Source organism: Schaedlerella sp. (assembly GCF_056796775.1).
Genome location: NZ_JBQIKP010000010.1, coordinates 56,803 through 106,718 on the forward strand (window position 1 = coordinate 56,803; position 49,916 = coordinate 106,718).

Here is a 49,916-nt window from a genome sequence, read left to right on the forward strand (position 1 = left end):
GTTATTTTTGCGCAATTCCATAGAGAAAATCCGGGAGGATCTAAGGAAATGGAGAATAAGTCAAAAAATACACGATATCTGATCGTCAGCCTGATATTTGTGCTGATCCTGTGTATTTTCGTTTTCACATTCCAGGCGGTACACATGCGGGAAAAGAGCGCGGAGACGATCAGCGATATCGGAGGTATCTACATGTCCGGGATGGGGGATCATGTGGCCGAGCATTTTGGAACGACTATCGGACTGCGCCTTTCCCAGGTAGGAGACCTGGTAGAATCCGTGCCTCCGGGAAATGTGGGAAACGCGGATGTGATGCGCGTCAACCTGTCCCACAATGGACGGATGCGGGAATTTACCAGTCTGGCGCTTGTCGCGGAGGACGGTACATATGAGATGATCTACGGCAATGACGCCGACCCGGCCGACCCGGAGACATTCATGCGGTCACTCCGCAGCGGGCACAGCAAGATCGCCGCGGCGACGGACAGGCTGGGAGACACGATGATCCTGATGGGGATGCCGGCGGTTTACCCCATGAAGGACGGCGGGGAAAGCATCGCGCTTGTGGCAGGGCTTCCGGTCAGCTACATCGGCGAAACCCTGGCACTGAACATCAGCGACGAGACCATGGAATATTATATGATATTAAAAAACGGCGACTTTATTTTCCGGGGCGACGGGCTGGACGGCGGCAATTACTTTGACCGGGTCAGAAAACGCTATGACAGCGTGCTGGGCATGAAAAAGGAGACCTTTATCCAGGAACTGCAGGTTGCTATGGAGGTCAATGAGGAATACGACATTGAATTCACACTGGATGGGGAGCGGCGGCATATGTACTGCACCCGCCTGCCCAATTCCGAATGGTATCTGCTGGTCGGCATGTCCTACAACCTGATGGACGAGACCATCGACCACTTCGGAGATCAGTGGACATTCACGGCGCTGGCGGACTGCGCGCTGATCGTGCTGGCCCTTCTCCTTGTATTTGCGGGATATTTCCGGCTGATGCGCCAGCAGATGCATTCTCTGGATGAGGCGCGGAAGGCGGCGGAGCGGGCAAGCAAGGCAAAGAGTGAATTTCTTTCCAATATGAGCCATGACATCCGGACTCCGATGAACGGGATTGTGGGGATGACGACCATCGCCATTTCCAATATTGATGATACCCAGCAGGTACAGCATTGTTTGAAAAAGATCGCGTTTTCCAGCGGGCATCTGCTGGGGATGATCAATGATATCATGGACATGTCCAAGATCGAGAACGGGGAGCTGATCCTCAATGTGGAGCAGCTTTCGCTTCACGATGTGATGCTGAATATCGTGGGGATCATGCGGCACCAGGTGAAGGAGAAGCGGCAGAAGCTGGATGTTTATGTGCGCGACGTGACCGTGGAAAATGTATGCGGGGACAGTGTGCGGATCAACCAGATCCTGCTCAACCTTTTGAGCAACGCGGTGAAATTCACCCAGGAGGAGGGGCGGATCCAGCTCGTGCTGCAGGAAGAGCCGTCCCCCAAGGGAGACGCGTTTATCCGGGTCCATCTGCGGGTGAAGGATAACGGCGTGGGCATGCCCCGGGAATTGAAGGAGCGGATCTTCGAATCCTTTATCCGGGAAGACCATTCCCGTGTTGAAAAATCGGCAGGAGCCGGTCTGGGGCTGACCATCACCAAGTACATCGTAGAAGCCATGGGCGGCAACATCAAGGTCGAAAGCGAGCCCGGGCGGGGAAGCGCGTTCCATGTGACGGTGGATCTGGAAAAGGCGATGGCCCAGGAGCGGGAGATGGAGCTCCCGGATTGGGATTTGCTGGTCGTGGACGATGACGAGATCCACTGTGAAAATGATATTGCGGCGCTGAGGGCCATCGGGATCAAGGCGGACTGGGCGCTGAACGGGAAACGGGCGCTCCAGGAGGTACAAAAGCGTCTGGAAAAGGGAGAGAATTATTTCGCGATCCTGCTGGATTATGATATGCCGGGAATGAACGGGATCGAGACGGCGCGGGAGATCAGGAAGCTCTGCGGCGACAAGACGCCGTTCCTGCTGCTGGCGGCATTTGACTGGAATGAGGTGGAGGAAGAGGCCAAGGCCGTGGGAATCTATGGATTCCTTGCGAAGCCCCTGTTTAAGTCTACACTGTTCTACGGGCTGAAACCTCTTGCCGCTACAAAGGAAGCAGAGACTACGACGCAGGCGGACGTGGTGATGCAGTTTGCCGGGAAGCGGGCGCTGCTGGCGGAGGACAATGAGCTGAACTGGGAGATCGCAAGCGAGCTGATCTCGGATCTGGGGATCGAGCTGGACTGGGCGGAGAACGGCAAGATCTGCGTGGATATGTTTGAACAGTCGCCGCTCCATTATTACGATGTGATTCTGATGGATCTGCGGATGCCGGTGATGACCGGTTATGAGGCGGCCAGGGCAATCAGAGATCTGGACCGGGCGGACGCGGACACGATCCCGATCATTGCCATGAGCGCGGACGCCTACCGGGACGACGTGCAGAAGTGTCTGGACTGTGGCATGAACGCCCATGTTCCCAAGCCCATTGATATGCAGGAAGTGATCCGGCTGCTGGAGAAATATCTGCGGCCTTAAAGCGAGGAAAGATACAGTTCACACGGCGGTGCGCGTCATATTTTATTGAGCGCTTATCCGGCGCTTAGCATAACCGTTATGGAAGAAAGGGGATATCAGAACATGAAGAAAATGCTGGCTTTGCTGCTGGCGGCCTGCCTGGCTGCCGGCTGTACCGCCTGCGGAGGAACGTCCGGCGATTCGGGAGGAGGCAGGACGGGAAGCGGTTCGGACGGAGACGCGGAGAAGGATCAGGAAGTCGGCGCGTCCTCCGGCGGAAGCAAAGATTCTGGAAACGGTATGACGGAGATTTCACTGTGGACCTATCCGGTGGGAAACTGGGGGAATTCCGTGGTAGTGGCAGGGCTGATCTCGGACTTTATGCAGAAGTACCCGAAAATCCACATATCGGTAAAGTACCTGGATTATGCTACCGGTGATGAGGAGGTCCGTGAGGCCATAGAGGAAGGCCGGGCTCCCGACCTGATCCTGGAGGGCCCGGAACGGATGGTCGCTGACTGGGGAAATAAAGGGCTGATGGCCGATCTCAGCGACCTATGGGAAGAAGAACAGATGTCGGACAATGTCTATGAAAATGTCCGCAATGCCTGCCGGCACCGCAATGGGGAATATTACGTGTATCCCCTCTGCATGACGACTCACTGCATGGCGATCAATTACGACATGTTCGAGGCGGCCGGCGCTCTGAAATATATTGACGAAGAGAACCACACCTGGACGACGGACGGATTTGTGAACGCGGTCAAAACGCTGAAAGACGACGGACAGGAGAAGGTCGGTGTCATATTCTGCGGCGGACAGGGCGGGGACCAGGGAACGCGCGCCCTGGTAAATAACCTGTATGGAGGTACGTTTACGGATCCGGAGCATGCGGAATATATGATCAACAGCGAGGAAAACATCCGGGCGCTGGAACTGCTCCAGGGAATGGACGGCATTTCCTTTGAACCGGATATCGTGGGGCAGGATGAGGTGGCGATGTTCTGCAATGGAGAGCTTGCGATGGCATTTTGCTGGAACGTGTCCCTGGAGGTCAGCCAGACAGCCATGAACCCGGAGCGGGAATTCGACATCTTTCCCATGGCATTTCCCACCAGCGATGGGGAACCCAGCCTGCAGGGCGGAATCTGGGGATTCGGAGTCTTTGACAACGGCGATGAAGCCAGGACCGAAGCAGCCAAGACATTTATCAAATTCATGACGGAGGATGAGAAGCAGTATATCAAATCCGTCCAGACCGCAGTGTACTGGCCGGTCCGCGACATGGAGGATATCTATGTAAATGATGATATCATGCGGGAGTACAGCATTTTTACAAAATACATGGGCGACTATTATCAGATCACGCCGGGCTGGGCCCAGGCGCGGACCGCATGGTGGCAGATGCTGCAGGAGGTCGGGGAAGGCCGGCCGGCGGCTCAGGCTGCGGAGACATTTGTGAAGACTGCGGATGAGGCGGCAGAGGCGGCGCTGGAGTAAGGAGAGGAGCTTATAGTGATAAAATAAAAAAGTTCCCTGAAAATGGACTTCCAGGGAACTTCTTTTTTGTAAAATATTCTGTTATTCCATGAGGCTGCCTTCTGACGGGCAATATTTCTGTATTAAGCCTCTGCGATAGCGCCTGTAGGACATGCTCCTTCACATGCTCCGCAGTCGATACATGCATCAGCATCGATCACGTACTTTCCGTCTCCCTCTGCAATAGCTCCTACCGGGCATTCAGCTTCGCAAGTACCGCAGCTAACACACTCATCACTAATCACACGTGCCATAATATGTATCCTCCTTTTTATAATTGAACTTCCGGAACCATCTCTCCGCCGCTTGGACGGCTGTTCCGGTACTGTCTTCTGCAATGGAATCCATTGCTTTTTCTATTTTAATACAAAAAGGGTAAATATACAAGAAAATTCATAATAACCTTAAGAAAATATTCCTTTTTTTTTCACGAAAATCGTGTATAGTATTAAGGTATGGGTAAAATATAGAAAGAAAGGGTGTTATTACCATTCACAGCCGACCTGGCAGCATCGTCGATGGGAGTTGACGCGGCAGATGGAAATTTAGACAAGTGAAAGGTCAGTACATTTGGATGTGAATGGCAGCAGGGTGTTTTGTTATGAGACGGAAATTTATGAAAACTGCGGCTCTGGCACTTGCGGCCGCGCTGATGGTCGGTGCGTGCGCCAAAGAGACCGAACAGAATACATTTACAGGGGATACATCGGAAGAACCGGACTATCAGGTCAGCCTGAATCCGATCATGCCGTCGGCCTACCGGGATGTCCAGGGGCTGAAGCTGGAAAAGGGGACCTACATCTCCATCATTGGAAAATCAGAAGCCACTGCCTTTTGGAAAGCGGTCAGAAGCGGCGTCATGCAGGCGGCCGAGGATCTCAATCGGGAGCTGGGCTACTCCGGAAATGATAAGATCAAGGTGACCTATAACGGCCCCGCGAAGTCGGAGGACATTGATGAGCAGGTGAATATCCTGGACGAGGAGCTGTCCCGCTATCCGGATGTGATCGGGATCGCCAGCATCGACGAGGAGGCCTGTACGGTTCAGTTTGACCTTGCCACGGAGAACGGGATCCCGATCATTGCCCTGGACTCCGGAAACCAATATCCGGGGATCCAGTGTACGGTCAAGACGGACAACCAGGAGGCGGCCCGCACCGGGGCGTACAAGCTGGCGGATGAGATCGGCGGAGAAGGAGACGTGATGGTGCTGGTCCATGATTCCAAGTCCGAGACAGCCAAGGAGCGCGCGAAGAGCTTCCAGAACGAGATTGCGGAGAACTATCCGGATGTCCGGACGGCGGAAGTCGTTTACTGCGATCAGCTGGATGACCTGAAAAAGCAGATGGCGGAAGAACAGAATGAAGGGCTGGAAGAAGGTGGGCGGAAGGTAGAGAAGGAGAGCGTCACGGATGCGGATGCCGTACAGTATCTGATCGAACAGCATCCGGGGCTGAAAGGCATCTTCGGAACCAATGACAGTACCACCATGCTGGGGCTGGAGGCAATCCGGCAGGCAGAGCAGGCATGGGAAGAAGGACAGAAGGAAGAGAAAGACCAAAGGGAAGATACGGATCAGAAGGAGGACGGCAGGACACAGGAGCAGACCGGAGAGGATGCCCGGGAGCCTGGCGGGGAAATGAAGGAAGCAGCCCGGTCAGGTGATGGAGCCGGGGAGGATCAGGAGCCGGCACAGGATTCTCAGGCAGGCGGAAATGAGCCCGGAGAGAATGGGGAGAAAGAAGCCCCTCAGGAGGATTCAGAGAACGAAGATCCCGCAGATGAGGCATCCGGTGATAAGGACGGCCGATCTGACAGCGAATCCTCGGTAAGCGCAAAAGAGAACACAGATCCTGCGGAGATCGTCCTTATGGGATTTGATGTGGGCAGGGAACAGCTCAAGGCGCTGGAGGAGGGCGAGATCTCCGGGCTGGTAGTGCAGAATCCGTTTGGAATCGGGTACGCGTCCGTGGTGGCGGCGGCAAGGACTGTCCTGCAGTCCGGCAATGAGGCCCAGGTCAGTACAGGGTACCTCTGGGTGACACAGGACAATATGAATGACGCGTCGATCCAAAAGATGCTTTATCAATAATCAGACACTGCAATTTACTAAGAAACTTTGGGGTATAGAAGAAAAGAAGGTGAGGATTAAAAAATGTGTAAAATCTGTGCTTTCCGCATCAGACTTTACACATTTTTTGCATAGTGGTTCCGGAACGGATATTCGCTTATATTATTCCTTAATTTCATCAATATCTGTCAGATTCACTCCTGCTACGTTGAGAATTGCTTTTAACGTGAGATATCTCTTTTTCAACTTGGCATAGGTTTTCTCCGCATGCTCCTCTTTGGCTAATATCATATATTCCTGTATTTCTTTAAAATCGTCTATGGCTGTTTTGGCGATTTCTAAGTTTGTTGACGGCATTTGCTCACCTCCCTGGAAAATGCTGTTTACAACGTTATCTGCTTTTTTTATTATATCAAAAGCAAATTTTAGTGTAAAGCCTTTATTAAATTCCATTCATTTTCATTCACTCCACCCGCGCCAGCGAAAAGATAAATTCCGTCCCGACCCCTTCCGTACTGATCACATTGATATGCTCGTCATGAGCCAGGATCGCTTCCTTCACGATGGACAGCCCCAGACCGGTCCCTTTCTTATCCTTCCCGCGGGAAGCGTCGGACTTATAAAATCGCTCCCAGATCTTATTGATCTCCCGCTTGGGAATCCCAATCCCCGTATCCTTCACGGAGACAAAGATCTTCCCGCCTTTCTGGACTACCTCGATCTTCACCGAATCGTCATTTTCACTGAACTTGATCGCGTTGTCGATCAGATTGTAGAGCACCTGCTGGATCTTCCGGCTGTCCGCAAATACAAAGGTCTGCTCCGGCAGGAGCAGCAGCTCGATGGAAACCCGCTTCTCCGTGCAGACGCCCTCGAAGGACGCGGCGGTATTCTTGATCATTTCCTGGATATCAAAACGGGTTTTGTCCAGGAGAAGCTCCTTGGTGTCAAATTCATTCAAGGTCAGCAGGTCATTGGTCAGGTCGGTGAGCCGCTCCGTCTCAAATAAAATGATATTCAGGTATTTTTCGTGCAGCTCGGGCGGAATGGTACCGTCGGTCATGGCCTCCACATAGCCCCGGATGGAGGTCAGGGGGGAACGGAAATCATGGGATACATTTGCCACGATCTTTTTCTGGTAGTCCTCCATGTCCCCTAACTGGGCGGACATATAGTTCAGGGACGCGGACAGATAGCCCATCTCGTCCTGAGTATAAACCGGGATCTCGTAGTCCAGGTTGCCGGACGCGTACTGGGTGGCCGCTTCCGTGATCAGGCTCAGAGGCCGGTAGATGAAATAATGGAAGCCCAGCAGGAAGATGGACGACAGCATAAAAATAACCGACAGCGTGATGTAAAACGGAATCATCATACGGGTGCAGCGGCTTTCCAGAGCGGACACAGGCTGGTGGACCAGAAGGTATCCCTTGGTCTGGAAGCCTTGGATGACCGGCGCGATGACGGTCATGACCTCCTCCTGAAAATATCCGTGGTATTCCCCAGTCAGATATTGCTTCCCCCCCGTTTCCGCCGGGTCAAATTCGTCGATCCTCTCCGGCGCGGCGGTATTTTCCAGGTTTGAGGCGGTGATGAGGGTGCCGTCGGCTTCCACGAACCAGAGGGAGGCATCCAGATAAATGCGCATGGCGTTCAGCTGGGAGTGGACCGCCCAGGAGGTCGTGTTGTCCGTAAAATAGGACGGCAGATAATTGGAGGCGATCAGGTTCGCCTCCTGGTAAAGTGATTCTGAATTGGTAGCCGCAATCCGCTCCAGAAGGAGCTGCCGCCCCAGCGTGGCCGTGGTAAATATGCCTAAAAAGGCAAAGATAATATATAATAATGCAAATTTGATATGCAGAGTACTTCTCATAACGTTCTCCGTTTTTGGTTCTGAACAGGCAGGAAAGACAGATGATCTGTATATTTTATTTCATGCCAGTTCCTTATAGTGCATTGGACTTGGTGTCGAATTTATACCCGATCCCCCACACTGTACTGATGGACCAGCCCGGATGATCCTTGATCTTCTCGCGCAGCCGCTTGATATGCACATCCACAGTCCGGGTATCGCCGATATACTCATACCCCCAGATCTGGTCCAGAAGCTGCTCCCTGGTGAACACCTGGTTCGGAGAAGCTGCCAGGAAATAGAGGAGCTCCAGCTCCTTAGGCGGCATTTCCACCTGCCTGCCATCGCAGACCACGGAATAATTGGTCAGGTTGATGGTCAGCCCGTCGTATTCCACCCGCTTTGTCTTATCGGCAGCGGGAGCCTCCTGTCTGGCAGGCTGGCAGCGCCGCAGGACGGCCCGGACCCGGGCTACCATTTCCTTGGAATCAAAGGGCTTCATAATGTAGTCGTCGGCCCCCAGCTCCAGCCCCAGCACCTTGTCAAAGATTTCGCCCTTGGCGGAAAGCATGATCACCGGGGTGGAGGATTTCGCGCGGATCTCCCGGCACACCTGGTAGCCGTCCATGCCCGGAAGCATCAGGTCCAGCAGGATCAGGTGAGGCTGGTAGCTCTCAAAGGCATCCAGCGCGTCCTCCCCGTTGAAAACGATCTTCGTGTCAAAGCATTCCTTATTCAGGTAAAGCGAGATCAGCTCCGCAATATTCTCATCATCGTCTACAATCAAAATTTTCTGTTTTGCTGCCATAATATCCCCTCCTATTTCAATTCCACAATCGTAACCCCGGCGTCCCCCTCTCCATATTCCGCCAGATGATAGGATTTCACATGCTTCTGCCTGCGCAGAAACTCATGGATCCCTTTGCGCAACGCGCCGGTCCCCTTGCCGTGGACCACCCGGACCGTATTGAGATGGGACAGGATGGCATCGTCCAGATATTTGTCCAGCTCCGAGACGGCCTCATCCACCGTCCGTCCCAGCAGGTTGATCTCCGGGCTGACGGAGAGGGACTTGCCCATCTTGATCCGTCCGCCGCCGGTATGCTTTTTCCGGGATCCGGAAAATGGATTCTGCTCCTCAATGATCTCCAGATCTGATATATGCACCTGCGAACTCAGGATGCCCATCTGTACTGTCACATTTCCCCGAGCATCGGGCAGGGAATGAATGGTCCCGGTCAGGTTCATGCTGAGCACCCGCACGGATTCGCCCAGCTTGAAGTCGGACGCCTTGTGCTCCTTCTTCGGCTTCTGGCTTTTCAGGGAAGGCGCGGAGGACGTATCCTTGATCTTTTTCCGCAGACGTTCCCGCTCCCGTTCCATTTCGGCGGCAGAGATATTCTCCTTGCCGAACCGGTGGAAATTCTTGATGGTCTCGTCGGCCACCTCCTTGGCCTCCCGCAGGATGGCGTTGGCCTTGTCATTGGCTTCCTTAAGGATCTTTTCACGCTGCTCCTCCAGACGTTCCTCCTTCTGACGGAGCTGCGCCTTCATGCGCTCCATTTCCCGGCGGTAGGCCTGAATCTCGTCCTGCTCTTTCTCGATGGTCCGCTTGCTCGCTTCCAGGTCGGTCAGCAGATCTTCGAAGGAAATGTCCTGCTCGGACAGACGCATTTTCGCATCCTCAATGATATGCTCCGGCAGCCCCAGCTTTCCAGAGATGGCAAACGCGTTGCTCTTTCCGGGAATGCCGATGAGCAGGTGGTAGGTGGGGCGCAGGCTTTCTACGTCAAACTCGCAGCAGGCATTTTCTACGCCGGGCGTGGACAGGGCAAACACCTTCAATTCGCTGTAATGGGTGGTGGCCATGGCGCGGATGTCCCGGTCGTGGAGATAAGACAGGATGGCGATGGCCAGCGCCGCCCCCTCCGTCGGGTCCGTGCCCGCCCCCAGCTCGTCAAAGAGCACCAGAGACTTTTCGTCCACGTCTTTCAGGAAGGAAACGATATTGGTCATGTGGGAGGAGAAGGTACTTAAGCTCTGCTCAATGCTCTGCTCGTCTCCGATATCCGCATAGATCTGGTGAAATACGGCCAGCTCCGAACGGTCGGAAGCCGGGATGTGCAGCCCGGCCTGCCCCATCAGCGTAAACAGCCCTACGGTTTTCAGAGAAACCGTCTTTCCTCCGGTATTCGGCCCGGTGATGATCAGTAGAGAAAAATCCTGCCCCAGAGTCACCGTGATGGGCACTACCTTCCGGGCATCCAGAAGGGGATGCCGTCCGTTGCGGATGTGGATCCGTCCCTCTTTGTTCAGAATGGGACGGCTTCCGTTCATGGACATGGCAAGCTGCCCTCTGGCAAAAATAAAGTCCAAATCCGTCAGGCACCGGTAATCGGTACGGATCTCTTCAATATATCCCGCGGTCTCCTCGCTTAATCGGGCCAGGATGACCTGGATCTCCTCCTGCTCCTTTGCGTACAGCTCTTTCAGGTCATTGTTCAGCTTGACCACGGCCATGGGTTCCATAAAAAGGGTGGAGCCGGTGGCGGACTGGTCGTGGATCATGCCGCTGACCTGGTTCCGGTACTCTGCCTTCACCGGGATGCAGTAACGGTCGCCCCGCATGGTGATGATGGGATCCTGCAGATACGTGCGCATAGAGCCGTTGACCAGGCCGTTCAGCGTGGTGTGGACCTTTTCATTGATGCTGTCCATGCTGCGCCGGATCCGTTTCAGAGCGGGACTGGCGTCGTCGCTGATCTCCTCCTCGCTGAGAATACAGCGGTCGATCTCATTGGACAGCGTGGTCAGCGGTTCCAATTGTTCAAAATAGGCGTCCAGACAGTCCGCCGATTCCTCCTGGGTGTCGTGCCGCCCATAGGCTTTCGCCCGCCCGGCGTTCTGCAGAAGCTTACAGATCCGCAGCAGCTCCCCGCTGCCTAAGGCCGCGCCGATCTCCAGGCGCTTCATGGATTCCTCCACCGGCGCCGCGTCCCCGAAGGAAATGCGCCCCTTCTTGATGAGCCTGGTAAATGCGGCCGCCGTCTGCTCCTGTGCCTCGTCGATCCGCTCCACGTCGGTCATGGGCTTTAAGCGGCGGCAGAGCTGCCGACCCCGGAAGGAGGAGGCCTGCTCCTCTAAGAGAGCAGTGATCTTGTCATATTCTAATTTGGTTAATGTTTTCTGATTCATATTGTAAATTCCTTTTTTCTATATTCGTGGTAAGACAAAAGCTGTTTTTATTGTACATGATATGAGAGAGAAAGAAAAGGAGTTTTTTTCAGCGGGGGTGAACAGAAGTTGCCATTGACAATACCGGAGAATTTGAGTATATTTAGAATTAACCAAATACAAATTAAATAAATATAATTTTGTTAACTATATTTTCAGAAATATTTTTGTGGATTTGTCCGGAAGCCGGCAGGCTTTCGGGTGCAGATTGCGGGAACTGGGGGGATCGATATGGCTAAAGGAGTTACATTGGCAGATATAGCGGCAAGGGTCGGAGTGAGCAATGTGGCGGTGTCGAAGGCACTGTCGGGAAAGCCGGGGGTCAGCGAGGAGATGCGGATTCGGATCAAACAGGTGGCGGAGCAGATGGGATACGTCTCCGGCTCCACCGCCAGGTCCGCGCCCGCTGCGACAGGGAACATCGGAGTGATCATGCCGGAGCATTACTACGAGTATTCGGTTTCCTTTTATGGATTTGAAAGAATCAATAGAAAAGGAAGGGAAATGTGCCCTAAAGCGGGGGATGTTTCCCTTCCTTTTTTGTTGCCCTGACCTGGAAAACGGAATATAAAAATGTGAACGAATCGTGAACGAACCGTAAACGAAACAGGATGATATTGAACAATTACGGAGAATCAGGTATACTATAGCAAGAGAGGCATCCGGCCTTTTCCGTTGGACGATGAGGGATGATGGAAAAGGTATGGTTGCAATACGGCGCGATACTCACGGCAGAGTTCATCGGCCATGAGTATAATGAGAAGGATTGTGGAGCCGGAGGATAGTATGGAAGAACGGAAACCGGAAGAGCAAAAGAGTCAGGATGAGGGGACTCAAAGGGAATCATTTTCATTTTTACAGGAAACAATCAAGCCAAAGCCGGTCACCGGAGGGCAGATTGCGCTGCAGCTTTCCAAAATGGCGGTGTACGGTCTGATCATCGGGGCAGCAGCCTGCTGCGGCTTTTACGCACTTCGGCCCTGGGCTCAGGAGACATTTCACGAGGAGGCCAAGGAGGTGACGCTTCCCAAGGATGAAGAGGAGGAGCCGGAGCCTGTCCAGGAGGAAGAAGAGGAAAAGGAACCGGAGCCGGAGCCTCAGATCATCGTTCCGGAGCTGACTGCGGACAGCTACCGGGAGATCATGCAGAGTATGTATGCCGTTGCAAAGGAAGCGGAGCAGTGCGTGGTTTACGTCCGGAGGGCCAAGGAAGGCGAGGCCCCGGCCAGGACAGGCGCGCATACCGGCACCACAGGACTGCTGGCGGCGGACAACGGACAGGAGCTTTTGGTTCTTTCGGATAACTCCGTCTGTGAGGGCGCGGAACAATGGTCCGTCATATTTCCGGATCATACGCGGCATTCGGCGAAGCTGGTGAAGCAGGACGGCAACCGGGGGCTTGCGGTATTCGGAATTGACCGGGCCTCCATCTCAGACAGCACATGGAATGTGATCCGGGTGGCAGAGCTGGGCAATTCCAACATCTCCGTCCGGGGGGATCTGGTGATTGCCCTGGGACAGATGTTCGGCTATGAAAATGGAGTCGGCTATGGGATCATCAGCGCCAAGGAGTGGGATCACGATTATGCCGACGGCCAGTGCGGGGTGATCGCCACAGATATTGCGGCATCCGCCGACGCAAGCGGCGTCCTGTTCAACCAGAAGGGCCAGGCCATCGGCCTGGTGAAAAGCGGCATCCTGGGCGAAGGCGCGTCCGCCTCGGCAAATGCCCTGGCAGTCTCGGATATGAAGCAGGTTATGGGCCTTCTGCTCAACGGGGAGGCCGTTCCCTACACCGGAATCTTCGGCACCGCTGTAACGGATGAACTTTTCGAGGAAAAGAAGATCCCCAAGGGTCTGTATGTGACAAATGTGCAGGCCGATTCCCCGGCCATGAAAGCCGGGATCCAGAACGGGGACGTGATCCTGGAGGTGGGAGACGCCAGCGTCACCGGGATCATTTCCTATGAAAAGGCCGTGCTGGAACACAAGGCGGGAGAGATCGTCAAGGTGAAAGGACAGCGGCTGGGAAGCGGCGGCTATGTGGATGTGGACTTTTCGGTGACAATGGGGAGCAGGGATTGAGAGGCCTGAATTGTAATATAAAATTTATATAGAAAGAGGATAAATGAAGGGTATGTATATTAAGGATTTGCGCGGAGGCGAGACGATCAGAAGTATTTACATGTGCAGGGGGAAGCGTTCTGCGGAGACGCGGAACGGAAAGCCTTATGACAACCTGCTCCTGCAGGATAAGACCGGCACTCTTGACGGAAAGGTGTGGGATCCCAATTCTCAGGGAATCGCGGACTACGAGGAAAAGGATTTTATTGAGGTATACGGCGAGGTGATCACCTACAACAACAACCTCCAGCTGAACATCAAACAGCTCCGGAAGGCGGCTGAGGGCGAATACAACCCTGCGGATTACATGCCTGTTTCCGAAAAAAATATCGACGTGATGTACCAGGAGCTGCTCTCCTGCATCCAAAAAATTTCCAACGAATATCTGCGTCAGGCAGTGGAATATTACTTCGTGAAGGATGAAGCATTTATCAAGGCGTTCAAGTCCCATTCCGCAGCCAAGACCGTGCACCACGGCTTCTGCGGGGGGCTTCTGGAGCATACATTGAGCGTGGTTCATCTGTGCGAATATTTCGCAGGGGCATACAGGATCCTCAACAGGGATCTGCTGATCGCCTCCGCGGTCTGCCACGATATCGGCAAGGTTCGGGAGCTGTCCGAATTTCCGGACAACGACTATACGGATGAGGGCCAGCTCATCGGCCATATCGTGATCGGTTCGGAAATGCTGACTGAGGCCATCCGTTCCGTCCCGGGCTTCCCGGTGATGCTGGCAAATGAATGGAAGCACTGCATTCTGGCGCATCACGGCGAACTGGAATTCGGCTCGCCGAAAAAACCGGCACTTGCAGAAGCGCTGGCGCTGAATCTGGCGGACAATGCGGATGCGAAGCTGCAGACGATGAAGGAAGTATTGAAGGATAAAAGCGGGACGGAATGGCTGGGGTATAACCGGCTGTTCGAGTCGAATCTGAGGAAGACCTCGGATGGGAACTGATCTGGCGATGGGGGATAGACTGCAACCGTACAGGTGGAATCAATTTGACAAATAAAAGAATAGAAGACAACAGGGCAGGCGTTTGTGAACACGGAAACGCCTGCTTTGCAGACAGGAATAGTATTTAGGATATCAGGCTGAAAAATATGTATTTTCATACCTGTTTGAGCTGCCGGCATGAACGGTGGAATGGAGATAGTTATGCAGAAAAATGAATCAGTGACAGTGGCGATCCAGGATATTGGCGTCAATGGTGAAGGTATAGGCAGAGTGAATGGCTATACCTTATTTATTAAGGATGCGGTCATCGGCGACGTGGTGGAAGCCAGGGTGACAAAAGCAAAAAAGAATTACGGTTACGCAAGATTGATGAAGATCATTACGCCTTCCGAGCATCGTGTAGAGCCTGCGTGCAAATTTGCCAGAAAATGCGGAGGCTGCCAGATCCAGGAGATGTCCTACGAAAAGCAGCTGGAATTTAAGCAGAACAAGGTGCTGGGAAATCTGGAGCGGATCGGAGGTTTTTCTCCGGAACTGCTGGCGGAGGTATTCGGGCCGATCATCGGGATGGAGAAGCCCTTTGGGTATCGGAATAAGGCGCAGTTTCCGTTCGGTATGGACAAAAATGGACAGCCTATTACCGGGTTCTATGCGGGGAGAACCCATGATATCATCGCAAATACGGACTGTGCGCTGGGAGTTGGAGTCAATAAGGAAATCCTGGAGATCGTGCTTGCGTTTATGAAAAAATATGGAGTGCGTTCCTATGACGAAAAGTCCGGGGAAGGGCTGATCCGACATGTGCTGATCCGGTATGGGTTTGCTACGAAGGAGATTATGGTCTGTTTTGTGGTGAATAAGGAAATAGCGGATTGCAGGAGTGATGAGAATCGGTGGGACAAGGAAGCGTCGGATTGCAGGAACGGCGAGCATCAAGGGAGTATGAGGCAGACCAAAGGAAGTCGGGGGAGCTCCGGGTGGATTCCACACCAGGAGGTTTTGGTGGAAGAACTGGCCAGGATTCCCGGCATGACGAGTATTACAGTGAGTCCGAATCATCGGCAGACGAATGTGATCATGGGGGAGCGATACGAAGTTCTGTGGGGACAGCCGTTTATCACAGACTATATCGGAGCGGTGAAATATCAGATCTCTCCGCTGTCGTTCTATCAGGTGAATCCGGTGCAGACGGAGAAATTGTACGGGCTTGCGATGGAATATGCAGATTTGAAAGGGCGGGAAACCGTGTGGGATCTGTACTGCGGGATTGGGACCATTTCCTTGTTCCTGGCGCAGAAGGCGGGGAAGGTGTACGGAGTGGAGATCGTACCCCAGGCAGTGGAGGACGCCAGGAGAAATGCGGAGATCAATGGGATTGAAAATGCGGAATTTTATGTTGGGAAAGCAGAGGAAGTGCTGCCAGGACATTATGAGCGGTATGAGAAAGAGCATCCCGGAGAGCGGCCGCATGCGGATGTGATCGTGGTGGATCCGCCTCGGAAAGGGTGCGATGAGACGCTGCTGAAGACGATGGCGGACATGCGGCCGGAGAGGATTGTGTATGTGAGCTGCGATTCGGCTACGCTGGCACGGGATCTGAAGTATCTGTGCGGGCGGGGGTATGAGATGAAGAAGGGGAGCGTTGTGGACCAGTTTGGGATGAGTGTGCATACAGAGACGGTGTGCCTCTTGAGCAACCGAAAATCAAAACCTGATACCCATGTGAAATTGAGCCTGAGTATGGAAGATTACTACAGGATCAAGGAAGAGGGTAAAAATAACCAATAACCAAATTTAATACACTGAACTAAAGCGATAGCTGCTGATGCGAAAACATTAGCAGTTATTTTTTTGCGCTGAGGGGAGGTGGTGCCATTGGGCTGATTTATGGGATTGAGCGGCGAGTACATTATTTCCAAAGTAAATGTTCATTTACAGTTTAAGGAGGCAAGTCTATGGAATCTAAGAAAGTCAGAAATATTAAGGTAATCTCTCAGAGCGGACGCAATTACAAGCCTACGCCGACCGTCATTCTTAAAGGACAGTGGCTGAATGAAATGGGTTTTGAGATTGGGGATCAGATCAAGGTTGAGTGCGAGAATGGGAAACTGGTAATCAGTCTGGACAGGGAGAGAATGGAGATGCTTGATGCGGAGAAAGTTTTCATGGAAGAAGAGACAAAAAAGCTGCAGGCTCGGTTTAAGAAGGAGAAAGAAGAAATACATGCCAGATATGTGGCAGAGCGGAGAGCAGCGTATGGATTGTAAAGGGGGAGAGTTTTATGGATAAACAGATGGTTTCATTTGCAGTTGAGACAGAAAACGGCATTGTTAAAAGAATTGGCAGATCAGTTATTGCTGTCCCGGAAGTAAAATTCCGGGGCGGTGAGGTAAAGTGGCTGGAAGACCAATACAAAGAGGCAAGGATTGGAAAGGAGAGCAAAACATGGGGAAGTTTATAATTTTGGGTTCAGAGAAGGGCGGCGTGGCCAAAACAACATCAACCTATAATCTGGCATATTGTTTGGTGAAGGAGGGAAAGAAAGTTTTGGCTGTCGATTTTGACAGCCAGGCAAATCTTTCTACCTGTTTTGGAATTGAGGATACTGGCGCAGTTCCAATTACAATCGGGCATCTGATGATGCGGCGGATTGAGGACGAAGAGCTTCCGGATGCAACGGAATATATCCAGAGCCGGAACGGCGTGGACTTCATCCCCTCGTCCATCATGCTGTCGGTGGTGGAGGCGAAGCTGCGGCTGGAGATGGGGGCGGAGCGGATGCTGGCCGGGATACTGGAGCCGCTGAAGGAACGGTACGATTACATACTTGTGGATACCTGCCCTTCGCTGGGGAGCCTGACCATCAACGCTCTCTCTGCGGCGGACGGCGTGATCATCACCGTCAACCCCCAGCTCCTGGCAATGATGGGGCTGCAGGACTTCCTGAAGACGGTGGGGAAGATCAGGAGCCGCATCAACCCCGGTCTGCATGTGGAGGGCATCCTGCTGACCATGTGCGACGCGAGGACGAACCTCTGCAAGGTCATCACGGAGCAGGTGGCGGAGACGTTCCAGGGGCAGGTGAGGATATTTGGGAGCAGGATACCCAGCACCGTCAAGGTGGGGGAGTCGGTCTATTACAGCCAGCCGCTTGTGGAGTATGCGCCGGACAGCGGGGCGTGCGCGGCATATCAGAACCTGGCAAAGGAGGTAATCGCAGATGAAAGCTAATGCATCGAAGAGGAAAGTGTTCAATGACGCCGTGGACCTGCTGACGGGCGGGGAGCCTGCGGCAGCGGGGAAGGGGGTGCAGATGCTCCCGGTGGACGGCATAAGGCCGTTCCACAACCATCCGTTCCGGCTGTATGAGGGGGAGCGGCTGGATGACATGGTGGAGAGCGTGCGGGAGCACGGCGTACTGGTTCCGGCCATCGTGCGGACGGTTCCGGGCGGGTATGAGATGCTGGCAGGGCATAACCGTCTGAATGCGGCCAGGCTTGCGAGGCTCATGGAGATACCGGCCATTGTGAAAGAGGGTCTGCCGGATGCAGAGGCATATGTGTATGTGATAGAGACCAACATGCTCCAGAGGTCTTTCAACGACCTCAGCGTGTCGGAGCGGATCGCGGTCCTGGCAGAGCGCTATGACAAGGTCTGCGGCACGAAGAAGCGGGAGGAGATACTGGCGGAGCTGCAGGCGCTTAACGGGGGCGGTGGACATGATGTCCACCAGCAGGCGAAGAGCCGGGAGCTTCTGGGGAAGGAGCTGGGGCTGACCGGGCGGCATGTCGCAAGGTATGTCCGCTGCAAGGAGCTCATCCCGGAGTTCAAGGACATGCTGGATGACGGGAGCCTGACCATGGTGTCGGCGGTGGAGCTGTCCTACCTGCCGGAGGAGGAGCAGGCGGCGGTGAAGAAGGTCATGGATCAGAGCTGCATCCGGCTGAAGGCGGACAAGGCGGGCGAGCTGCGGAAGGCGGCGGGGAGCCTGTCGGAGGGGAAGGCGCAGGAGATTCTGGGTGTTGACCGGCCGGTGAAGACGGATGCGGAGAAGCCGGTGAGCGTGAAGCTGCCCGCAAAGCTGTACAGCCAGTATTTCTCCAATGTGGCGGCGAAGGACGTGCAGGGTATCCTGGAGGAGGCGCTGGAGCAGTATTTTAAGGGGAAGGGGGCATGAGGATGGTTGCGGTCATACGGTATTACAATGTGTTGTTTTACCTGACACTCCGGGACGAAAGGGAGCGCAGGTGGTTCTCCTTCCTGGAAGAAAGGATCCGGGAAGGGGAGCGGATGGTCATGAAGGATATTTACGGGTGGTGCGCCGGCCATGGGATAAGGTACAGGACAAGGTTCTGCTACAGGCCGGGCTTCCCGGTCACGGCGAACCTCTGGAACTTTTATTCCTACCTGCGGGGGAGGATCGACATGGGGCGCATGGGAAGGGGGACTGCGGATGTTTAGCACGGAGGAGCTGGAGTCCCTGGACCGTTCGTATTTTTCGGTCATCTGCGCGGATGCGTATGACGTGACCATCATGTCGAAGAATACCGGGCATGTCTGGTACATCCACAACCCGGAATATCCGGAGCCGGGGGACTGCATCATATTCCACAAGCACAGGGCGTCCCACCCGTACCACAGGCACGGGCGGGCGGGGAGCCTGCGGCAGGCGGTGAGGAGTATCCAAGGGCATGATGCATTCCAGATGAACGGACGGAAGCCCATGGAGCGAAAGTAATATATTGGAGCGGCAACACTTTGAAAGTGCTGCCGCTCTGCGCATTTTGCTTATTTTTTGTCGTTCGGTTTGATTTTCATGTGTTGGAGATTCAGCAGGTCACAGCACATATTGTAGGAATTGATGACCTCCTCATGGCAGCGGCTGGATTTGAGACCAATGACTTTGCCAATTCCATCAATCGGAACCCTTGTTTTGCTGAGACGGACAATTTCCGCATAACGGGGCTTGTCCTCCTTCAGGCGGGCAATGAGAATTTCATAGTGATCATCTTCGGAGCGGTCAGGCTCTGTACAGATGATTTCCTCAGGTGATGGAGATGTGGGCATGATGTTGTCAAAGCCGTCACCATCATAGATAAAATCAAGGGACAGTGTTTCCTGCTCTTTTGCCTTTTTCGGGTTGTAGCGTTCCAGAAGTCCTTTTTGGAGGCATCCGGTACACTTTTTTGATTTCGGACAGGTAATGGGGGTGCCGTCAGGTCTGTAACCGGTAATGCAGCGGCCGGCGCGCCAGGTATCCAGGAAACTGTTAATCTGTCGGTTGAAATCCTGCATGTATTCTACATAAGCAGATTCCCTGATGGGTGCGAATCCGATAAGGAAATGATAGCCGCCCTTTTTCCAGGTGGTAAAGTTTTCGGGGATACAGGTATCATTATCCAGTTGCAGGTCTTTATTGCACCAGAATGGAACCAGAACCTCTCCAGGGCGGGGAGGTTGTCCGTTGTAGCTTTTCTGATTGCAATATTTATGGGTGTTTAATGTGCTGTTTGCCATGGTAATTTCCTCCTTTGGTTGACATCTGGAGGAAAACCAGGCAGACAGTCATTTTGACAATAGTTGACCAGCCCATAATGGAAATCCTCCGTTATTGGTTGCTGGCCAGTTGCTGAAATGACTGGCTTATTATTTTGTTGTCCCAACGGCGAGCCTTTTCAGCAACCTGCGTCCAGGAGACTCAGCATTGGGGAGGCAGTTTTTGTCGTACTCGGGACAGATTTCTTGTTTATGGCTTCATTATAGAGGGGTTGAAATCTTAAAAATACGAATGGAATCAGAATGGAATCAGAATATTTTCGGAATGAAATTTAACATAGATAATTAGTGGATATGGCACATATAGCTAATAAGTGTATCTTTGACAAGTTAAAGATTAACACGAATATATTAAATACAATGTTGAAATAAATGGAGAAATATGCGATAATGTACACACTAAGGTTACTGGCTCTGGGAGGAATATAGATGGAATATAGTTATAATAAATTGTGGAAGCTACTCATAGACAAAGGAATGATGAAGAAGGATTTAATGGAGAAGACAGGGATTACATCATCGACAATGGCAAAAATGGGGAAAAACAAGGCCGTAAGCATGAATGTCCTTGGAAAAATATGTGTTGTCCTTGACTGCAATGTTGGGGATATTGTTGATGTTATTAAAAAGGAGTAATGGAATGGCAATAACGGGGAGAGGAGGTTGCATTATGGAGCATCTTTGCATAGGCTCATATGTGAGAATTTTAACATCGTGTGCCATCCAGACCAGAAAGAAATTTGATTCTTTCTGCGAACTGGTTATGCTTTCACTATGTGAAGATGGAGCGACCAGTTTCTCATATACTGCTAATGATGGAAGCGTGGTGACATATGATTACACTAATTTTGGAAAAATCCATACGTCAAAACAAAATCTTCCATCGGAAATTATAAATATGGCTTTGTATAAGGATCCATATGACATTGAAAAATATTTTTTGAATGCAATAATTCCTGCGATAGATGAGGCAAATAAAACAAATGCTGTATTGGCGTTAAAAAATATCATATTGAAAGATGGAGGTATTACGGAGACCTCACAAATCGGCACGATTGGCAACTTTACGAAGGTGGATTTGCGAGTAAAAAAAGAATTTATACTGAAGGAGTTTTTGACAGACGTTTTTATATATGCGATTACAAAAACAGACAATACAAAAGAGCAAGTATTTACGAAATCTATTAATAAAACCTTTTGTAGCGCCTATAATATGATGCGGGATGAGGTAAAGCTTTATGAGGTGAGAAGACCTAATCCGGTGGCGGCAATACCCACAACGAGTAAGGGCAAGTTTGACAGGGCATTTTCAGCTGTATCAAGTGAGCAGCTGCATATTTCATCAAATCATGACCTACAAATCTATTGTTTGAAATTTGATGATTATGATTTTGACTACCGTACACTTTGGAGACATTTGGGAAATAATTTAGGACTGTATCTTTATTCGAGGGTTCAGACACAGAGATATATTGATGATGAAGAGATTAATTTGCTTGTTATGGATGCCATTAATTACATAAAAGAGGAGATTGCGGATGGTAGGATAAATACGGATGATGAACTGGGAGAAATGCTTTTATACATATTTTTGGAGCAGGTGCTGAAAGCTCCTAAATTGATGAGCAAGATGGAAATTGGGAATATTGCCAGTTCTATAACGAGTAAAAGTTCAGGTATTCATCTTCTTACGTTTGATGCACCTGTGCCATATAGCGAGATTATATTGGGCACGTCAATGATTGAGAATAATTTGAATGATGCGATTGATGCGGCTTTTTTAGAGGCGAATAATTTAAAGAATAGAAAGAAGGACGAAAGAAAATTTGTAGAATCCAATATTTTTGCAGCGTCATTTCCAGATGAAATGTATGACCAGTTGGAAGCTATTATTTTACCGTCTGCGCCGGGAAGAAAAAAGCCGACAACGGCATTTGGCATGTTCCTAGGATATAGCCTGAACCAGTTGCCCCAAGGCGGGATATCTGTTGAGGATTATCAGAATGATGTTATCTCGCAGATTAAAATGGATCTTCAAACCCGTGTGCCGTATATAGAATCAAAAATAGCGGAATATGGGTTTGATGGATATTCTCTTTATATGTATCTTTTGCCGTTTAAGGATGCCAATGAGGACAAGAAGGATTTTATTGATAAAATAGCCTGTCCCGAGGGGGTAATGTGATGGCCGGACAAAGAAAAGTCACTTTTGGAGAACGACTTTTCTCCAGAATAGATGATAATGCTTATCTGCAGGAAATTTACAATAACATTCTCTATAATTATTCAATACGGTTATTTAAACTGGAAGGGTTGGAGGATCGTCCGGTGAACATGGAGGATGCACTTACTTTTGCGGATATATTATCGAAATCATGTGGAACTAATTTTTCAGAAATACATAAGGCGCGTGCGCAAGAAATGGTGGCTTTACTGCATGATATGTATCCCGGGAATGATGAGATAAATTATTATTTTGGGTCAATTCTTGTGAATACGGGAAATTTTCTTGGATTGAAGCGGCTGATGCCGGAATATGAAAGTACTTCATTAATGGAACGGATGTCGATGCATCTTAATAGAGAATATCTTTCTGTACCTACAGATAAGGAATCTTTCTTTTTCCCGGCACAAAAAGATATTTTTGACAGTTTTTCAAAACCTTGCTTTAGTTATTCCGCGCCGACTTCTATGGGGAAGTCCTTTGTGATGCGTATATTCATCAAGCAGCAGATTATGGGAGGGCATAAAAAGAATTTTGCGATATTGCTTCCGACTAAGGCATTGATTAATGAGGTTACAAATGAGCTCATTGAAAGTTTGAAGACATTGTTGGAGGAAGCAAATTATCGTATTGTAACATCATCTGGTTCCTTGGCTTTGGAATCAGAGCATAATTTTATATTTGCATTAACGCCAGAAAGAATGCTCTATATCCTTATTGATGATCCGAGCCTGAAAATAGATTATTTGTTTATTGATGAGGCACATAAGATTTCATCTGGCGATAAAAGAAGCGCATTTTATTATAAAGTGATACAGAAACTGGAAGAGCGGCAGGAGGGTCCGCATGTTATTTTTGCATCACCTAACATACCAAATCCAAATATATATCTTGAGACGGTTTCGAGTGATGCGTTGTATGTGGATCAAGATGCTGTAGTGGCCTGTAAATATGCTCCGGTTAGTCAAATGAAATATATTATAGACCTGTGGGAGCGGAGTATTCGCATTTTTGATTCATATACAAAAAAGTTCCATAAACTGCATGATATGAGCCGGGAATATACGCTAAGTGAAATCATTGTGCATATTGGGGATAAAAGGCATAATATTGTGTATTGCAAATCAAAAAATGATGCAATCAGTTTTGCCAGGGATTATGCAAATACCCAATCGGTGGTTACTGATAAAAGGCTGTCGGATTTTGCGGAAGCAATCCGTAATGATGTGCATAAAGAGTATTATCTGGCTGAGCTGGTTGAGAGGGGTGTTGCTTATCATATAGGGTATCTCCCAGCGAATATCCGAATGCAGATGGAAGATTATTACAGAGAGGGTCTAATCAAGACAGTGTTTTGCACAAGCACTCTTTTGGAAGGTGTAAATTTTCCTGCGGAGAATTTGTTTATTACAAGCTTTAAAAAGGGGCGTGGAACATTTACGGAAGTGGATTTTAAGAACCTCGTTGGACGTGTGGGGCGTGCAAAATATAACTTGTATGGTAATGTTTTTGTGGTGCGTCTCCGTTCGCATGACAAAGAAACGGATCTGCAGAAGTTTGAATCATTATTGCAGAATGATGTTCCGCCGCAAAAACTTTCAGTAGAGAGTGGATTAAACTCTAATCAGAAGAGGTTGATTGTGGAAACACTTTTGTCTGGAGATGTTGCTATTCCCCGTTCAAGCCAGAGCCAGAGCGAGAATAATTATGGTCTGATGAGAAAGACAATGTTAATTTTGCTTGGAGACATAGTGAGGGGAAGAAGAAGCCGTGTCACAAAAGAATTTGAGCCGTATCTGACGGGAGAGCAGGAGAAGATAATACGAGAGCAATTTTCTGTTGCAGGGAAGAAACCAGATGATGATATTAATATATCTTATGATCAGGTTCAGGGGATAGAAGAGCTTGTGGAAAACGGACTTTGTTACCCGGAAATCCGGGATGCAAAAAAGGGAGCCGATTATTATGAAACGTTAGATTTTTTGCAAACACTGGGGGATGCTTTTAAGTGGACGGTTTATGAATATCAGACTTTAGGAGCTGTTGATGAACGAGGATATACAAGACTAACGTGGTATACGGTTTTGCTGATCAAATGGATGCAGGGACACGGATTAAGTTTTATCATAAATGATAGTATAGAGGATTATGCGGAAAAGAAGAGAAAAATCCGTGTGGAACACGGTGAAATGGAAGTTTTTAATAGTTCACAAAAACATAAGAATATACTTATAGCAGATACGTTAGAGGCAATAGAGGAAGTGTTGCTGTTCCGGCTTTCAAATTATTTTTTGAAATTTTCGGAGGTTTATAAGAGGCATCATCCGGATGAGCCTTTTACAAATGACTGGTATGAGTTTGTGGAATATGGAACAACTAACAGACTGCGTATTATTCTGCAAAGAAGCGGATTCAAGCGGGAGACAACAGAATATATACAGCGGAATGCGGATAGGTGTGTTAGAGGAACGCCGGATAACCCTAAATTATTAAAGGGATATTTGTTGGAGTGCTCTAATGAGTTGGTAAGACGTGATGTGGAAGTAATCCAGTACAATGTACCAGAACTGTTTATTGAAAAAGGAGAAAAATGAGATGGGAAATTTTTATGAGACTGTATTAAATCTATTGAAGAAAGATGAGAGATTTATTGCCGAGGATGGGACTTTCCTACGTAATGCGGTATATGAAGCCGCAATGAAAATGGATGCTAGGCTTATCCGGCTTTTGCTCTCGAATGAGGAAACATCTTCTCGTTTTTTTGTGGACGTAGATGGAGTGAAGGTTTTTGATAAGATGGGATTTGCATGGGTCATTAATAACCGTCAGTTTTTGCCTGATTGTTATACCCGATTCAAAAATAAGGTTGGTCTTGTAGATAGTCAGGGAGAGCTTATTTCTACATCAAGAAATGTTGAGTTGGTTTTTCCGTATAAGGATTGCGTCCTTGAAGGCGGGCAGACGAAAGAAGAACAAAAAAGGAAAGAGATCTTTTATAATGAGTTATTGGTGGCGGATGATATTGATAGACTTCTGTATCCGAAAGTTTTTTCAAGTGCTGTTCGCTATGCTGAAAATGTATCAGAGCCAACAACAGAGTTTTCTTCGGCTGATAATTTGATTATTCGAGGGAATAATCTGCTTGCGTTGGCATCGTTGGAAAAAAGATATCTGGGACAGGTTAAGTGCGTATATATTGATCCACCATACAATACTGGGGATGACGGATTTGGATATAATGATAGATTTAATCATAGTTCGTGGTTGACCTTTATGAAAAACAGGCTTGAATTAGCCCAAAAATTGTTAAAAAAGGAAGGTGCCATATTTGTACAAATAGATCATCATGAGTTGGGTTACATCACAGTGTTAATGGATGAAATATTTGGAGTAGAGAATAAAGTTCAAGTTATTGCTGTTAAAACGGCATCTCCAGCAGGATTTAAGACGGTGAATCCAGGTCCAATTGATGTTACAGAGTATATTTTATTTTATACAAAGAATAAGCCTTTCTTTAATTTTAAGAAAGGGTACGTTCCTGTTGGCTATAACAGGAATTATAATTTAGTTGTGGATAAAAACGAGGATGTAAAAAAATGGGCATTCAGATCAATAAAGGACGTTGTAATTGAAGATGCAGGATTTGGATCGGAAAAAGAAGCGAAAAAACAGTATGGTACTTCTTGGAGAGTTATTTTGGAACACCTGATTGAAGACTATGCATTTAATCATGCAGAAAATGTAGTGAGTATAAGGGATCCGCATAAACCAACCGATACGGTTAAACGCCTTATGAATGAATCAAGAAATGTAGATTATGTTCTTGAATACAAGCGTGAAGATGGAACCTCTGCATATATTTATAAAGGAGGCGCATTGGCGTTTTACTCAAATAAGATGAGAGTGCTTGATGGAGAGATGGCAGTGACGGAATTATTGTCAGATTTCTGGTCGCATATTTCCTGGGCGGGGATAGCTAATGAAGGCGGAGTAAAACTTAAGAACGGGAAAAAGCCTGAAAAGCTGATAAAGCAGATTTTGGAATTATCTACTGAACCAGGAGACATCGTCTTGGATTATCACATGGGTTCGGGAACAACATGTGCTGTGGCCCATAAGATGGGTCGTAGATATATTGGGTGTGAGCAACTTGACTATGGCGGAAATGATGCAGTAGTTCGTCTCCAAAATGTGATTTCTGGAGACGCAACAGGTATTTCCAAGGCAGTAGGCTGGAATGGAGGCGGGGCGTTTGTTTATTGCGAACTTGCAAAATTAAATCAAAACATCGTTGAGGAAATTGAGGCTGCGGAAGATGGAGAAACGTTGTCCAAGATATATGATAGGATGATGAAATCCGGGTTTATAAGTTATAAGATTGCCCCTAAACTTATTGATGAAGCGGCTGCGGATTATGCCAAGCTTTCACTGGATGATAAAAAAAGGTTTTTGATGGAGATATTGGACAAGAATCTGCTTTATGTTAATTACTGTGATATTGATGATGCGGAGTTTGATATTTCTGACGCAGATAAGGCGTTTACAAAGAGTTTTTATGGGGAGGAATAACAATGGCATTTTTGTACGAGAAGATAGATGTATTGCGCGAATATGGAAGTTCTATTTCTCTTCCGGCATACGTATCAGAAAACTTGAATCAGGATTTTGAATTAAGACCATATCAGAAAATGGCCTTTGAAAATTTTATTACCTATTTTGAGGGTGCAAATTGTCCAAAACCGACACAGGTGTTATATCATATGGCGACTGGAAGCGGGAAAACTTTGATTATGGCGGGGCTTATGCTGTATCTTTACAAGAAGGGATATCGAAATTTTCTTTTTTTTGTTAATCTGTCAAATATTGTAGAAAAGACGAAAAATAATTTTTGTAATCCTGCATCGTCAAAATACCTGTTTGCGGAAAACATACTTATAGACGGTGAAAATGTTCGCGTCAATCAAGTGGATAACTTTCAATATGCTGAAAAAGATGCAATCAATATTTGTTTTACCACTACGCAGGGGCTTCATATGGATATGTGGATGGCAAAGGAAAATGGTATGTCCTTTGACGACTTCGAGGATCGAAAGGTAGTGCTGATTTCCGATGAAGCGCATCATCTGAATGTTGAGACCAAAAAGAAAATGTCCGCTGATGAAGAGTCAAATTATCGCTCATGGGAGCAGACTGTAAAGAATATTTTTGGTAGAAACTCTGGGAATGTTCTCTTGGAATTTACGGCCACATGTGATATTGCAAATCCCGCAATACGGGCTGCGTATGAGAATAAGATTATTTTTGATTACACGCTGGCAAAATTTTATGGGGATCGGTATTCAAAGGATATCGTAACGCTTCGGTCAGACTTGACCATTATGGAGCGTGCGTTGCAGGCATTGGTTTTGAGTCAATATAGATTAAAGGTATTTCAAGATTATCGATTGGCAATAAAGCCTGTGGTTTTATTCAAGGCGGCAAAAATTGCAGACAGTAAGGATTTTATGAACGGCTTTATCGATATGGTTAAAAAACTGTCTGGGGCAAAGTTGCAGAATCTTTCAAATACAGCGAACAATGAAGTTATGCAAAAAGCATTCCAATATTTTATGAATAACGGAATCACTATGGATGTTCTGGCAGCAGAGCTGCGAGATGATTTTGCTGAGGCACATTGTGTATCTGTCAATGATGATAAGGATGCAACGCAGAAACAGATTCTACTTAATTCTCTTGAAGATGCGGATAATCCATACCGTGCGATTTTTGAGGTCAAAAAACTGGATGAAGGATGGGATGTGCTTAATCTGTTTGATATAGTAAGGCTGTATGAAACAAGGCAATCCGGAAGGGCTAAATTGTCTCCAGCGACAATAGCGGAAGCTCAGCTTATCGGGAGAGGCGCGAGATATTGTCCTTTCCAGGTAGAAGAACAACAACAAAAATTTCAGCGAAAATATGATGATGATGTAATGTGTGAATTACGTGTGTGCGAGACGTTATATTATCATTGCCAAAATGATCATCGTTATGTTGCTGAACTGAAAAATGCTTTAAGAGAAATAGGCTTAGATACGGATAAGATTGTACAGAAGGAATATGTGCTTAAAGATGATTTCAAAAAAGATGAAATATATACGAATGGTATAGTGTTCATTAATGAGAGAGAGGTGAAGAGCCGAAAAGATGTAAAGGGGCTTAATCCTATTGTCAGAGATGATATTTATAGATTTCAGGCTTCCGCTGGAGCATCAGGAATGGATATTGTAATGGATGAGACAGCAAAACCTATAGATGAAAAAATTGAATTGAAGACGGCACATATGACAATAAAAGAGATTGCTGACATTAATTATGCAATCGTAAATAAGGCCTTGATGCGGTATCCGATTTTCAAGTTCAATACATTGAAATCATATTTTCCGAATATCGATTCGACAAGGCAGTTTATTACGGATAAGGAATATCTTGGTGCGGTGAGGATTGATATACAGAGTAAAGAAAAGCAGCCAACGATGGAGATCATGTACCATGCAGTATATTATGTTTTGGGAAAAATTGCCGCCAGCATTTCTGAAATTGAGGAAACTTATTTAGGTACAACGGAGTTCCAGCCAAAGAGAGTGAGGGACATTTTCCGAAATAAGACAGTAAATTATACCGATCCACATGATGGCGGAGTTGGAGTGTCGCAGAAAGATGATTCTGTAAGAAAAGAGTGGAGAATTGATCTGGCAGATAAAGATTGGTTCGCCTACACGGATAATTATGGAACATCGGAGGAAAAGGCATTTGTATCTTATTTTAGCGGCTGTGTCGATGAACTAAAGAAAGCTTATAACAAAGTATATTTGCTTAGGAATGAAAGAGAGTTCCATATTTATTCATTCGAGGACGGTGAAAGATTCGAGCCTGATTATGTCCTTTTATTGCAAAAACAAAAGACGGATGGTTTTGAGCAGTTGCAGATTTTTATTGAACCCAAAGGATCACAATTGCTGGAAAAGGATGCATGGAAGGAGAAGTTTCTTCTTCAGTTAAAAGAGAATGCCGAACCGGTGAAGATTTTTAAAGATGACAACGACTATCGAATATGGGGATTTCATTTCTTTAATCAAGAGAATAGAATGCAGGATTTTGATATTGATATGATGGGAGTTGTAAAAGGTGTTGGAAAACATATTCTAGCATATGCAGATGCAATTGGAAATAATAATGTGTAGAGGGAAGGACTGGCCGGGTTTTGGTCAGTCCTTTTTATAAAACGAGGTCTCATATCCATCTCCGCGAATCAGGATATCCGGCATCCAGTCCGGAGAGCGGCTCATCTGGGCACAGACGGCATCCAGAGAGACTTCCGGGCGGCATTCAATAATAAGTTCATCATGGACATGGCCGACAATGAAACAGTGGGAGAGATTACGCATGGCGAAGCAGAGGAGGTCACGGCTGACAGCCTGGACGATGTTCTCCACGAATTTGGGGCCGTAGGATTCGATGCGTTCCCATTTCTTTGTAGCACCCACGCCTTCATAGGTGACGGACTCCCCGCCGAACCTGTTTTCCCCGATCTTCGGCTTTACGTAAGAAAGGTTCCTGCCAGAGGGGAGAGTGATGAAGAGCATGCCGCTTTTGCACTCAAAACGGATGCCGTTCACGCATGTCCGCATGCGCTGTCGGATGGCGGTTTTCACTGCGGCGTCAACATCCCACCAGAACCTTACGATGTTTGGGTTGGATGCGCGCCATGCATCCACAAGGGGGCGGAGTTCGTTTTCGGAAAGTCCCATCTCAAGAGCACCCATTGAAGTCAGGGCACCCACGGATCCGCCGTATCCGAGGGCGAGTTCCGCTATTTTTCCTTTCTGCCGGAGGTGGCTGTTGATGCCGTGCTTTTCGACAGGGACGTGGAACATCTGGCTTGCGCTGGCGCAGTAGATGTCTTTCCCCTCCGCAAATACTCTGGATCGCCAGGTCTCTTTAGCCAGATACGACAGGACACGGGCTTCAATGGCGGAATAGTCGCAGACAATGAACTTGCATCCGCTTCTGGGAATAAATGCTGTTCTGATGAGCTGTGAGAGTGTGTCAGGGATATCTTCATATAAAAGCTCCATTGTCTCATAATCACCGGAGCGGATCAGTTCACGGGCTTCCGCAAGGTCTGTCATATGGTTCTGGGGGAGGTTCTGCAGCTGGATGAGCCTGCCCGCCCATCTGCCGGAGCGGCTGGCACCGTAGAACTGGAACATGCCGTGTGCCCGTCCGTCATTGCAGACGGCGTTCTGCATCGCCTGGTATTTCTTCACGGAAGATTTGGCAAGCTGGAGACGGAGCTGCAGGGCTTTTTTCAATTTATCCGGGGCATCCAGGATGAGCCTTGCGATATCTTTTTTACCGAGGGATTCTGTCTCCATGCCGTTGTCTGCGAGCCATTGTTTCATCTGCACCACACTGTTGGGATTTTCCAGGCTGGTGATGCTTTTCATGGTCTCCATGAGTTCTGATTTGGAGCGTTCATCAAAGCGGATGGCATTTTCTACAACATCCATGTCAAGGGCAATTCCTCTGTCGTTGATTTCCTGATCCAGGCGGTATTCTTCCCAAATGTTCTCCGGAACGGGGTATTTTGCAAGACGTTTTTGGATGGATATTTCCACTTCCACATCCCTCTTGTTGTAGTTCTTGAAGAGGTTCCATTTTTCTGTATCGTGGTGCGGGAGGTTTCTGGTGCGCCCGCCGTTCGACTTTGTGGGCTTGCAGGGAACGCAGAAATATTTGAGGAGGTCTTTGCCTTCCGCCAGTTTCTGCTCTTCCAGTCCGAGGACGGCGCCCGCTCCTGCAAGGGAGAGTGGAAGTCCTAAATATGCGGACCATATCATGCTGCATCTCCATGAGGACGGATCCAGAAATGCGCCTGCGGGATCCCCAGGGGCGCTGTAGCCGGTGAAATGTTCCGGGCGGTTTTTTAGGAGCCAGTTGGAAAGGCAGACGCGCTCAAAGGATGCGTTGAAGGCCCATTTGATAACGTCCGGATCGGAGAGGGCCGCAAGGATTTCCCGCGGGATTTCTTCCCCTGCCGTAAGGTCAATGACGGATACGCTGCCGCCGTTGGCAGCATATCCGAAAAGGAGGATTTCAAAGGCATCCGATTCTGCGTATTTGTAAACGCCGCATTTATTCAGGTCAGCATCTGAAAATGTCTCAATGTCAATGCTCAGCGTTTTTATTTTCATCTGACGAGTCCTCTCTCTTTCTGATTTTTCTTATAAGGGATTTTATAAGAATTATGAGTCCTTCTATGATTGTGGAAATATAGAAGCCTATACCGGCACAGCATAGAGAGACGAGGAGAAAGAATGTAATGACTGTATTCCAGCTGCTCATTTGCGCGATGGTTTCCGTAGTAAACATGTTTTTACGCCTCCTTTCCATGCCTGCCGTCTCCGGCGGTAATCTTTTTTGACTGCCCTGGCAGCAGGCTTAATCCCAGGTCATTTAAGGATTTCCGCACGTCTTCGTAATGGTCTGGCTCCTGAGCGTCATTCTCATAGGGGACATTGAAGGAATTTGTGACAGGGTGTCCGCACCAATGGTTGTTTTCAAGGTATTCCATTCGCTGCTGCAGCTGCAGATACTCATTGCAGAGAATGACGGCCGGAGCACCAATCTCCTGAAGGTGCCTGGCACGCTGATTCCGCATGTGTACATTGTTCAGGAAAAAGAGGATGTCAAAGCAGCTATTAAAATCTTCTATTTCTGTAAGGATGTTATTTACATTGATACAGCGAATGGACGCGTCAGGCAGTCCGAGGGACTGGCGGTAGACGCAGACGGCTTCCGAGCCGTAGAAGAAAATGTCCGGAAGTTTTACGCCCTTTGTGTTCTCAATGAACGTAAGTCCGGATGCGGATACCGTGATAAACAGGTGGCTGCATAGGAGCTTCCCGGCGGTTTTCTGCTGTTCTTCGGTCATGTCCGCAAGGGATTTTCGGAGTATGATTGGTTTGTATAATGAAATGTTGTTCATGCGATTCTCCTTCTTTCTCATAAATACAGGCGGCAGCAGTGCCGCCGCCCTTGTGGGTATGCAGGTGGTTATCAGCTGAGGAAATCGTCATCATCCTCCGTGTCGAAGTCATCCTCTGCCCTGGACTTGCCGCCGAGGGGCTCGCCGTCGGAGATTTTCTGCAGGTTGTTCAGGCCGCAGGCAATCCCTTTGTTGCCGTTGCTGTTGAAGGCGTAGAAGTTGACCGATGCCCTGCCGTACACGCCGGAATATACTTCGGAGCGTTCCAGGATCGGGTTCTTGTCAGCGTCCACGATGCCGGGGGCTGTGCTGCTGTTGGCGTTGACAAAATAGCTGTTTTTATATGCCTCATCATCCGGGCGTTCCGCATCGCCGTCGCGCAGGGGAGTCTTCAGGACGGAGAGGGCGGGGACGCTCCTGCCGCTGCCCTTCAGTTTTGACTCGCCCTCTTCGTATGCCGCCTGGATGGCCGCCTCGATTTTTGCAATCGTCTTTGTGTCGGATTTCGGGATGATGAGGCTGACGCTGTACTTCGGTGCGCCGCCGTTGATTGACTTGGGATCCCAGACGTTGGCGTAGCTCCATCTGGTTCTGGGACCGGTGATTACTTTCGTGCGGTTTACAATTTTGCTCATGATTCATTTCCTCCTTCATTTTCACTAAAATCCTCTGCCGCGGATGCGGCTTTGCTGCTGTCCATGGCCGGGCGTTTGTCACTTTCCGGAACCAGGGTCGGTTTCCCGGGCGGTTTGTGCACGAGTCCGCCTAAAAGCTCCTCGAACTTCTTTTTTCCGAGAAGGGATGTCATGGCGGTGATGCCTAACAGCTTCTTTTCATAGGGATCATATCCTGCGCTTGTCACGGCATCCGCTACGGCGCTGTCATCCGTAAACCTGCGGTTTGACCTGCCCTCCACGACTTTCCAGCCTTCATAATGGGTGCCGGACTGTGCTTGGCGGAGCGCGAATTCCTTGATGTCGTTGGCCCATGCCACAAGTTCATCCGCCTTTCCGAGGATAGCGGCGATCTCTGTGTCGTCCAGGTTTGCAGGCATCTCAAAGTCATATCTGGCAAGCTCTAGGTTATACTCCGCACGTTTTCGGCAGTCTGCTTTTGCTTTGCAGAACTGGCACCAGCTTCCCGCCTGGAATTCCCCTTCGCCGTTGTAGGCGAGTTCGGCAATGGGTTTCAGGCAGGTATCCGCCCATTCCAGGAGCGCTTTTTTGCTGATGGTGCAGGTGCTGATGTTCTCACGGCGGGGCTGGAAGATGGTCATTTTTACGGATTCAATATCATAGATGCCGTCATAGGTATCCAGCGCGCCTAAGGCATAGCACATCATCTGGGGGTTGTCCTCGGCATCCACTAGGATGCCCTGGCCATACTTGAAATCTATGATGTGGAGTACCTTGTCTGCCACAATCAGGCAGTCGCCCGTGCCAAAGCCGCCCGGCACCCATCGGGAAAAATCCAGACGCTGCTCTACCAGGGCTTTCGGATCCCTGCAGTAATTTTTGGCATCCTCTAACTGCTCGATGACGAAGGAGCAGTATTGGCCGGTGCAGGAATCCATCTCCTCATCAAAAAAATCCAGATGCCCTGCGGGGTTATCCGTCGGTATGCCGAGGGCGCTTAATACTTTGTATTCACAGAGCTCATGTGCATCCGTGCCCTGCTGTGCGTAGGGGCTTGATTCGTCTTTCATCTCTGCGCACAGCTTTGCCGAAGGCGGACATTTCAGCCATCTGTGGCTTGCCGAGGCGGAGAGGTATGCATGCTTAGCCATCGGTCAGTCCCTCCGCTTCTTTCACAAGCGCGGGATAGCTTTCTGCCGGGACGTCCGTCAGGCTGCCGCCGCTGCCGTATTTTCTCACAAGGGCTTTTACTTCCGTTTTGAACCGGCCACCTGCTTCATTGGCTTTCTTTGCGAGAATGCCGCGGACATCTTCCTTTGAATACTGCGGTTCTGCCGCTGCGGGTGCTTTCGATTCATTTTTCTTTTCTGCGTTCGGGGCTTTCTTTCCCTTCAGCTTTTCTGTCGGCGCGGCTTCATCCGCTTGGGAGTAAAAATCTTTCAGGGCTCTGCCTGTCGCTGCCAGTGTCTCTCCGCATGCGATGAGATTGTCGATGATCATGGAGAGTTCATTCATTTTTCCCATTTTGTCATTCTCCTTTTTGTGAATATTGTCTTGCCTGTTTCTGCCGCCTTTGGGGCTGTCCCTGGGCGGCTTATTGAATTGTTTTTTCTGTTGCCATTGGCACCTCGCTTTCTGAACGGCTTCCCTCCTGTTCTGGAGGTCTATGTACCCGGGAATGGGATTTTCCGGTTTTTCAAAGAATTTTTTTGAAAAATTTATGAGCCAGATGTTTCCCTTCTTTTTGCAGAGGTCTATGTACCTGGCGCGGCGGTTTTCCGATTTTTTGCGTAAAAAAATTGCAGATTCGTTGGACTTAATTTAAGGAAGTAATTCATCATGCAGAAAAATTTTGCAAAACCGCTGCAGATTTACCGGAAAAAGGCGCGGACGGGTACATAGACCTTTGGAAGGGGTGGGAACGCCCTTGCTGTTTTTGGGAGAGGGGTGGTCTGATGGGGGATCTTATATGAATCTGGGAAGGATGCGGGCTGAAATAACAGCAGAGAAGAACAAAATATGGGAGGTGTGCGGATGCGGTTTGTTTTGCAGACAGCCAATGTGGCGGCGGATGCCAAAAACTGTGTTTATCCAAACAGGGTGGAGGTTTCATCCGGGGATGGGTTGAAGGCAGCGGCGAGGTTTGACCATGTGTGCGGTGAATTTAAGAAGAATTACAGGAATATCAGCAATTTCATCCGGTCGGATGTGGTTGTGATGGACTGCGATAATGACCACACGGAGGATCCGGAGGACTGGATCACCTTTGGGAAACTGGAGGTACTTTTTGAGGAAGTGAATTACGCGGCGGTGCCGAGCCGCAGCCACATGAAGGAAAAAGACGGGAAGGCGGCGAGACCAAAGTTCCATGTCTATTTCCAGATAGAGGGGACGGGGGATGCGGAGTATTATGCGGCGCTCAAGCGGGCAGTCCGGAGGATGTATCCGTTTTTTGATGATAATGCCCTGGATGCGGCAAGGTTTCTGTTTGGTTCTGATGCGGATGAAGTTGTCTGGCATGAGGGGTGGATAAACATTGATGAGGAAGTTATGCCGGAGACAGAAGAGGAAGAAGATACGGACGAGGGCTACAGTTACGGAGGCGGTGTCATCCTGCAGGGTTCGAGGAATAAGACGCTGTCCCATTTTGCGGGCAGGGTTTTGAAGAGGTTCGGGGAGACGGACAAGGCAAGGCAGATGTTTCTGGATGAGGCGGCGAAGTGTGACCCGCCTTTGGAGAGAGAAGAACTGAAGACTATCTGGTATTCAGCGCTGAAGTTTTTCAGGAACAAAGTGAAGACTCAGCCAGGGTATGTGTCGCCGGATGAGTACGATCCGGATTTTGGAACGGGTTCTTTAAGGCCAGAGGATTATTCTGATATTGGGCAGGCGAAGGCGCTCGTTAAGGAATACGGGGATGAGCTGAGATATTCGGATGCCACGGATTATTTAAGGTATGACGGTGATGCCTGGATTGAGGACAGACAGCTGGCGGTTGGGGCGATGGAAGAGTTCCTTGACCTGCAGCTGGCGGATGCGGAGGAATGCCTGGAAAATGCGGAAAAGGCGCTTATGTCCGCGGGCATGGATGAAAGGGACTTGAAGCAGACGGGCAAAGCTCTTGAGAAGGCTGTTCCGACAGGTGCGTTCAAGCTGTACCTGATGCTCCTGAAGGCAAGGAATTACCAGGCATTCGTAATGAAGCGTAGGGATTTTAAATATGTGGTATCTGCCCTTAATGCGGCAAAGCCGATGCTTGCGGTGGATGTCGCGGATCTGGATAAGGCTGAAAACCTTCTGAATACGCCCTATGCTACGTTTGATTTGTCAAAGGGACTGGCGGGGGCGCGGTCGCATAATCCGGAAGACCTTATCACAAAGATTACGGCAGTGCCGCCGTCTGATGAGGGGAAAGATGTCTGGGAGAAGTGTCTTGACCTGTTCTTCTGCGGGGACCAGGAGCTGATTAGTTATGTGCAGTTCGTGGTAGGGCTTGCGGCGGTCGGCAGGGTATATCAGGAGCATCTCATCATTGCGTATGGAGGCGGCGCCAACGGGAAGAGCACTTTCTGGAATACGGTTTCCAGGGTGATGGGGACGTACAGCGGCAAGCTGTCGGCGGAGACGCTGACTGTGGGGTGCAAAAGGAATGTAAAGCCGGAGATGGCAGAGCTGAAAGGAAAAAGGCTCATCATTTCATCGGAGATGGAGGAGGGGATGCGTCTGAATACGGCTGTGGTGAAGCAGCTCTGCTCCACGGATGAGATTTTTGCGGAAAAGAAGTACAAGGCTCCGTTCGCTTTCACGCCGAGCCATACGCTGGTTCTTTATACGAACCATCTGCCGAAAGTCGGGGCAAATGATGACGGCATCTGGCGCAGGCTGATTGTCATTCCATTCAATGCGAAGATTACAGGGGACAGCGACATCAAGAATTATGCGGATTACCTGTATGGGAGCGCGGGCGGGTACATCCTGGAGTGGATCATTGAGGGAGCGAAGAGGGCGATTGATGCGGGATTCAAGACGGAACTTCCACAGGTGGTAAAGGATGCCATTCGGGAGTACCGTGAGGATAATGACTGGCTGGGGCATTTCCTTGAGGAATGCTGTGACATGGATGCTTCCTATACGGAAAAATCCGGGGAGCTCTACCAGCGGTACCGTGAATATTCGATCCAGAATGGCGAATTCACAAGGCAGATCGGGGATTTTGTGGCTGCCTTGGAGAATGCCGGCTACAACAGGCGCAAGACGAAAGCGGGCAAGTTTTTCTATGGGCTGAAGCTGAAGGACGGGCAGGATTTCTTATAGGATTCCAGGCATAGGTGACGGGTGGTGACGGCTGATACGAAAACCCCGTATAAGGTGTTTTTAGTGCTGGCCATTCTTATATAAAGAGTTTTAGGGAGGTCTGTCACCACCCGGCACTTTCAGGGATTTGACGGAGGTTTGGCGATGCGGGAGAAGAGCATTGAGCAGGAATTGGTAAAGGAAGTTAAGAAGCGGGGAGGCATATGCCCTAAATGGGTGTCTCCGGGATTTGACGGGGTGCCGGACAGGATTGTTTTATTGCCGGGCGGGCATTTCGGGTTCGTGGAGGTGAAGGCTCCGGGGGAGAAGCCCAGGGCACTGCAGAGATCAAGGCACAGGCTTTTTGAAAAATTGGGATTTGCCATGCACATTCTTGACGGGAAAGAGCAGATTGGAGGGATTTTAGATGAAATACAGTCCGCATGATTATCAAAAATTTGCAGTGAAATTCATATTGGAGCATCCTATAGCGGCCATATTTTTGGATATGGGGATGGGGAAAAGCTCGGTAACGCTGACGGCAGTCATGGAACTGATGTATAACCGGTTTGAGGTGTCAAAGGTTCTGATTGTGGCGCCGCTGAGGGTATGCAGGTATACATGGCCGCAGGAAATTATGAAGTGGGATCATCTGAAAGGGCTGCGGTATTCCGTAGCGGCAGGTACGGCGGCGGAGAGGAAGAAGGCGCTGGAGACGGATGCGGATATCTATATCATCAACAGGGAGAACATCCCGTGGCTGATTGATGGGAGCGGGCTGCCGTTTGATTATGACATGCTTGTGATCGATGAACTTTCTTCCTTTAAGAACCATCAGGCAAAGAGGTTCAGGGCGCTCATGAAGGTGCGGCCGTTTATCAGGCGGGTTGTCGGGCTGACGGGCACGCCTTCATCCAACGGACTCATGGATTTATATGCGGAATTCAAAGTGCTGGATATGGGGAAGAGGCTTGGACGTTTTATAGGGCAGTACAGGAATGCCTATTTCAGGCCGGACAGGACGAACGGGCAGATAGTTTACAGCTACAAACTCCTGCCGGGGGCGGATGAAAAGATTTATGACAGGATTTCGGATATCACGATTTCCATGAAAGGTACGGATTATCTGGATATGCCGGAGCTTGTGAATTCCCGTTATAAGGTTTACATGGATGCGGATGAAGAGGAGGCCTATGAGGGGTTGAAAAAGGAGTTCGTGTTATCTCTTCCGGGCGGAGAGGTGACGGCTGCCAATGCGGCCGCCCTGTCCGGAAAGCTGCTGCAGATGAGTAATGGGGCGGTCTATACCGATGACAGGGAAGCGTATTTTATCCATGACAGAAAACTGGATGCCCTGGAGGATATCATCGAGGCGGCAAATGGCAGGAGCGTCCTTATAGCCTATTGGTTCCAGCATGATCTGGAGAGGATAACGGACAGGCTTTCTGAAAGGAAAATTTATTTTGAAAGACTGGATTCCGATGCGGGCATCCGGAAATGGAATGCGGGGGAAATCCCTGTGGGACTGATCCATCCGGCATCCGCCGGGCATGGCTTGAATTTGCAGGAAGGCGGCAGCTTCCTTGTGTGGTTTGGGCTGACGTGGAGCCTTGAACTGTACCAGCAGACTGTAGCCAGGCTGTGGAGGCAGGGGCAGCAGTCGGGAACGGTGATTGTGCAGCATATTGTAACGGCAGGGACGATTGATGAGGATGTGCTGGATGCGTTGGAGTATAAAGAGGCAACGCAGTCAAAACTGATTGCGGCTGTCAAAGCGGAGGTGGGAGATGGCAAAGAGAGTTGAAGGAAACCCCTATGAAAACCTTGCGAATGGTATCATAGTGCAGGCGTGCGATGATTACCGGGCAGAACTGAGAAAGATTAAGAAGAATCCATGGAATCGGGATTCCGTTGATGAGGCAATGAGGATTGAACGGTTTTTCCATTCCAGGTGGTTCAGCACATTGACGGCGGTGGATGGGGATTTCCTCATTTTGAAGATGCGGGAGGAGGCGACAGCGTGATTGCAAAGGAATATTTATCACAGGCTTATTATCTGGATCAGAGGATCAACAGTAAGATTGAGCAGATTGCATCCCTGAATGAATTGGCAAGGAAAGCCACGGTCACCATCAGTGACATGCCGGGAAATCCAAACAGGGGAAAGGCCGCAATGGCGAGTGCCGTGGAGAAGATTATTGACCTGGAAGCGGAGATTAATGCGGAAGTTGAAAAGCTGGTGGATCTGAAAGTGGAGATTACCAAAGCGATTAAACAGGTGGGGGATCGTAATTATCAGGTGCTTTTGGAGAAAAGATATCTCTGTTTCCAGACATGGGAGGACATCTCTGCGGAATTAGGATGGAGTTTAAGGTGGACACATGTCCTGCATGGAAAGGCATTGGCGGAACTGGATGAAAAAATAAATAATGCACACTAATTCACTGTTATTCCTATGGATGCGTGTTATTATGGTAGTATCGAAAAACAGAACACGAGGCGAGCCCGTTGGGAGGAAATCCTGCCGGGCTTTTTTACGCCCAGAGGGAGGTGGGAAGATGCCGAGGAAGCCGAAACACCCATGCGGGTATCCGGGATGCCCGGAGCTGACGGACGGCAGGTATTGTGAGAAACATGCCAGGGTGATGAACAAAAGGTACGAGAAGTACGGAAGGAACCCGGAGGCGAAGAAGCGTTACGGCAGGGCGTGGAAGAGGATACGTGACAGATATGCGGCACAGCATCCGCTTTGTGAGCAGTGCCTAGCGGCAGGCGTGGCCGTGCCGGTGGAGGAGGTGCACCACAAGATACCGCTGAGTGAAGGTGGCACGCATGACCGGGGGAACCTGATCTCGCTGTGCAAGTCGTGTCACTCGCGGATCCATGCGGAACGCGGAGACCGGTGGGGCAGGTAGGGGCGTGTGAATCTCCACAGCCCTTCCCATGGGGAACGGGGCGGGGGTCACACGCACAAAAAGCGGAAATCAAACGGGGTATTATCCCCTGCAGGAGAGGGGGAGGAGAATGGCAAAGGACGGGACTACCAGGGGCGGCGCAAGAACCGGAGCCGGACGGAAACCTAAGGCGCTGGCGGAGAAGATCGGCGAGGGCGGCAGCGCGGCGGTGATGGACCTGCCGGAGCCGCCTGCGATTGACGGCGCGGATATGCCGCCGGTAAAGGATTACCTGAAAGCGGCGCAGAAAAGCGGGAAGGACCTTTGCGCGGCGGAGGTCTATGAGGAGACCTGGAAGTGGCTGAAGGAGCGGGGGTGCGAGAGGTTCGTGGGCGTGCAGCTTGTGGAGCAGTATGCCATGTCGGTGTCCAGATGGATCCAGTGCGAGGAATGTATTTCCGAATACGGGTTCCTGGCGAAGCACCCAACGACAGGGAACGCCATTGCCTCGCCGTATGTTTCCATGTCCCAGCAGTATATGAAACAGGTCAACCAGGTCTGGTACCAGATCTACCAGGTTGTGAAGGAGAACTGTTCCGTGGCATGGCAGGGGGCCACGCCGCAGGATGACGTGATGGAGCGGCTGCTCCGGGCAAGGAATGGGGTGTGACGGGATGGGGACGGAGAAGGACTGGACAGGAAACGGGATGGGCATGTATGCGGCTCTGGACGTATCCAGCCACAGTAAGTGAGCTCGTCAAGGCTGGGATGCGAAAGGAACGGTGATTTTGTGAAGATGCCTTCCAGCGCGGTGGCATATGCGTGGTTTGTGTGGGAAAAGGGATATGCCGGTGATCCGGCCATCAAGTGGATAAATTGAAGGAGGCAGCATGGGAATGGAAAATAAGATGCAGATGGTGGAGATATCCAGGCTGGTGCCGTATGTGAATAACGCGAGGACACATTCAGCGGCGCAGATCAGCAAGCTCAGGGCATCCATCCGTGAGTTTGGGTTCATCAACCCGGTCATCATTGACGGGAATTATGGAATCATTGCAGGGCACGGCAGGGTTGTGGCGGCACAGGAAGAAGGGCTTGCAGAAGTGCCCTGTGTGCTTGTGGACCATCTGACGGAGGCGCAGAAGAAAGCGTACATCCTGGCGGATAACCGGTATGCGCAGGATGCCGGGTGGGATGAGGAGCTTCTGCGGATTGAGATTGAGGGCCTGCAGGCGGAGTCTTTTGATGTGTCGCTGACGGGCTTCCGGGATGATGAGATCACGGATCTGTTTGCCCTGAAAGATGATGGGCCGGATGATCCGGAGGGCAACAATAAAGAATTCGGTGAGGAGGATTTTGCAGATGAAGAATTCCAGCATGAGTGCCCGAGATGCGGGTTCCGTTTCAACAGCAATGAAACCGGCAGTGGCAGCAGGAAACAGGATGCCGGCAGCAGTGGGGATGAATGAGGGTATGCCGGGGCATAAGTTCCCCTGGAACTGGCGGCTCGCTGACCTGGAAAAAGTGGGGAAGAATGGGAAAACGGTGTTTTCCTGTTTTTCCTGCGGCGGTGGTTCCAGTATGGGCTATAAGCTGGCGGGATATATGGTGCTGGGAAACTGTGAGATTGACCCGGAGATGGAGAAGGTCTATCAGGCAAACCATCATCCGAAATACACTTACCTGATGGACATACGGGAATTCAATGAGCAGAAGGCCTATCCGGACGAATTGAAAAACCTGGATATCCTGGACGGATCGCCGCCCTGCTCCGTGTTCTCGGACGCAGGCGACCGGGAAAAAGGCTGGGGCAGGGAGAAGCAGTTCCGGGAGGGGCAGAAGAAGCAGAGGCTGGATGACCTTTTCCTGCATTTCATCCATACGGCGGAAATTTTGCAGCCGAAAGTGGTGATTGCGGAGAATGTGAAAGGGCTGGTGCGTGGGAATGCGAAGGGGTATGTGAATGAGCTCCTGAAGGCGTTCCGGGCGGCAGGCTATGTGACGCAGATTTTTCTTCTGGACGCGCAGACCATGGGGGTGCCGCAGAGGAGGCAGAGGGTTTTCTTCGTGGCGCACAGGAAGGATCTGGGGCTGCCGAAGCTGGAGCTGGAATTCCATGAGAAGCCGATCCCGTTCGGGGAGGTGCGCAGTAAGCGCGGCATCCCGCTCCTTAACTGCATGATGGCGGAACTGGTCGGGAAACGGAAAAAAGGGGATACCTGCTTTTCGGATATTTCCGAGAGGGAGCGGGGGAAGCGTTCCATGTTCACGGACAGGATTGTGGCGGACGGGAAGATCGCCCCGACGAATACGGCCAGCGGCATGGCGGTGAGGTTCGTGGACGGGGAGAGGTATTCCGTCCATGACTATGTGGCCACGCAGACTTTCCCGCAGGATTATGATTTCCTGGACCAGTTGCCGCAGTACATCTGCGGGATGAGTGTGCCGCCGGTGATGATGGCGCAGATTGCGGGGGCGGTCTATGAGCAGTGGCTGAAATGACAGGCGGTGGGGATGTTCGGATGTCTGCATCAATGGAGGAGCCTTGTTGGGCTGTCCTTGTGGGAAATGACAAGTTGCTGCCTGTCCCGGTGTCTGTGTTTCCAGGAAATGGTTACGGTGTATTTGATGTGGGGAAGGATGCGGCAGGGAGGAGGTGAGGCTGGTGACGATGCGGAAGCTGAAGAAGTATAAGCCCACGAAGTTTCGGGCGCGGGGGTCTGTGTATGATAAGGCGGCTGCGGATTATGCGGTCAGCTTCATTGAGTGCCTGTGCCATACGAAGGGAACCTGGGCGGGGAAGCCTTTTGAGCTGATTGACTGGCAGGAGCAGATTATCCGGGACGTGTTCGGGACGGTCAAGGGGAACGGGTACCGGCAGTTCAACACAGCCTATGTGGAGATACCGAAGAAGCAGGGGAAGAGCGAGCTGGCGGCAGCCGTGGCGCTGCTCCTGACCTGCGGGGACGGGGAGGAGCGCGCGGAGGTGTATGGGTGTGCGGCTGACCGGCAGCAGGCTTCCATTGTGTTTGAGGTGGCGGCGGACATGGTGCGGATGTGCCCGGCGCTGAACAGGCGGGTGAAGATACTGGCATCCCAGAAGAGGATCGTGTACCAGCCGACGAATTCCTTTTACCAGGTGCTGTCAGCGGAGGCTTATTCCAAGCATGGGTTCAATATCCACGGGGTTGTCTTTGACGAGCTGCATACCCAGCCGAACCGGAAGCTGTTTGACGTGATGACGAAGGGCTCCGGGGATGCCAGGATGCAGCCTTTGTATTTTCTGATCACCACGGCGGGGACGGACACGAATTCCATCTGTTATGAGACGCACCAGAAGGCCGTGGATATTTTGGAGGGGCGCAAGGCTGACCCTACTTTCTATCCGGTGATCTATGGGGCGGATGAGGCGGCCGACTGGACGGACCCGAAGGTGTGGAAGAAGGCGAACCCGTCCCTGGGCATCACGGTGGGGCTGGACAAGGTGAAGGCGGCGTGCGAGTCGGCGAAGCAGAACCCGGGGGAGGAGAATTCCTTCCGGCAGCTACGGCTGAACCAGTGGGTGAAGCAGGCCGTCCGGTGGATGCCGATGGCGAAGTGGGACGCCTGCGGGTTCCGGGTGGACGCGGAGGGGCTGGAGGGGCGTGTGTGCTATGGAGGGCTGGACCTGTCTTCCACCACGGACATCACGGCCTTTGTGCTGGTGTTCCCGCCGCTGGATGAGGAGGATAAGTTCTGCGTGCTGCCTTATTTCTGGATACCGGAGGAGACGCTGGAGCTGCGGGTACGGCGTGACCATGTGCCTTATGACGTGTGGGCGCGGCAGGGGTTCCTGGAGACCACGGAGGGGAACGTGGTGCATTACGGGTATATCGAGAAGTTCATCGAGCGGCTGGGGGAGCGGTTCAATATCCGGGAGATCGCGTTTGACCGGTGGGGCGCGGTGCAGATGGTCCAGAACCTGGAGGGGATGGGGTTCACGGTGGTCCCGTTCGGGCAGGGGTTCAAGGACATGTCGCCGCCCACCAAGGAGCTGATGAAGCTGGTGCTGGAGCAGATGGTGGCACATGGCGGGCATCCGGTCCTTCGGTGGATGATGGACAATATCTTCATCCGGACGGATCCGGCGGGGAACATCAAGGCGGACAAGGAGAAGTCCACGGAGAAGATTGACGGCGCGGTCGCCATGATCATGGGGCTGGATCGGGCGATACGGTGTGGGAATGAGGTTTCGAAAAGCGTGTATGATTCCCGAGGCTTGCTCTTTGTGTAAAATATCTGTTGAGGTTTTGGGAATGAAGTGGTATCATTCTTATTGTAAATAGGCAGCCGTTAAAAGTATAGGTCATGAACCTCCAGATGTGATATCGGATAAGCAGGAATGGAGCGGCTGGGCTTACTGTGCTGTCTATCGTGTTTTGTAAACCCCTGTGGGACTATCAGGGATAAAGTGATTCCGGTTCACCCTGAGAAAGCGATGATAAACTCTCGGTAGGTAAATTGTTGTCCCATGGCGCTTTACACCATCTTTATGAAAAGGCAATCTTGATGGGTTGTCTTTAGTAATGCTGTGTGTAAAGCACCCGATCTGGATCATCCGAGTCTGTACACATGGCAGTGTATGGGCTTTTTATTTTGATCCGGATTGGAGGTGGTAAAATGAAGATCACGAGAGAATTCGCGATGCGCCTATGGTTTCAGAATTATGGCTTTGCCGTATATGCGGAGGATTTCGACGGTGGCCTTATGTATAGGGAGGCTTACGGCGAAAGAAATTTTTTTATCTGGAAAAACCGAGAGAGAATCTATTGTGGGTGGAATGTCCATCATATTCTTCCAGTTAGCTGTGGCGGGACGAATGCGGAAAGCAACCTAATCTGCACGAATATCATTACAAATGATGCTGCTGGTGACAAGATTACTTACTGGATTGATGGAGCTTTGTATCAGGTCAAAAGAATTCAGGGTACAGGTCGGCATAGGATTGTCAGGTTGGCTTGAGAAAAGGGGCAGGCAAATCAAAGATTAAGATTTATTATGGAAAGCATCTGTCAGATTGGCAGGTGCTTTTATTATGGGCAGATTTTGGATAAGGGGGCAGGAGATGGGATTTTTCAGCGGTTTATTCAGGGGGCGGGATGCCCCGCAGGACAGGACTTCGGGGAGTTCCTACAGTTTCTTCCTTGGGAACAGCACCAGCGGGAAAAGGGTGAACGAGCGTTCCTCCATGCAGATGACGGCGGTGTACTCCTGCGTCCGTATCCTGTCGGAGGCGGTGGCGGGGCTGCCGCTGCATTTTTACAGATATACGGACAACGGCGGGAAGGAAAAGGCGGCGGACCACCCGCTGTATTTCCTGCTCCATGACGAGCCGAACCCGGAGATGACTTCCTTCGTGTTCCGTGAAACGCTGATGACGCACCTGCTCCTGTGGGGGAACGCCTACTCGCAGATCATCCGCAACGGCAAGGGGGAGGTTATTGGGCTGTACCCGTTGATGCCGGACAGGATGAATGTGGAGCGTGACAGCAAGGGGCAGCTCTATTACGAATACACGGTAAGCATGGATGACGCGCCCACGGTAAAGGGCAGCACGGTCGTCCTGCCGCCCACGGAGGTGCTGCATATCCCAGGGCTTGGCTTTGACGGTCTGGTGGGCTATTCCCCCATTGCCATGGCAAAGAACGCCATCGGCATGGCGATTGCCTGCGAGGAGTACGGGGCGAAGTTCTTCGCCAACGGCGCACAGCCGAGCGGCGTGCTGGAGCATCCGGGGACGCTTAAAGACCCGTCAAGGGTGAGAGAGAGCTGGCAGTCCACCTTCGGCGGCAGCCACAATGCCAACAAGGTGGCCGTTTTGGAGGAGGGGATGAAGTACACTCCGATTTCCATTTCCCCGGAACAGGCGCAGTTTCTGGAAACGAGGAAGTTCCAGATCAATGAGATCGCGCGGATTTTCCGTGTGCCTCCCCACATGGTAGGGGATCTGGAAAAGAGCAGCTTCTCCAACATCGAGCAGCAGAGCCTTGAGTTCGTGAAATACACCCTGAACCCGTGGGTGTCGAGGTGGGAGCAGTCCATGGCGCGGTCGCTGCTGACGGCAGAGGAAAAGAAAAAGTATTTCGTGAAATTCAACGTGGACGGCCTGCTCCGGGGCGACTACCAGAGCCGCATGAACGGATATGCCGTGGGGCGGCAGAATGGGTGGATGTCGGCAAACGACATCCGGGAGTTAGAGAACCTTGACCGCATCCCGGAGGAAGCGGGCGGCGACCTGTACCTCATCAACGGGAACATGATGCCGCTTTCCATGTCCGGGGCGGCATATCAAAAAGGGAAGGAGGAACCCAATGAAGACGAAGAAGTTCTGGAACTGGAAGAAAGTGAAAAACCAGGAAACGGGGGCGGAGGAGCGCGTCCTGGAACTGAGCGGCACCATCGCGGAAGATAGCTGGTTCGACGATGACGTCACGCCGCAGCTTTTTAAGGATGAGCTGAATGCCGGAAGCGGGGACATCACTGTGTGGATCAACTCGCCGGGCGGCGACTGCGTGGCGGCGGCACAGATCTACAATATGCTCTCCAACTATAAAGGCAGGGTAACTGTAAAAATAGATGGCATCGCCGCAAGCGCCGCCAGTGTGATTGCCATGGCGGGCGACACCGTCCTGGTATCCCCGGTTTCCATGCTGATGATCCACAACCCCGCCACCATCGCCTGGGGCGACCATGCCGAGATGCAGAAGGCCATGGATATGCTCGACCAGGTGAAGGAGTCCATCATAAACGCTTATGTGCTGAAGACCGGGCTTTCCCGCCCGAAGCTGTCGCATCTGATGGATGCGGAAACGTGGATGGACGCGAACAAGGCGGTGGAACTTGGCTTTGCGGATGACATCATGGCACGGGCAAAAACAGGGCCGGGGGAGGATGGCGAGGGGAATACAGACGGGGAGGATGGGGAGGAAAAGAAATCCCCTTCCGCCCACAGCCCCATGCTGTTCTCCCGCAGGGCGGCGGACAATGCCCTGCTGAATAAAGTGATTGCCAGATACGGGGAGAAAAAACCCAAGGCGGGCATCGGGGAGCAGGCGAAGATCCCTGCTCCGGGAGAGAAAGGCGCACCAAAAACAGAAACCGGCCGTTCCGTGGACGCACTCATGGAGCGGCTTAATTTATTAAAGCGATGAGAAGGAGGATTCCATTATGATGATTCTTGAACTGCGTGAGAAACGCGCAAAGGCATGGGAGGCGGCAAAGGCGTTCTTAGATTCCCACAGGAAGGAGAACGGCACCCTTTCCGCAGAGGATGACGCCGCATACACGAAGATGGAGCAGGAGATCACCGATTTGGGGAAGGAGATCGCAAGGCTGGAGCGGCAGGAGGCATTGGATGCGGAACTGAACCGCCCGGTCAACAAACCCCTCACGGGGAAGCCGGGCGGAAAGGCAGGGGCGGACGGCGCGGAGGATAAGACCGGGCGGGCTTCCGACGACTACCGGAAGAACTTCTGGAACGCCATGCGCTCCAAGATTCCGATGCCGGGTGTGACCAATGCCCTGCAGATCGGGACGGACTCCGAGGGCGGCTACCTGGTGCCGGATGAATATGAAAGGACGCTGGTGGAGGCTCTGGAGGAGGAGAACATCTTCCGCCAGATGGCGAAGGTCATCAAGACCTCCAGCGGCGACCGCAAGATCCCGGTGGTGGCATCCAAGGGCACGGCGTCCTGGATTGACGAGGAGGGCGCGTTCCCGGAGAGCGACGACTCCTTCGGTCAGGTATCCATTGGCGCTTACAAGTTAGGCACGCTGATCAAGGTTTCCGAGGAGCTTTTAAACGACAGCGTCTTTGACCTGCAGTCCTATATCTCCCGCGAGTTTGCTCGCCGTATCGGGGCGAAGGAAGAGGAGGCGTTCTTCACAGGGGACGGCAAGGGAAAGCCCTTGGGCGTGCTTGCGGCCACGGGCGGCGCGGAAACGGGCGTGACCGCCGCATCCGCCACGGCTGTGACGGCGGATGAGCTGATGGATCTGTATTATTCGCTGAAATCCCCGTACCGCAAGAAATCCGTGTGGGTGCTGAATGATTCCACCATCAAGGCCATCCGCAAGCTGAAGGACAATAACGGGCAGTACCTGTGGCAGCCGTCCCTGGCAGCCGGGACGCCGGACATGATCTTAGGCCGCCCCATCAAGACCTCGGCGTATATGCCGGCCATGGCCGCGGGCGCAAAGACCATCGCTTTCGGCGACTTTTCCTATTACTGGATTGCTGACCGGCAGGGGCGTTCCTTCAAGCGTCTGAACGAGCTGTTCGCGGCAAGCGGGCAGGTGGGCTTCCTTGCCTCGCAGCGTGTGGACGGGAAGATGATCCTTGCGGAAGCGGTGAAGGTGCTGGAACAGAAAGGGGCTTCGGCTTAAGGTTTTTCGGAGGGAGGTGGAGGCATGGCAGTGACGCTGGAAGAGATGAAGAACTACCTCCGTGTGGACTATGACGAGGACGATGCCCTGATCGAAAGCATCATTGGGGCGTCGGAACGCCTCTGCATGGACGTGGCGCGGATGGATTCAATGGAAGAGTTTTCTGCTGTGGAAAATGCCGGGATTGCCGTGCTGTATGCGGCGGCCTACATCTACGAACACCGGGAAGATGCCGACCACCGCGCCCTCACGCTCACCCTGCGGGCTTTGCTCTTTGGGGCAAGGAAGGAGGCGTTCTGATGGACGTGGCGGCAATGAATGTGCGGATCATGTTCCAGAAAAATGAAATGGTGTCCGATGCCATCGGGAACCATGAGAATGTGTGGACGGATTATTATTCCTGCCATGCCACCGTCAGCGATTCCCCGGGGAAGTCCTCTGCGGAATCCGAGGCGGCGGGGCAGACCGTGGAACATCCGGACATCAGCTTCACGGTGCGCTTCTGCCAGAAGGCAAAGGGTGTGGACACCACGGGTTTCCGCATTCTGTGGGACGGCGGCATTTATGACATTCTGAAAGTAGACCATCTGAACAATAAAAAACGGGCATTGAAATTCAAATGTGAGAAAGCGGGGCGGTAATGATGTCAGACAGGGTAAGGGTTGACCAGCTTGCAGCCGCAGTGATGGAGGGGTTGACGGAGTATGCGGACCTTGCGGCGGATAAGCTGAAAAAGGCGGTGAAGAAAGCGGGGGATTCCGTGAAAAAGGATATCCAGGAGGGAGCGCCGAAGGACACGGGCGCCTATGCGAAGAGCTGGTCTGTGAAGAACGTGAAGGAAACCTCCAACTCCATCGAGCTGGTGGTGCATTCCCGGAACCGCTACCAGATCTCGCACCTCCTGGAATTCGGCCACGCCAAACGGGGCGGCGGGCGCGTCCCTGGAAAAGCGCACATTGCGCCTGCGGAGAAACGGGCGGAGCGGACGCTGGAGCAGGAAATAGAAAAGGCTCTGAGGGGGTGATGTATTTATGGAAAAACTTGTAAGCATGATCGCGGAGATGGGGCTGTCTTTCGCCTATGACCATTTTGCGGAAGGGGAGTCGCCGGAGCCGCCGTTCCTCTGTTATCTTATTCCGGGGAGCGATAATTTTGCGGCGGACGGGAAAGTGTACCACAAGGGCGCAAACGTCCATGTGGAAATCTACACTGATAAGAAAGACCCAGCGCTGGAGAAAAAAGTGGAGGATGTGCTGGACGCGCATGAGGTTTTTTATAACAAATCGGAAACATGGATCGGCAGCGAGCATCTTTATGAGGCGCTGTATATTTTTGGATGGGAGGCATGACGGATGCAGAATAAAAAGAACAAAGTGAAATACAACCTTAAGAACACGCACTATGCGATGCTCACGGTTTCGGAGGACGGGGCGGTGTCCTATGGCACGCCCATCCCGATGCCCGGCTCGGTGTCCATCTCGCTGGACGCCAACGGCGAGCCG

At 50.9% G+C, this 49,916-nt stretch carries 46 protein-coding genes and 2 pseudogenes; 37 read left to right on the forward strand and 11 right to left on the reverse strand.

Annotated features, from left to right (window positions below; genetic code table 11):
* Positions 1–48 precede the first annotated feature (48 nt).
* Both ACTOY7_RS07120 and ACTOY7_RS07125 read left to right on the forward strand, forming a co-directional pair.
* Positions 49–2,604, forward strand: a complete 2,556-nt coding sequence (locus tag ACTOY7_RS07120) for a hybrid sensor histidine kinase/response regulator (RefSeq protein ID WP_300885065.1) — start codon at positions 49–51, stop codon at positions 2,602–2,604.
* 102 nt (positions 2,605–2,706) lie between these two features.
* Positions 2,707–4,083, forward strand: a complete 1,377-nt coding sequence (locus ACTOY7_RS07125) for an extracellular solute-binding protein (protein WP_160280497.1) — start codon at positions 2,707–2,709, stop codon at positions 4,081–4,083.
* Between the two features lie 122 nt (positions 4,084–4,205).
* On the opposite strand, the gene fdxA is transcribed toward ACTOY7_RS07125, so the two are convergent.
* Positions 4,206–4,376, reverse strand: coding sequence for a 4Fe-4S ferredoxin (gene fdxA, locus ACTOY7_RS07130; protein WP_160280496.1), 171 nt, complete (start codon positions 4,374–4,376; stop codon positions 4,206–4,208).
* Positions 4,377–4,723: 347 nt separating this feature from the next.
* Between fdxA and ACTOY7_RS07135 the strand changes: the two genes are divergently transcribed.
* Positions 4,724–6,214, forward strand: a complete 1,491-nt coding sequence (locus tag ACTOY7_RS07135) for a substrate-binding domain-containing protein (protein WP_482670891.1) — start codon at positions 4,724–4,726, stop codon at positions 6,212–6,214.
* 141 nt (positions 6,215–6,355) lie between these two features.
* Here the strand turns inward: ACTOY7_RS07135 and ACTOY7_RS07140 are convergent, their stop codons facing one another.
* From ACTOY7_RS07140 to ACTOY7_RS07155, 4 genes are all read right to left on the reverse strand, one after another.
* Positions 6,356–6,646, reverse strand: a complete 291-nt coding sequence (locus tag ACTOY7_RS07140) for a hypothetical protein (protein ID WP_330690645.1) — start codon at positions 6,644–6,646, stop codon at positions 6,356–6,358.
* Positions 6,647–6,656: 10 nt separating this feature from the next.
* Positions 6,657–8,063 (reverse strand): sensor histidine kinase, encoded by a 1,407-nt coding sequence (locus ACTOY7_RS07145; protein ID WP_160280494.1) that lies wholly within the window; start codon positions 8,061–8,063, stop codon positions 6,657–6,659.
* Between the two features lie 73 nt (positions 8,064–8,136).
* Positions 8,137–8,850, reverse strand: coding sequence for a response regulator transcription factor (locus ACTOY7_RS07150; RefSeq protein WP_160280493.1), 714 nt, complete (start codon positions 8,848–8,850; stop codon positions 8,137–8,139).
* 11 nt (positions 8,851–8,861) lie between these two features.
* The gene (locus tag ACTOY7_RS07155; protein ID WP_300885067.1) at positions 8,862–11,237 is read right to left on the reverse strand and encodes an endonuclease MutS2; all 2,376 of its coding nucleotides are present in this window, start codon (positions 11,235–11,237) and stop codon (positions 8,862–8,864) included.
* 270 nt (positions 11,238–11,507) lie between these two features.
* Here ACTOY7_RS07155 and ACTOY7_RS07160 point away from each other — a divergent pair, with 270 nt between their 5' ends.
* From ACTOY7_RS07160 to ACTOY7_RS07205, 10 genes are all read left to right on the forward strand, one after another.
* Positions 11,508–11,828, forward strand: a complete 321-nt coding sequence (locus ACTOY7_RS07160) for a LacI family DNA-binding transcriptional regulator (RefSeq protein ID WP_300885068.1) — start codon at positions 11,508–11,510, stop codon at positions 11,826–11,828.
* Between the two features lie 234 nt (positions 11,829–12,062).
* Entirely contained in the window at positions 12,063–13,361 is a 1,299-nt protein-coding gene (locus ACTOY7_RS07165; RefSeq protein WP_482670890.1) for a S1C family serine protease, read from the forward strand.
* Positions 13,362–13,413: 52 nt separating this feature from the next.
* Entirely contained in the window at positions 13,414–14,358 is a 945-nt protein-coding gene (locus tag ACTOY7_RS07170; RefSeq protein WP_160280626.1) for a 3'-5' exoribonuclease YhaM family protein, read from the forward strand.
* A 201-nt stretch (positions 14,359–14,559) separates the two neighbouring features.
* Positions 14,560–16,146, forward strand: coding sequence for a 23S rRNA (uracil(1939)-C(5))-methyltransferase RlmD (gene rlmD, locus ACTOY7_RS07175; RefSeq protein WP_482670889.1), 1,587 nt, complete (start codon positions 14,560–14,562; stop codon positions 16,144–16,146).
* 167 nt (positions 16,147–16,313) lie between these two features.
* The gene (locus tag ACTOY7_RS07180) at positions 16,314–16,625 is read left to right on the forward strand and encodes a SymE family type I addiction module toxin (RefSeq protein WP_482670888.1); all 312 of its coding nucleotides are present in this window, start codon (positions 16,314–16,316) and stop codon (positions 16,623–16,625) included.
* Positions 16,626–16,639: 14 nt separating this feature from the next.
* Positions 16,640–16,819, forward strand: a complete 180-nt coding sequence (locus ACTOY7_RS07185) for a hypothetical protein (RefSeq protein ID WP_482670887.1) — start codon at positions 16,640–16,642, stop codon at positions 16,817–16,819.
* Positions 16,804–17,589: a ParA family protein gene (locus ACTOY7_RS07190; RefSeq protein WP_482670886.1), complete on the forward strand. Its 786-nt coding sequence runs from the start codon at positions 16,804–16,806 to the stop codon at positions 17,587–17,589. Before ACTOY7_RS07185 ends, ACTOY7_RS07190 begins: the two co-directional genes overlap by 16 nt.
* Positions 17,579–18,535, forward strand: a complete 957-nt coding sequence (locus ACTOY7_RS07195; protein ID WP_482670885.1) for a ParB N-terminal domain-containing protein — start codon at positions 17,579–17,581, stop codon at positions 18,533–18,535. Before ACTOY7_RS07190 ends, ACTOY7_RS07195 begins: the two co-directional genes overlap by 11 nt.
* 2 nt (positions 18,536–18,537) lie before the next feature.
* The gene (locus ACTOY7_RS07200) at positions 18,538–18,819 is read left to right on the forward strand and encodes a hypothetical protein (protein ID WP_482670884.1); all 282 of its coding nucleotides are present in this window, start codon (positions 18,538–18,540) and stop codon (positions 18,817–18,819) included.
* Positions 18,812–19,096, forward strand: coding sequence for a hypothetical protein (locus tag ACTOY7_RS07205; RefSeq protein ID WP_482670883.1), 285 nt, complete (start codon positions 18,812–18,814; stop codon positions 19,094–19,096). The genes ACTOY7_RS07200 and ACTOY7_RS07205 overlap by 8 nt, the downstream gene beginning before the upstream one ends.
* A gap of 50 nt (positions 19,097–19,146) precedes the next feature.
* Here ACTOY7_RS07205 and ACTOY7_RS07210 read toward each other — a convergent pair whose 3' ends face one another.
* Positions 19,147–19,875 carry a hypothetical protein gene (locus tag ACTOY7_RS07210; RefSeq protein ID WP_482670882.1) on the reverse strand — a complete coding sequence of 243 codons (729 nt, stop codon included), beginning with the start codon at positions 19,873–19,875 and terminating at the stop codon, positions 19,147–19,149.
* A 468-nt stretch (positions 19,876–20,343) separates the two neighbouring features.
* On the opposite strand from ACTOY7_RS07210, the gene ACTOY7_RS07215 reads away from it, so the two are divergent.
* Genes ACTOY7_RS07215 through ACTOY7_RS07235 form a run of 5 tightly spaced genes read left to right on the forward strand, consistent with a single transcriptional unit; the run spans position 20,344 to position 29,361 of the window.
* Positions 20,344–20,550 (forward strand): helix-turn-helix domain-containing protein, encoded by a 207-nt coding sequence (locus tag ACTOY7_RS07215; protein WP_482670881.1) that lies wholly within the window; start codon positions 20,344–20,346, stop codon positions 20,548–20,550.
* 34 nt (positions 20,551–20,584) lie between these two features.
* Positions 20,585–22,099, forward strand: a complete 1,515-nt coding sequence (locus ACTOY7_RS07220) for a HamA C-terminal domain-containing protein (protein WP_482670880.1) — start codon at positions 20,585–20,587, stop codon at positions 22,097–22,099.
* A complete protein-coding gene (locus tag ACTOY7_RS07225; protein ID WP_482670879.1) occupies positions 22,099–24,732 on the forward strand; it encodes a DEAD/DEAH box helicase in 2,634 nt (877 codons plus the stop codon). The genes ACTOY7_RS07220 and ACTOY7_RS07225 overlap by 1 nt, the downstream gene beginning before the upstream one ends.
* Position 24,733: 1 nt before the next feature.
* Complete coding sequence (locus tag ACTOY7_RS07230) at positions 24,734–26,707, forward strand: DNA methyltransferase (RefSeq protein WP_482672110.1); 1,974 nt, start codon at positions 24,734–24,736, stop codon at positions 26,705–26,707.
* A gap of 2 nt (positions 26,708–26,709) precedes the next feature.
* Entirely contained in the window at positions 26,710–29,361 is a 2,652-nt protein-coding gene (locus ACTOY7_RS07235; protein WP_482574469.1) for a DEAD/DEAH box helicase family protein, read from the forward strand.
* A 24-nt stretch (positions 29,362–29,385) separates the two neighbouring features.
* Here the strand turns inward: ACTOY7_RS07235 and ACTOY7_RS07240 are convergent, their stop codons facing one another.
* The 5 genes from ACTOY7_RS07240 to ACTOY7_RS07260 form a co-directional block, all read right to left on the reverse strand.
* Positions 29,386–31,368 carry a DNA polymerase gene (locus tag ACTOY7_RS07240; RefSeq protein ID WP_482574478.1) on the reverse strand — a complete coding sequence of 661 codons (1,983 nt, stop codon included), beginning with the start codon at positions 31,366–31,368 and terminating at the stop codon, positions 29,386–29,388.
* A gap of 188 nt (positions 31,369–31,556) precedes the next feature.
* Positions 31,557–32,168 carry a hypothetical protein gene (locus ACTOY7_RS07245; RefSeq protein ID WP_482574467.1) on the reverse strand — a complete coding sequence of 204 codons (612 nt, stop codon included), beginning with the start codon at positions 32,166–32,168 and terminating at the stop codon, positions 31,557–31,559.
* A 71-nt stretch (positions 32,169–32,239) separates the two neighbouring features.
* The gene (locus ACTOY7_RS07250) at positions 32,240–32,803 is read right to left on the reverse strand and encodes a DUF2815 family protein (protein ID WP_482574465.1); all 564 of its coding nucleotides are present in this window, start codon (positions 32,801–32,803) and stop codon (positions 32,240–32,242) included.
* Positions 32,800–33,954 carry a DUF2800 domain-containing protein gene (locus tag ACTOY7_RS07255; protein WP_482574463.1) on the reverse strand — a complete coding sequence of 385 codons (1,155 nt, stop codon included), beginning with the start codon at positions 33,952–33,954 and terminating at the stop codon, positions 32,800–32,802. Before ACTOY7_RS07255 ends, ACTOY7_RS07250 begins: the two co-directional genes overlap by 4 nt.
* Positions 33,947–34,327, reverse strand: coding sequence for a hypothetical protein (locus ACTOY7_RS07260; RefSeq protein WP_482574461.1), 381 nt, complete (start codon positions 34,325–34,327; stop codon positions 33,947–33,949). The genes ACTOY7_RS07255 and ACTOY7_RS07260 overlap by 8 nt, the downstream gene beginning before the upstream one ends.
* Before the next feature lie 510 nt (positions 34,328–34,837).
* Between ACTOY7_RS07260 and ACTOY7_RS07265 the strand changes: the two genes are divergently transcribed.
* The 19 genes and pseudogenes from ACTOY7_RS07265 to ACTOY7_RS07355 form a co-directional block, all read left to right on the forward strand.
* Positions 34,838–37,117 (forward strand): phage/plasmid primase, P4 family, encoded by a 2,280-nt coding sequence (locus tag ACTOY7_RS07265; RefSeq protein WP_300808985.1) that lies wholly within the window; start codon positions 34,838–34,840, stop codon positions 37,115–37,117.
* A gap of 144 nt (positions 37,118–37,261) precedes the next feature.
* A complete protein-coding gene (locus ACTOY7_RS07270) occupies positions 37,262–37,543 on the forward strand; it encodes a VRR-NUC domain-containing protein (protein ID WP_482574459.1) in 282 nt (93 codons plus the stop codon).
* A complete protein-coding gene (locus ACTOY7_RS07275) occupies positions 37,524–38,900 on the forward strand; it encodes an SNF2-related protein (RefSeq protein ID WP_482574457.1) in 1,377 nt (458 codons plus the stop codon). Before ACTOY7_RS07270 ends, ACTOY7_RS07275 begins: the two co-directional genes overlap by 20 nt.
* Positions 38,884–39,120, forward strand: a complete 237-nt coding sequence (locus tag ACTOY7_RS07280; RefSeq protein ID WP_300808982.1) for a hypothetical protein — start codon at positions 38,884–38,886, stop codon at positions 39,118–39,120. Before ACTOY7_RS07275 ends, ACTOY7_RS07280 begins: the two co-directional genes overlap by 17 nt.
* Complete coding sequence (locus tag ACTOY7_RS07285; protein WP_300808980.1) at positions 39,117–39,536, forward strand: hypothetical protein; 420 nt, start codon at positions 39,117–39,119, stop codon at positions 39,534–39,536. Before ACTOY7_RS07280 ends, ACTOY7_RS07285 begins: the two co-directional genes overlap by 4 nt.
* 118 nt (positions 39,537–39,654) lie before the next feature.
* A complete protein-coding gene (locus tag ACTOY7_RS07290) occupies positions 39,655–40,011 on the forward strand; it encodes an HNH endonuclease (RefSeq protein ID WP_482574455.1) in 357 nt (118 codons plus the stop codon).
* 109 nt (positions 40,012–40,120) lie between these two features.
* A complete protein-coding gene (locus ACTOY7_RS07295; protein WP_482574453.1) occupies positions 40,121–40,660 on the forward strand; it encodes a P27 family phage terminase small subunit in 540 nt (179 codons plus the stop codon).
* A gap of 220 nt (positions 40,661–40,880) precedes the next feature.
* Positions 40,881–41,363: pseudogene (locus ACTOY7_RS07300) on the forward strand (ParB/Srx family N-terminal domain-containing protein); the annotation flags it as partial.
* 100 nt (positions 41,364–41,463) lie between these two features.
* Positions 41,464–42,492: a DNA cytosine methyltransferase gene (locus ACTOY7_RS07305; protein ID WP_489744060.1), complete on the forward strand. Its 1,029-nt coding sequence runs from the start codon at positions 41,464–41,466 to the stop codon at positions 42,490–42,492.
* Between the two features lie 169 nt (positions 42,493–42,661).
* Positions 42,662–44,263, forward strand: a complete 1,602-nt coding sequence (locus ACTOY7_RS07310) for a terminase large subunit (RefSeq protein WP_482574476.1) — start codon at positions 42,662–42,664, stop codon at positions 44,261–44,263.
* 386 nt (positions 44,264–44,649) lie between these two features.
* Positions 44,650–44,991 carry a hypothetical protein gene (locus tag ACTOY7_RS07315; protein ID WP_300808972.1) on the forward strand — a complete coding sequence of 114 codons (342 nt, stop codon included), beginning with the start codon at positions 44,650–44,652 and terminating at the stop codon, positions 44,989–44,991.
* 103 nt (positions 44,992–45,094) lie between these two features.
* Complete coding sequence (locus ACTOY7_RS07320; RefSeq protein WP_482574474.1) at positions 45,095–46,441, forward strand: phage portal protein; 1,347 nt, start codon at positions 45,095–45,097, stop codon at positions 46,439–46,441.
* Complete coding sequence (locus ACTOY7_RS07325) at positions 46,341–47,180, forward strand: head maturation protease, ClpP-related (RefSeq protein WP_482574449.1); 840 nt, start codon at positions 46,341–46,343, stop codon at positions 47,178–47,180. Before ACTOY7_RS07320 ends, ACTOY7_RS07325 begins: the two co-directional genes overlap by 101 nt.
* 16 nt (positions 47,181–47,196) lie before the next feature.
* Positions 47,197–48,414: a phage major capsid protein gene (locus tag ACTOY7_RS07330; RefSeq protein ID WP_482574447.1), complete on the forward strand. Its 1,218-nt coding sequence runs from the start codon at positions 47,197–47,199 to the stop codon at positions 48,412–48,414.
* Between the two features lie 24 nt (positions 48,415–48,438).
* Positions 48,439–48,714 (forward strand): head-tail connector protein, encoded by a 276-nt coding sequence (locus ACTOY7_RS07335; RefSeq protein WP_482574445.1) that lies wholly within the window; start codon positions 48,439–48,441, stop codon positions 48,712–48,714.
* Positions 48,714–49,055 (forward strand): phage head closure protein, encoded by a 342-nt coding sequence (locus ACTOY7_RS07340; protein ID WP_482574443.1) that lies wholly within the window; start codon positions 48,714–48,716, stop codon positions 49,053–49,055. The genes ACTOY7_RS07335 and ACTOY7_RS07340 overlap by 1 nt, the downstream gene beginning before the upstream one ends.
* Before the next feature lie 2 nt (positions 49,056–49,057).
* Complete coding sequence (locus ACTOY7_RS07345; RefSeq protein ID WP_482574472.1) at positions 49,058–49,438, forward strand: HK97 gp10 family phage protein; 381 nt, start codon at positions 49,058–49,060, stop codon at positions 49,436–49,438.
* A gap of 7 nt (positions 49,439–49,445) precedes the next feature.
* Positions 49,446–49,763 (forward strand): hypothetical protein, encoded by a 318-nt coding sequence (locus ACTOY7_RS07350; RefSeq protein WP_482574441.1) that lies wholly within the window; start codon positions 49,446–49,448, stop codon positions 49,761–49,763.
* 3 nt (positions 49,764–49,766) lie between these two features.
* Positions 49,767–49,916: pseudogene (locus ACTOY7_RS07355) on the forward strand (major tail protein); the annotation flags it as partial.

Coding starts and splice junctions, on each gene's coding strand:
- ACTOY7_RS07120 (WP_300885065.1), top strand. CDS start 49: ATGGAGAATAAGTCAAAAAATACACGATATCTGATCGTCAGCCTGATA.
- ACTOY7_RS07125 (WP_160280497.1), top strand. CDS start 2,707: ATGAAGAAAATGCTGGCTTTGCTGCTGGCGGCCTGCCTGGCTGCCGGC.
- fdxA (WP_160280496.1), bottom strand. CDS start 4,376: ATGGCACGTGTGATTAGTGATGAGTGTGTTAGCTGCGGTACTTGCGAA.
- ACTOY7_RS07135 (WP_482670891.1), top strand. CDS start 4,724: ATGAGACGGAAATTTATGAAAACTGCGGCTCTGGCACTTGCGGCCGCG.
- ACTOY7_RS07140 (WP_330690645.1), bottom strand. CDS start 6,646: ATGGAATTTAATAAAGGCTTTACACTAAAATTTGCTTTTGATATAATA.
- ACTOY7_RS07145 (WP_160280494.1), bottom strand. CDS start 8,063: ATGAGAAGTACTCTGCATATCAAATTTGCATTATTATATATTATCTTT.
- ACTOY7_RS07150 (WP_160280493.1), bottom strand. CDS start 8,850: ATGGCAGCAAAACAGAAAATTTTGATTGTAGACGATGATGAGAATATT.
- ACTOY7_RS07155 (WP_300885067.1), bottom strand. CDS start 11,237: ATGAATCAGAAAACATTAACCAAATTAGAATATGACAAGATCACTGCT.
- ACTOY7_RS07160 (WP_300885068.1), top strand. CDS start 11,508: ATGGCTAAAGGAGTTACATTGGCAGATATAGCGGCAAGGGTCGGAGTG.
- ACTOY7_RS07165 (WP_482670890.1), top strand. CDS start 12,063: ATGGAAGAACGGAAACCGGAAGAGCAAAAGAGTCAGGATGAGGGGACT.
- ACTOY7_RS07170 (WP_160280626.1), top strand. CDS start 13,414: ATGTATATTAAGGATTTGCGCGGAGGCGAGACGATCAGAAGTATTTAC.
- rlmD (WP_482670889.1), top strand. CDS start 14,560: ATGCAGAAAAATGAATCAGTGACAGTGGCGATCCAGGATATTGGCGTC.
- ACTOY7_RS07180 (WP_482670888.1), top strand. CDS start 16,314: ATGGAATCTAAGAAAGTCAGAAATATTAAGGTAATCTCTCAGAGCGGA.
- ACTOY7_RS07185 (WP_482670887.1), top strand. CDS start 16,640: ATGGATAAACAGATGGTTTCATTTGCAGTTGAGACAGAAAACGGCATT.
- ACTOY7_RS07190 (WP_482670886.1), top strand. CDS start 16,804: ATGGGGAAGTTTATAATTTTGGGTTCAGAGAAGGGCGGCGTGGCCAAA.
- ACTOY7_RS07195 (WP_482670885.1), top strand. CDS start 17,579: ATGAAAGCTAATGCATCGAAGAGGAAAGTGTTCAATGACGCCGTGGAC.
- ACTOY7_RS07200 (WP_482670884.1), top strand. CDS start 18,538: ATGGTTGCGGTCATACGGTATTACAATGTGTTGTTTTACCTGACACTC.
- ACTOY7_RS07205 (WP_482670883.1), top strand. CDS start 18,812: ATGTTTAGCACGGAGGAGCTGGAGTCCCTGGACCGTTCGTATTTTTCG.
- ACTOY7_RS07210 (WP_482670882.1), bottom strand. CDS start 19,875: ATGGCAAACAGCACATTAAACACCCATAAATATTGCAATCAGAAAAGC.
- ACTOY7_RS07215 (WP_482670881.1), top strand. CDS start 20,344: ATGGAATATAGTTATAATAAATTGTGGAAGCTACTCATAGACAAAGGA.
- ACTOY7_RS07220 (WP_482670880.1), top strand. CDS start 20,585: ATGGAGCATCTTTGCATAGGCTCATATGTGAGAATTTTAACATCGTGT.
- ACTOY7_RS07225 (WP_482670879.1), top strand. CDS start 22,099: ATGGCCGGACAAAGAAAAGTCACTTTTGGAGAACGACTTTTCTCCAGA.
- ACTOY7_RS07230 (WP_482672110.1), top strand. CDS start 24,734: ATGGGAAATTTTTATGAGACTGTATTAAATCTATTGAAGAAAGATGAG.
- ACTOY7_RS07235 (WP_482574469.1), top strand. CDS start 26,710: ATGGCATTTTTGTACGAGAAGATAGATGTATTGCGCGAATATGGAAGT.
- ACTOY7_RS07245 (WP_482574467.1), bottom strand. CDS start 32,168: ATGAACAACATTTCATTATACAAACCAATCATACTCCGAAAATCCCTT.
- ACTOY7_RS07250 (WP_482574465.1), bottom strand. CDS start 32,803: ATGAGCAAAATTGTAAACCGCACGAAAGTAATCACCGGTCCCAGAACC.
- ACTOY7_RS07255 (WP_482574463.1), bottom strand. CDS start 33,954: ATGGCTAAGCATGCATACCTCTCCGCCTCGGCAAGCCACAGATGGCTG.
- ACTOY7_RS07260 (WP_482574461.1), bottom strand. CDS start 34,327: ATGGGAAAAATGAATGAACTCTCCATGATCATCGACAATCTCATCGCA.
- ACTOY7_RS07265 (WP_300808985.1), top strand. CDS start 34,838: ATGCGGTTTGTTTTGCAGACAGCCAATGTGGCGGCGGATGCCAAAAAC.
- ACTOY7_RS07270 (WP_482574459.1), top strand. CDS start 37,262: ATGCGGGAGAAGAGCATTGAGCAGGAATTGGTAAAGGAAGTTAAGAAG.
- ACTOY7_RS07275 (WP_482574457.1), top strand. CDS start 37,524: ATGAAATACAGTCCGCATGATTATCAAAAATTTGCAGTGAAATTCATA.
- ACTOY7_RS07280 (WP_300808982.1), top strand. CDS start 38,884: ATGGCAAAGAGAGTTGAAGGAAACCCCTATGAAAACCTTGCGAATGGT.
- ACTOY7_RS07290 (WP_482574455.1), top strand. CDS start 39,655: ATGCCGAGGAAGCCGAAACACCCATGCGGGTATCCGGGATGCCCGGAG.
- ACTOY7_RS07295 (WP_482574453.1), top strand. CDS start 40,121: ATGGCAAAGGACGGGACTACCAGGGGCGGCGCAAGAACCGGAGCCGGA.
- ACTOY7_RS07305 (WP_489744060.1), top strand. CDS start 41,464: ATGCCGGGGCATAAGTTCCCCTGGAACTGGCGGCTCGCTGACCTGGAA.
- ACTOY7_RS07310 (WP_482574476.1), top strand. CDS start 42,662: ATGCGGAAGCTGAAGAAGTATAAGCCCACGAAGTTTCGGGCGCGGGGG.
- ACTOY7_RS07315 (WP_300808972.1), top strand. CDS start 44,650: ATGAAGATCACGAGAGAATTCGCGATGCGCCTATGGTTTCAGAATTAT.
- ACTOY7_RS07320 (WP_482574474.1), top strand. CDS start 45,095: ATGGGATTTTTCAGCGGTTTATTCAGGGGGCGGGATGCCCCGCAGGAC.
- ACTOY7_RS07325 (WP_482574449.1), top strand. CDS start 46,341: ATGAAGACGAAGAAGTTCTGGAACTGGAAGAAAGTGAAAAACCAGGAA.
- ACTOY7_RS07330 (WP_482574447.1), top strand. CDS start 47,197: ATGATGATTCTTGAACTGCGTGAGAAACGCGCAAAGGCATGGGAGGCG.
- ACTOY7_RS07335 (WP_482574445.1), top strand. CDS start 48,439: ATGGCAGTGACGCTGGAAGAGATGAAGAACTACCTCCGTGTGGACTAT.
- ACTOY7_RS07340 (WP_482574443.1), top strand. CDS start 48,714: ATGGACGTGGCGGCAATGAATGTGCGGATCATGTTCCAGAAAAATGAA.
- ACTOY7_RS07345 (WP_482574472.1), top strand. CDS start 49,058: ATGTCAGACAGGGTAAGGGTTGACCAGCTTGCAGCCGCAGTGATGGAG.
- ACTOY7_RS07350 (WP_482574441.1), top strand. CDS start 49,446: ATGGAAAAACTTGTAAGCATGATCGCGGAGATGGGGCTGTCTTTCGCC.